We start from the raw sequence: 57,671 nt of genomic DNA, 5'->3' as shown, positions 1-57,671 counted from the left end.
TCATCAATAGATGGCTCGGATCAGCGAACCAACGTGGCGCGATCGATGGCCGAGCAGATCGGCCCAAGCGGATGGCTCACGATGCCTGAGATGCCGACCGTCAACAGGCCCAACGTAACCGCGAACGCCAAGCCGGCGGCGATTGTGATCTGCCTGGCCGCGGCATGACCTGTTGTAATATGACTGCGATGCACCGCGCAGTGACCGCGACCGAGATGATTTCGGCGGAGCATCGACAAGCCGGGAAGCGCTGCAAGCAGCGCCAGCAAACAGCAGATCATCGCCCCGGCCTCTCGATCATGACGATCAGGATTTGCCGCAGCATGACGAAGCCGTCGCAGCACCTGCAGTGTCCGCACTCAGCACGCTGCGTCCGTTGCGCTCCGGAGCAATGTCATTGGCCGGATTTGCAGCAAAGAAACCGTTCGGCTTCAGCATGAAGCCCGCATATTCCACTGGCATCACGGGAAAGTCCTCGGGCTTGCAGACATGGGTGTGGCCAAACGAGTGCCACAGCACGATGTCAGTGTTCTCGATATTACGGTTCTGCTCGATGTAATGCGGCAGGCCGTCCCCGCCAGCATGCACGTTCGGATAGTCGCCGCTGGCATATTTCTCCGCGGGATCGTAGGGCGTGACCCAGACATGCTTGGTGGCGAAGCCGCCGCGCTTGCGTACGAAGCTGCCTTCCTGCGCCAGCATCACCGGGCTCGGCGTTACGATCAGCTTGTAGCCGACGGGATTGCCGACGCTGTTCTTGCTGTTCGGATTGGTGACCTTCCAGTAACGCCCGCTTTGCCCGTCGGCGATGGCCGCTGCATCGCGTTCGCGCGACAGCGTCTTGCTCTTGAGATCGAAAGCATTGCCATAAGGGTTGTCCGTGCCCCATGGGCGCTGCGCGAATTCATGTTCAGTGACGGTGTTGCCGCCGCCATCGAGATCCATATGTATGCGCACATTGAAAAAATGCTGATGCGTGGGGCCGCCGAGATTGTCATCGACCATGCCGCCCCACGCATATTTCTCGCCGGGCATCACCGCCGCAGTCTGGATGATACCGGTGAGCTTGGCCTCAAGCTGAATGGTGCCGTCCTGGTAGAGATACCAGTAAAAGCCGTAGTCATAATTTCCGACGGTGGCGAAGAAGCTGATCACTAGGCGCCGCGAGCGACGCACCTCGAACAACCCGTTGCGGAATTCGTAGTGCTTCCAGAGGATGCCGTAATCCTCTTCGTGCATGCAGACCGCATTCTTCATCTCAAATGGCTGGCCCTGCTCGTCGGCCGCCGGGATATTGAAATAGTGGATGTTGCCGAGGCAGTCGCAGCCAAGCTCCAGCGCATTGGCGAGCATGCCGAGGCCATATTCGCCGGCATCGAAGGCCGACTTCCAATAGTGATTGGCGGTCGGGTCGGCGTAAGGCACCACCATTTCGGTGACGCTCGCGCGATGGATGATAGAACGCTTGCGATCTCCGTCCTGATAAGACAGCTGATGCAGCACCAATCCTTCGCGCGGCGTGAAGCCGACGCGAAAGCTCCACTTCTGCCAGTCTACCTTCCAGCCGTCGACCTTGAAGCTCGGCCCTTCCGGCTGCTCAATGTTCAAAGGCTTGATGTCGGTACGCGGATTAGTGTTTTCATGAGCGCCGTAGTTGCGCTTTTTCTTCGGGATCGGAATGACCTTGTCGTCATCCAGCAGATCGACCACCTTCTGATGGACGAGATCGACGACAGCGACGACACCTTCCACTGGATGTGCATAGGCGTTATCCTTGAGATCGTCGCGGAAGAATGTCACCGCGCGCAGGATGCGGCGCCCCCGTTCGAAGTCCCTATCGAAGAACCCCGACGAAAACGGATCGACCTGCGCCATTTCCATGTCCTTGTCAGACATTCCGCGGCGGCGCATGGCAGTGCGCCAGCCCTCATCTGCCTTGACGATTTGCTCGCACAGCATGAATTCGGCGATCATCACCGGCGGCTGGCCATAGGGCGCATCGGCATTGGGCAGCAGCTTGGTGTCAACGATGCGAGCCGCCGTCAAATCGACAATGAACTCCGTCGCAGCGCCAGTCTCGGATTCCAGCGCCACCACAAAAGCCAGTCGCGGCAACGGCGCACCTGTCGCATGACTGCGTAACTCGGCCTTGCTTGGCTCTTCCAGCCGTACGATCGGGAAGCGGCACCGCGGCGTGACCTTACCATTCGCCTTGACGAGATCGCAGGCGGCGCCGATCTCCTCCAGCGTCAACGGATCGAGCGGATGGATGGCGGCGACCACGGCATCGTTCTGGATTTTCTGCATCACCGTCATGACGACACTCCTGAAGGCGCATCGCGCCGGTAGGTTGGAAGATTATTGAAGACGCTCGCGGCCGGGCGCAGCAGCGAACAGCGCGCGGGTATAGGTATGTTGCGGATTGGCAAAGATCTCCGCGGTCGGACCGCTCTCGACGATCTCGCCGGATTTCATCACCATGATGCGATCGCAAAGTTCGCCGGCAACGCGCAGGTCATGGGTGATGAACAGCATCGCCAGGCCAAGCCGGCTGCGCAGGTCAGCAAACAGCTTCAACACCTGCGCCTGAACGGTGACGTCGAGCGCCGACACCGCTTCGTCGGCGATCAGTATCTGCGGCTCCGAGGCCAGGGCACGCGCAATGCAAATGCGCTGGCGCTGGCCGCCGGAGAATTCGTGTGGGAAGCGATGCATCACCTGCGGATCCATCCCGACCAGTTCGAGCAGCGCCGACACCTTTTCGCGTGCGACCTGCGGAGAGGCACCGAAATTCACCACGCCCTCGATCATCGACTGTCCGACCGACAGGCGTGGATTGAGCGAGCGATAAGGGTCTTGGAAGACGACTTGAATGTAGCGTCGGTGTGGCCTTAGCGTCTCATTGGAGACAGCGGCGATATCCGTGCCGAGCAGATTGATCTCGCCGGATGTCGGCTTCATCAGCCGTGCTACGCAGCGCGCCAGCGTCGATTTGCCGGAACCGGACTCGCCGACTACCCCGAGAATCTCGCCGCGGCCGAGCGTGAAGGCGGCATCGCGGACCGCATGGGTGACACGACCACGCCCGAATAAGCCACGATGACCATAGGTCATCTTCAGACCCTTCACCGCGAGCACATCGGGCGCCAGCTCGCGCGCGGACGTCGGGATAGTGATGCCCTTCGGCACGGAGTCGATCAGCAAGCGCGTATAGGCCTGGGCGGGATGCCCGAGCACCGCGTCGGCGCCGCCACTCTCGACCACCGCGCCCTTTTGCATCACCACCACCTGATCGGCGATGTCGGCAACCACGCCAAAATCATGCGTGATGAAGAGCACACCGATATTCTTGCGCTTCACCAGATCCTTGATGAGCATAAGAATCTGCTTCTGTGTGGTCACGTCGAGTGCCGTGGTGGGCTCGTCCGCGATCAGCAGCACCGGCTCCAGCAGCATCGCCATGGCGATCATCACACGCTGGCGCTGGCCGCCTGACAGCTGGTGCGGATAGGCATGCATCATCTGCGGTGCATTGGGCAGCAGCATGTCTTCCAGCGCCGCCAGCACGCGTCTATTGACCTCGGCTTTGCTCGGCCGAACGTCCGAGTGCCATTCGATGAGCTCGGCGAGCTGCTCGCGGACGGTCATTACCGGATTGAGCGCCGTCATCGGCTCCTGGAAGATCATGCCGATGCGGCTGCCGCGCAGCGCGCGCATGCGCTCTGTTGATGCGCCAAGCAATTCCTCGCCTAGCAGCTTAATCGAGCCTCCCACCGGTCTCAGCCCGTCAGGCAACAGCCCCATGACGCTGAAGGCCGTGACCGATTTGCCGGAGCCGGACTCGCCAACGACGCAGACAATGCCGCCCGATGGCACCGTGATATCGATATCTTTGACGATACGACGACCATCGGCCTCGCCGCTCAGGCCGACTTTCAAGCCGCGGATGTCGAGCAATTCTTCGCTCATTTCGGGCCTCCCACCGATCGGGCCAGCCGCGGATCGAGCATGTCACGCAAACCGTCGCCGAGCCGGTTGATGCCAAGCACCGTCAGCGCGATGCAGATGCCGGGAAACAACATCAGTCCCGGCCGCACCTGAAAATAAAGCCGCGCATCGGACATCATGTTGCCCCAGCTTGGAATCTCGTCGGGCATGCCGATGCCGAGGAACGACAGCGACGCCTCGATCAGGATTGCGGATGAGGCGATATAAGTCGCCTGCACGATCAGCGGCGCCATGATGTTCGGGACGATATGCCGAGCCATCAGCACCGGCAGCCGCGTGCCCATGCTGACTGCCGCCTCGACATAGGCCTCCTCGCGCACCGTGAGCACCACACTGCGCACCATGCGGGCAACGCGCGGGATTTCGGGGATCGCGATGGCAATGCAGATGGTGGTGATGGACGGTCCGAGACCGCCGATCAGCGCGATCGCCAGCAGGATGGCCGGAATCGCCATCATCCCGTCCATCATGCGCATCAGCACATTGTCGATCCAGCGCACCATGCCGGCGATCAGGCCAAGCAAGCTACCCAATGCGACGGCGATGAAGGCCACCGAGCCGCCGACGACCAGCGAGACGCGGCTGCCATAGACCAGCCGGCTCCAGATATCGCGACCGAGATTATCGGTACCGAGCCAATTGACCGCACTGGGCGGACGCAACCGCAAGCGCGGCTTGATGGCCGCTGGATCCACCGTCCATAGCCAGCTGGCAAAGATCGAGATCAACGCCAACAGCACGAGGATGCAGAGGCCGAACAGCACTGTCCTGTTGCGCAGCAGTCGGCCGGCGAAAGCGCGAATATTGATCGATGAGGTGGGTGCAGAGACCGTGATCGCGCTCATTGCTGGCTGATCCTTGGGTCGAAGAAGGAATAGCTGAGATCGACCAGCAGATTGATCGCCACATAGGCGCTGCCGAATACGACGATCACGCCCTGGATCACCGGATAGTCACGCGCCAGCACCGAATCCACGACGAGACGTCCGAGGCCCGGCAGATTGAACACGCTTTCGGTCACCACGACGCCACCGATCAGCAACGCGATGCCGATGCCGACGATGGAGACGATCGGCACCGCCGCATTGCGCAGCGCATGCTTGAACACCACGATCCGCTCCGGCAAGCCCTTGGCCCGCGCGGTACGGACAAAATCCTCCGACAGAACTTCGAGCATGCTCGTGCGCGCCACGCGCGCGATCAGCGCGATATAGACGAGGCTCAGCGTCAGCGTCGGCAATGTAAGGTGCCAGAGAAACAGACCGAGCCCATCACTCAGCGGCACATAACCCTGCACCGGAAACAGCCCGAACTGCATCGAGAGAAGATAGATCCAGAAATAACCGATGGCGAAGGTCGGTACCGCAAAGCCCGTCACCGAGGTCCACATGGCGAAGCGATCGAGCCAGCCGCCGCGCCGCCATGCGGCGAGCACGCCGATTGGCACACCGACCACCACCGAGAACACGATCGTGGTGATCGACACGGCCACCGTCGGGCCAACGCGTTGGGCGATCAGCGCCGTGACAGGCTGGCCGGACACGATCGAGGTGCCGAGATCGCCATGCAACATGCGCCATAGCCAGTTCAGGAACTGCATCGCCAGCGGCTGATCAAGTCCGAGACGCGCTCGGATGGCAGCGATGGCCGCGGGATCGGCATTATCGCCGGCGAGCTGCGCCACCGGATCGCCCGAGGCGAAGCGCAGCAGCATGAATGCGATCAACGCCACCACCCCCAGGACGGGAATGACGGAGACCGATCGCTTCAGGAGGACGCCGGCGACTGCCATGCTCAGGCCGTCTTCTCGACGTTCCAGAACAGCGGCGCCGGTGCGGTGACGATGTTCTTGAGCGCCTTGCTGTGCGACACCGGCTGCTTGAACTGGCCACCGGGAATATGGGTCATCACATCATAAGCCCGCTTCTGGATCGCTTCGGCTACCGTCTTCTGGGCAGCGGCATCTGTCTCCAGCGCGAACTTGTTGCGCAGGCTTTCGATCTCCGTATCCTCCGGCCAGCCAAAGAAGCCGCCGGTCTTGCCGCGGGTGTCGAGCACTGTGCTGGCCAGTGGATTCATCAACTCGGTGGTCGTGGTGACCCAGTGGGTCATCGACCAGCCGCCATTCGCTGTCGAATCCTGCTTGACGCGGCGCGCCAGCAGCGAGCCCCAATCCATCGTCTGCACCTCGACATTCATGCCGATGGCACGCAGTTTTTGTGCAGTGACCGTGCTGGAGCCAGACAGCAGCGGCGAGTCGGTGCCCTGCAGCATCACCGCCTTCTCGCCCTTGTAGCCGCCCTTCTTGAGCAGATCCTTGGCGCGAGCGATATCAGGCTTGGTGTTCCAGCCGACTTCGCTGGCCAGCGGCGTGGTGACGCCGAACATCGCTGCGGAGGCCTGATAGTAGTCGGGATTGCCTACCTGTGCGTCGAGCCAGTCGGCCTGGTCGCTCGCATACATGACGGCCTGGCGGATTTCCTGCTTGTTGAACGGCTCGCTGAGCCAGTTCATGCGCACCACCGACATGAAGCCGAGCGGATTGTAATCGGCCACGGTGACGTCCTTGGCCGCGATCAGCGACGGCAGCATGTCGTGCGGCGCGGCTTCGAGGAAGTCGATCTCCTTGTTGATCAGCGCATTCGCCGCGGTCTGGAAGTCCGGCATGCTGATCCACTCGTAACGGTCGATCTTCACAATCTTGCCGCCGGCGAGGCCGTCCGACGGCTCGTCGCGCGAGACATAGTCCGCATTACGCTCATAGACCGCGCGGCTGCCCGGACGGAATTCGGAGGTAACGAAGCGGAATGGGCCGGAGCCGACAAATTCGGTGACCGGCTGTTCCGGCGGCTGCGCGGCAAGGCGCGCCGGCATGATGAAAGGCATGATGCTCGACGGCTTGGCGAGCGTCTGTAGCACCTGGCCATAGGGCGATTTCAACACAAGCTGGAACGTGCGCTCGTCCACTGGCTTGAGTTCGGCGACGAAGGTCATCATTCGCGCGCCCATGGTGTCGCGCTTGGCCCAACGTTGCAGCGAGGGGATGACGTCGGCGGACGTCACCGGCGCGCCATCGTGGAATTTCAGCCCGGAGCGCAGCTTGAATGTATAGGTCAGCTTGTCGGCCGACACCTCATAGGTATCGACCATCTGCGGACGGATCTGGAATTTGGAGTCGGTGGAGAACAGCGTGTCATAGATGTTCAGGCCGTGATTGCGCCCGGTCCAGGCCGTGTTGATGACCGGATCGGTGGCACGCAAAGGCGCATGCATCACTGCACGGATAACCTTGCCAGACTGCGCACGCGCGATGCGCGGCATCATCCCGGCAGCAAGCCCTGCGGCACCTGCCTTGAGCAACGAGCGTCGGCTGAAATCATTGAACATGACGATCTCCGGGGCAATGGGAATTGAAATCGAAAGGACGATGTCGGACAACTACGCGGTCAGATGCGCACCGATGGCTCGGAAGGCAGCAAGCCAGCGATGATCGATCGCGATATCCATCGGACTGGGCTGGGCGGCGACCTTCACGATCACGGCGTCAGTCGATGGATCGACATGGATCCACTGACCGTGAATACCCACCGCCGCGAGATCGTTGCGCGCGGGATCAATCGTGTACCAGCAGGCACGGTAGCGGCCGTCTGGAAACACGAATGCCAGATCGCCGTCTTTCCAGGCCTGCTTGTCGCCGTTGGCATGGATGTCGTCGATCCACGCCCCCGGCACCACCTGCGTGCCATTGGCGATACCCCGCTGACGGATCATTTCACCGAACCGTGCGAGATCGCGCAACGTGGCGCAGATGCCCCCGGCCGAGCGTGACGCGCCATGGGTGTCGAGGGTGATATAGGCATCGTCCGCAGCCCCCATCGGCGCCCAGATATAGTCCGAGAGAATCTGCGCATAGGGCTTGCCGCAGGCCTTTTCATAGACCCAGCCGAGTACGTCCGTATTGGTCGAGACGTAATGAAAGACCTTGCCATGCGACCCGCCATTCGGCCGCAGCGTGGCGAGGAAGCTGCGCTGGTCGCCTTGCGCCGTTCCGTCCGGCAGCACGTCCCAGCCATTGCATAGCCGATACTTGACCACGTCGCCTTCGGGATCGTCGTAGTCCTCGTCGAACTTGATCGCCACGGTCATATCGAGCAGGTCGCGGACCGTGCAGCCGCCATAGACCGATGACGCGACTTCCGGGACATAATGCGTGACCGGCTTGTCGGGATCGAGCAGGCTGCGCTCGACCAGCACGCCGCCGAGCGTGCCACAGATCGACTTGCTCACCGAGCAGACCAGATGCGGCGTGTGCGGGGTCATGCCCTCGCCGTACCACTCGGTTACGATCTCGCCGCGATGCAGCACGACGAGGCCATCGGCATAGGTCTGGGCCAACGTCTCTGCGAGCGTTGTTGAGACGCCCTCGCCATAGGTGAATGCAAGGGCGCCGAGATCGCGAAATGCCGTCTTGAGCGGCCTTGGCGCCGCACCGCGCCGTATATCGGCGGTCGGCAACACCTGGCGGACATTGCGAAAACTCCACTGGCTGTAGGGATATTTGCGCCAGTTGAACCGGGTCACGAGCGCCTCAGCGGCGGGCGGAGCACCTTTCATGACATCGCTTGGCTTCATCGCATCCTCGCAGAACATGTCCGTCGCCCGGCATCAGCATTGATCCGGACGAGCGATCATCGGCGAGCATGCGAATTGACCGTTATCAAAAATCAGCAATTCTTGAGCGCCCCGCGGCTCACAGCGAGATGGCACGTCGCTTGCAAAACGGTCTTTCGAAAGATCAATCTATGTCTGGCACCGCCTGAATGGCTGTCCGGAGGGCCTGCATGTCGCTAAACGCCTCGGATCATTGGCTGTTTGCTGCGTCGAGCAACGATGTCGATGCACATTGCGCCAATCTCGGGCGCTGGCGGCTTGACTATGATCAGATCAGCGCCGGCGCGTTTCGCGGCAGTTTTGTCGAGGTGCGGCTGCCAGGTATCCAGGTCTTCCGCGAAACCACCAGCCAGCGTGTTCGCCAGTATGGACACCTCGGGGTCGATAGTTTCGGCATTGCCCTGCCCTGGCGCGCTGGCGACATCAACTTCAATGGCGCCTGCATGTCGTCCGGCAATGTGATCGCGTGCTTTGATGCCGAAGTCGATATGTGCACCCCGCCCGAATTCGAACTGCGCGGGGTTGTGATGAATGCTCAGCTGCTTGAGGACACGCTGCAGGATATGCAGATCGAGCTGCCTGAGGGCATCTGGCACCAGCTGCGGGAATTGCGCACCGATCCCGTCGCTGCGCAACGTCTTCGCCAATTGCTGGAATACGTCCAGGAGATCACCGACGACAATCCGGCAATCCTCGACAATCCCGCAGCACGGCAGCAGCTCGAGGATAACCTGCTGACCGAGGTGATCGATCTATTACCGAACCTCGAGCCATGCGATGACCTCCGTAGTGGCGGCACCCGCAAGCGTCTCGTTGATCGGGCCTGCTCCCTCATGCTGTCCACGCCCGAACAGCCGATGACCATCCTCGACATCTGCAAGGGCGTCGGCGCCAGCCGTCGCAAGCTGAACTACTGTTTCCAGGACGTACTCGGCAGCAACCCCATCCACTATCTACGCGCCGTCCGCCTCAATCGCGTGCGCCGCGAGCTCAAGCACTGTGTAGACGAGCGGATCGGCGTCTATGATATCGCGGTGAAGTGGGGCTTCTGGCACTTCAGCCAGTTCTCGCAGGACTACAAGCGACACTTCACCGAACTTCCGTCCGAAACTCTGCGGCGCGCGCGTGCGGATGCAAATCTGGAACTAACTCGTAACAACTAGACCGATGTCCGCTTTGCGCCGAAAGCTGCCATTTGGCTATTCTGGAACGACTATGTCCTGGGTTCACGCACGCGAAACGCAACAGACTGCCTATCCAAGACGGCGACGCCAACGTTCGATCGATTCGACTGTAGTCCCGCAACGATGCAATCTCATCGTCGTATGCGTCGCCCTGGTCCGGGCATTCCCAATAAAAGGTTCTAGCAAGTCCTGTAGCTAGCCCTCGCATAAAGAGCAGCTTTTGTCTTCCCTGATCCATTTTCATTATTGCCTGCAATTCGAAATGAATTCCCTGTTCGATGGCACAGGGAATTCGACGATTTTCCCCCTTTAATCCGCTGAATGGATGGGTCGAAAATGAACACCGGTGTCGAAAATCGCAAATTCCCTGTAAAATACCCTGTTTGCAGGGAATTGACACGGAGACAGAACGGCACTCCCGCCCCAGCCAAGCAGTCCGGCCAAACGGCCGATAGCCCCAATTTGTCGAGAAAGGCCCGTATTGGGCGGCTTTTCAGGCGAGCGGGAAAGTCTCCGGGTGGCAAAATCGGCCCCATAACCCGCCCAATTCCCAAAAATCTCCGGCTAACACCGCAGAAACTCCCGTTTTCGGGAGACTGCGCGCGGAGACTTGGTTCGATCTTCGCCCAGAGTGGGCTTCTCGCCAGTCTTCAAACGCAATGGGCCGATTTTGGGGTTTTCCGCCGCGCACTGCGCGGCGGATGAGCGCAACAGGTTTCTTGGGCGTAGCTACTCCATCCGAAAGTGGCGTTCATTTGCTCTACTATTTCCGGCAGGAGAACAATCTCCAGAAAGGCATTTCTGAAGGCGCAGATCGCGGAATTTGTAGAGGGGCAAGGCTGACGACTGCCTCTGTCCGCTTTGCGCCGTGTTGAAAAACTCCGCCTTTGAGGCTTGCCACCGACTACCTCACAGCCCGCTCCAAACGCGACAGCATGTAGTCGACCTCCTCGCGCGCCTTCACCGAGAGAACCGAGCCGGGCTTGCGCTGGGCATCCGATGCCAGGAACCCACGCTTCATCATCACATATTTCCGCACGGCGAGGCCAACACCCTGCTGCTGTTCGTATCGCAAGAGCGGCAAGTGCGCATCGAACAGATCATGCGCCTCGTCGCGCTTGCCGGCCTTCTGCAGCTTGACCAGCTCGACCAACATGTCCGGAAAGGCGTAGCCAGTCATTGCGCCGTCTGCACCACGCTCCATTTCGAAGTCGAGGAACAGTCCGCCATTACCGGTCAGAATCGAGATCGGTCGCAACGACCCTTCGGCCTGGAACGCACGCAGCGTCGATATCTTTTCAAGACCGGGCCAGTCTTCATGCTTGAGCATAATGCAGGAAGGATTCTCCTGCACGATCTGACGGATGACTTTCGGCGTCATCTGTACCGACAGTGTCAAAGGATAATCCTGGATCACGAACGGAATGTCGGCGCCGATTGCCTCAATAGCCTGACGATAATAGCCTATGATCTGATCGTCCGTGCGCAGGCTCGGCACCGGAGCAATCATCACACCCGCCGCACCGTTCTCCATCACGGTTCGCGACAGCGCGCGCATCGCTGCGAAACCGGACGCCGAAACGCCGACGATCACCGGCAGTTTTCCGAAGCCCTTCACGAAATGCTTAGCAATCGCGATCGATTCCTCGGGCTCGAGCTTCGGCGCCTCACCCATGATGCCGAGCACCGTGACGCCGGTGGAGCCAGCCTTGAGATATCCGTCGATCAATGTGCCTAGCGAGGTTTCATCGAGACGACCATCGGGATGAAACGGGGTGGGGGCGATTGGGAAAACGCCAGAGGCGGTTGCGTCGAGAGCCATGATTTGATCCTTCAGATGCTAGTAATGAGACCACCATCGACGCGGATGACCGAGCCGTTGACGTAAGATGCGCGGGTGCTGGCGAGAAAGGCGACCACATCAGCATATTCTTGTGGCTCACCATAACGGCCGGCAGGAATACTGGCGGTGCTCTCCGCAGACACGTCCTCGACGGAGCGACTTTCACGCTTTGCCTTCTGCTCGTCCAGGAAACGGATGCGACTGGTGGCAACCCGGCCTGGAAGCACGATATTGGCTGTGATGCCGTCACGCCCAACTTCGCGGGCCAGCGTCTTCGACCAGCCCACGAGCGACAATCGCAGTGCATTCGAAATGCCGAGATTGGGAATCGGCGACACCACGCCAGACGATGTCGATGTCACGATACGTCCCCATTTGCGGGCGCGCATGCCGGGTAATACGCGATCGGTCAGCGTGATGACCGACAGCACCATCTGCTCGAAGCTCCTGCTCCACAGTTCCGGGTCCTGCCCGGCAGCAGGCGTCGGCGGCGGCCCACCGGTATTGTTGACAAGGATGTCGATGGGGCCGAACGCTGCCTCGATGGCACTGACGCGCGCATCCATCGCGGCACGATCGGCCAGATCGAAAGCGGCGGCCATCGCGTCGCCTCCACCCTGCTTGATCTCCGCGACGACACGATCGAGCGCGGCCGCGTCGATGTCGGCAAGCGCGACACGCACGCCTTCACTCGCCAGCGTCTTCGCGATAGCGCTTCCAAGGCCGCCGCCGGCGCCAAGCACCAGCGCGACCTTGCCCTGAAGTCCGAGATCCATGTCCTGTCCTTTGTCGAGATGCGGAATCGATATACGTGTTGGCCTGTCAGTCCGGCCCTAGATTTGGGCCGGGCACGGCCACGCGTTGCAGGTAATCGGCCTTGCTGGAGTGCATGTGCTCGACGCAGAGCTGCGACAGCGCCCAATTGTCGTTGCCACGCAGCAGTGAAATCATCATATCGTGCTGCTGGATCGACACCTGCAGCCCGTTGTGATCGGCAAGGTTCTTGGCACGCATGGGCAGTGTCAGGCCCATGTAATCCTGCAGCGATCGCACCAGATACGGGTTTCCGCACGCCGCAAACAGAGCGATGTGGAACGCGTCATTGGTGTCGTGAATGCCGCGCAAATCGCCGCGCTCGGCATACCGCACATATTCTGCTTGAATGGCTTCGAGCTCCATGATCAGCGACGCCTTGGCTGGCAACGGGATCATCAGTGCGGCCTGGCGCGTGAGCATCTCGCGCACTTCATAGATCTGCTTCACCTCGGCCGTCGAATAGGAACGCACTGTCGCGCCCACATTCTTCTCCCTCTGGACGATGCCGGTATGCTCGAGATGCACCAGCGCCTGGCGCACGAAGTGCCGCGAGGCGCCATAGCGTTCCATCAGGTTGTCTTCGATCAGCCGCGCGCCGGGCGGTAATCGGCCAAAGATGATATCCTCTTCGACACGTCGGATGATCTCGGCCTGTTCATCGGCGCGTGACGCAATTTTGGTGACGGTCATCTGGCATTGCCTCGAGATGCTTCGCGCCCTGACAACCGGTAGCAATCCTCGACAAGGCGCAGGGTTTGCAGATTGTCCGCGGGAGAGGTCTCGAAAGGCGCGCTGCTTTGCAGCGCATCGATGAAATGCGCGATGGTCGCATCGTAGGAACCCTGATAGGTCGCAGCTAGATCGTAGGCGCGGATCTCGCTTTGCGCGCCCGTCAGCTTCAGCTGCGTACCTTCGAGCCGAATTGAGCCAATCGTGCCAAGGATTTCGAGTTGATCGGCCTGCGATATCGGCGCGCCATGAGCTGCAAAGCTCGCGAACAACGACACACCGGCGCCGCCGCGGGATCGCATCTGGATCACGGCACCGTCTTCACCCGCAATATCCGGACATGTTTGGGTCAGCGCCGCCGCGATCACATCCAGCGGGCCTAGCAGCATGCGCAAAGTATCGAGATGGTGAATTAGTACTTCAGCCACCAGCATGCGGGACTCGCCGCGCATGAACGGCTGGCGCTCGATCGCAGGATATTGGCCGTTTGCATCGGGAATCGTGCCCGATGTCAGCAGCGTCAGACGGGCAGCTGTCACCGCCCCGATACGACCGTCCCTGATCCAGGATGCGGCATCGCGATAGTATGCACGAAAGCGCCAGTTCTCATGCACCATCAACCGGATGCGACCCTCGACATCACGCGCCAACGCCTCGGCTTCTGCGAGTGTCGGGGCGAGCGGCTTCTGGCAAAGCACCGACAGACCACGATCGGCGACGAGGCGTACCAAAGGCGCATGGAAGGCACGCGGCGCAGCAATATCGACCGCATCGAGTTCACATGCCGCCAGCATGTCTTCCGCACGCGAAAAGCATTGCCCGATACCGAACTGCCGGGCGCGCGCAGCAGCATTCTCCGACGAGGGATCGGCGATCGCGACGACCGCGGCACGCCCCGCGAGCTTTTGCCATGCCAGCAGATGATATTGCGTGACCCACCCCGCACCAATCAATCCGATCCGCAACGGCTTGCTCATTGCCCGATATCCCGACGCTTCTCGCCGATGACGGCCCGGCCCGTCGTTGCGTCAAACACGAAGACCGCATTGACCGGGAAATACAGATCGACGGTCTCGTCGATGGCGACAGGCACATGACGCGGCAATCGCGCCGTCCACTCCACGTCGGGTTCGATTTCGACCAACAGCAAGGTTTCCGCGCCCAACGGCTCCACCGCGATCGTACGCCCCCGCACATGGCCCGCAGGCTCGCTGCCCAACGCCGCCTTGTTGATATGCAAATCCTCGGCGCGCACGCCGATTGTCACTTTTTGGTCTACCAGCTTTCCCAATAACTGAGGCGACCAGCGCGTCAGCGCCGTCTCAAGGCTCTGGCTTCGTGCCACAGAGCTTTCATTGGCCGAAGCGACAACCGCCGTCGCCAGATTCATCGGTGGCGATCCCAGGAATCGGGCGACGAACGTGTCCGCCGGCTCCCAATAGACGTCGAGCGGCGCGCCGATCTGAGCAACGCGACCGGCATTCATGACGCAGATCCGCGTTCCCATGGTCATGGCCTCGACCTGGTCGTGGGTCACATAGATCATCGTCGATCCCAGCCGCTTGTGCTGCTTGATGATCTCGCTGCGGGTGTTGACGCGTAACGCAGCGTCGAGGTTGGACAGCGGTTCGTCGAATAGGAACACCATCGGCTCGCGCACCATGGCGCGCCCGAGTGCGACACGCTGGCGCTGGCCGCCGGACAGCGCGCTGGGCTTGCGCGTCAGCAGCGGCGTCAGACCAAGAATATTCGCCGCATCCTGCACCCGGCGTTCGATCTCGGCAGCGGCGAAATTGCGCCGGCGCAGGCCGAAGGCGAGATTGTCCGCAACGCTCATATGCGGATAGAGCGCATAGGACTGAAACACCATCGCGATGTCGCGATCCTTGGCCGGCACCTGATTGACTACGCGATCGCCAATCGAGAGCTTGCCGGAGCTGATCTCTTCCAGGCCCGCGATCATGCGCAGTGTCGTCGACTTGCCGCAGCCTGAGGGCCCGAGCAGAACCATGAATTCGCCGTCGCCGATATGAAGATCGACCTTGTCAACGACCACCGGACCTGTCGGCCCATATTGTTTGGAGAGTTTGTCGAGGGTGACAACGGCCATGGCTGCCTCTTATTTGATTGCGCCGGCAGTCATGCCGCGAATGAGTTTCTCTGAGAAGAAAACGTAGACGATGATCACCGGAATGACGGAGATCATGACGCCGGTGGCGATCATGCCGATGTCCTGGAAATGATCGCCCATGAAGGCGCGAATGCCGACCGGCAGCGTGCGCTTGTCAGGATCGGTGATCAGCACGACGGCAAACAGAAACTCGTTCCAGAGCTGGATAAAGTTCAGGATCAGCGTAGTGGCAATCGCCGGCATGCCGATGGGCAGCACGATGCGCCGGAAAATTTCGAGATCGCCGTAGCCATCGATCTTGGCGGCGTCGAACAGATCCTGCGGAATGCGCGCAAAGAACCCTTCCAGAAGATAGATTGTCAGCGGCAGCTGCAGCGACACATAGACCAGCGTCAGCCCGAGCAGGCTGTTGTAAAGATTGTAGTCGACCAGGATCTGATACAGCGAGATCAACGTAATCTGCGGCGGGAAAATGATCGACGAGAACAGGATGCCGTAGACCAGCCGATTGCCGCGGAAACGATAGCGCGCCAACGCATGCGCTGCTGCGGCGCCAAGCAGCGTCACGACGGCGACGGCGCCCACCACGACAATCGTGGAATTCCAGAAATAGGTCGCAAAATCGGAATCGACCCAGGCGATCCGGAACTGCTCCCAGTGGAACACTTTGGGCCACGCATAGTGGTCGGCGCTGATCTCGGCGGTGGTGCGCACCGACATCGTGGCGAGCCACAGGAACGGTCCCAGCGTGTAGATAGTGTAGAGGCCCAGCACGAGAGCAAGCGCTCCGCGGCTGAAGAAACGCGGCAAAGGTGCGCGTTCCGCAAGCATGGCAGCCACGATCAGTACTCCAGACGTTCGCGGGTCGCCAGAAGGCGATTGAGGATGATGACAGCGGCGCAGACCACCACGAACCACACCGACGCGATGGCGGAAGGATATCCGAGATCAAAGGTGTTCCAGTTGAAAGCACGCTTGTAGACGTAGGTGGATACGGTTTCGGTCGCCCATAGCGGGCCGCCCTGGGTCATGATCCAGACCAGATCGAAGATCTTCATCTTGCCGATGAAGGCAAGAATATAAAGGTTCAGCAAGGTCGGCCGCAGCATCGGCACAATGACGTAGCGCAGCTTGGCGCCCCAGCCGCAATTGTCGAGTTCGGAGGCTTCTAGTACCTCGCGCGGCAACGAATGAATCGCCGCGAGACAGACCACCATGTTGAAGCCTGCCCATTTCCAGGCATGGGTCACGATGAGTGCGCCGAGCGCTAAATTTGGATCACCGAGCCAGGACGACGCCAGTGCCCCAAGCCCGACGGCGCGCAGCATGGCGTTGAGGATTCCCCAGTCGTAGTTGAATATCCACATCCAGAGGATCGCGACGACGACGTAGGATAGAAGGACCGGAGTGAACCACGCGACCCGCAGGAAGCGCGCGGCAGGAACGCCCGCATATAGCGCCAGTGCGAGCAGCAGGCCTGTCACAACATCGAGCACGGGCGCGATGAACGACCAGATGAATGTGTTCCGCACCGACACCCAGAACGTCTCGTCGGACATCAGCGCGCGATAGTTATCCAGGCCGACGAAGGTCGCATCGAGACCTTCAATGGTGAAGAAGCTGTCATAGAAGGTTCGAAACGCCGGATAGGCGGTCAGTCCGATATACACCGCCAAAGCCGGCGCCAGAAAGACGGCCAGCACCCACCAGCTCGCCCGGCGCGGATCGGCCAGCGAGGGGGCTGCGTGCTGAGCCCCCTCCTCGGCAGCGGATGGAATGCTGATCGATGTCATTGTTAGTACTCAGCTCTTGAAGCAGGCGCTGTCCATCTTCTCCGCGGCTTCCTGAACGCTCAGAAGGCCAGCCGGAAAAGCGTTGTTCATGACCTGGGTGTAGGTCTCCGCACACTTGGCGCGGTAATACAGCAGAGGCGTGCCGAAGAAGTATTTGACGTTCTTGTTGCGTGCGTTGAGCTCCGCAAAGTAGTCCTTGCGCGGGCTGTTGATCTTGGCCGGGTCGGATTTCAGACCGGTCTGCAGCGAGACCTGCTCCATCCACTTGGTGCCATTCTCGACGGTGGCCATGGATTTCATCAGCGCACCGGCGCAATCCTTGTTCTTGCTCTTTGAATACATCACGAAGCTGCCGGCGACGGCGAGCGTCTTGCAATCCGGACAAGCGCCCTTGTCCATTGCCGGAAATTGCATGATGCCGAGCGGGAAATTGGCCGGCATGCCACCACCTTCCGGTGGCGCAAAGGCGCGACCCGTGAACCAGCTCGGATCCGGGAAGGTCAGCGCGCCCGGCGTGTTGTAGAAATAGAAGTGGGACTCACCGAGCTTCAGCGTGGAAAAACTCTTCGGATAGGCACCGGCATCGACCAGCCCCTTCATCCAGGTCATGACTTCAACGACGCGCGGATCCTTGAACGACAGCCCACCATTGAGCAGCTTGCCATAGTCCTCGATACCGAGCTTACGCAGCAGCGACTCGAACAGAAGCAAGCCACCCGGGAACGGACGATCGCCGACGCCCTGCGACACCGGGGTGATGCCGGCGGCAACGCCCTTCTTCACCAGATCGGTGAACTGCTCCTGCGTTAGCTGGAACGACGCCGGTACATCCACGCCGACCTTCTTGACCGCGTCCTTATTGTAGTAGAGCTCGACCGTATAAGCCTCGACCGGCAGGCCGTAGACTTTGCCCTTCGATGTCCAGGCTGGTTTCGACCAGTCCTCGTATTGCGCCAGATCGACATAGCTATCCAGCGGTTCGAGGAAGCCTCCGGCGAGAAATTCCGGCTGATCCGGCTCCATGTAGAAGATGTCGGGCGCCTGCCCGGTCCGCACCGCTGATTTGGCCTGGGTGTAGAGATCCGCTTTCGGGATGAAGCTGAGCTTGACCGAACACTGCTTGTTCGCAGCCTCAAAGTCTTTCACCCGCGTCGTCACCCAATCCTTCTTGGCGGGCTCGTCGGGCCAGTTGCTCCACATCGTGATCTGCGTGGCCTGCGCAAAAGCGGGAGCAGCGCTCGCGATGGTGGCCGCCGCGACAACCGCAGCCAGTCCAATTCTCCGTGCCGTCATGGTGATCTCCTCCGGATGTCTGTTTTTTATTGGGCCGGACCCTGGAACAGGTCCAGGTATATTGTCAATAATAAATATCCAATTCCGCGGTATTAGCGATTATATCCGCTGTATCGAATAGGATTATTGACAATTCCAACGACGCCGGCGATGTAACGAAGAAAATCGGCTTTGGTGGCCGCAGGGGGAAACGACATGTCCAAAGGGCTTCGCAAAGGGCTGACAAACTATGGCGACGCGGGATTTGCGCTATTTCTGCGCAAGGCGTTCATCAAGGCGATGGGCTATTCCGACGATGCGCTGGAGCGCCCGATCGTTGGAATCACCAACACCTACAGCGACTACAATCCGTGCCACGGTAACGTCCCTGCCATCATCGAGGCGGTGAAGCGCGGCGTGATGCTGGCCGGCGCGATGCCCATGGTGTTCCCGACCATCTCGATCCACGAAAGTTTTGCGCACCCCACCTCGATGTTCCTGCGCAACCTGATGGCCATGGACACCGAGGAGATGATCCGCGCGCAGCCGATGGACGCCATCGTGGTCATCGGCGGCTGTGACAAGACGCTGCCGGCCCAGATCATGGCCGCGGCATCCGTCAATCTGCCGACGGTAGTGATCCCTGTCGGCCCCATGGTCGTCGGTCATCACAAGGGTGAGGTGCTCGGCGCCTGTACCGATTGTCGCCGCCTCTGGAGCGCGCACCGCGCCGGCGAGATCGACGCCGAGGAAATCGAGATAGTCAACGAACGCCTCGCGCCCTCCGTCGGGACCTGCATGGTGATGGGTACCGCCAGCACGATGGCCTGCGTCACGGAAGTACTGGGCCTGTCGCTGCCGATGAGCGCGACCATCCCTGCCCCGCACGCCGAACGTTTCCGTCTCGCCGAAGCAAGCGGCAAGCGCGCCGCCGAAATAGCGGTAAGCGGCGGACCACGTCCCTCGGAATTGCTGACACCTGCAGCTTTCCGTAATGCCACCGTTGTCATGCAAGCGATCGGCGGCTCCACCAACGGCATCATTCATCTCACCGCGATCGCCAACCGAACGCCCTATGGTTACGATCTCGACATGCTCGACGAGATCGGTCGCATTGCGCCTGTGCTGATCGATCTGAAACCCTCGGGCGCTCACTACATGGAACATTTCCATCACGCTGGTGGCATGCCCAGGTTGCTTGCAGAACTTGGCGACCTTATTGATGGCAGCGCGCCGACCATCGCAGACAAGACGCTGGGCGAGATTGCGGCCGAAGCTGAGATCGTCCCCGGTCAGGACGTCATCCGGCCGCGCAGCAATCCGATCAAGGCCGAAGGCTCCATGGCCGTGCTGTACGGCAACCTCGCACCAGGCGGCGCGATCATCAAGCGCTCGGCCGCGACGCCCCGGCTGCTGCAGCACACCGGCCGCGCCGTGGTGTTTACTTCTGTCGAGGACATGGCACTACGGATCGACGATCCCGATCTCGACGTAACGGCCGACGACGTTCTGGTATTGCTGAACACCGGCCCCAAAGGCGCTCCCGGCATGCCGGAAGCGGGCTATCTACCGATCCCCAAAAAGCTCGGCCGACAAGGCGTGAAGGACATGGTGCGCATTTCAGATGCCCGCATGAGTGGCACTGCATTCGGCACAATCGTGCTGCATATCACGCCCGAATCCGCGGTGGGCGGCCCGCTCGGACTGGTCCGCAACGGTGATCAGATCAGGCTTGACGTCGATGGGCGGTCCATCAACCTCCTGGTCGATGAATCCGAACTCGACGGGCGCCGCGCAGCACAGTCAAAGGTTCATGCAGTCCTGCCTGAACGTGGCTACGCTCGCCTGTTTCAGCAGACAGTAACGCAAGCCGATAAGGGCTGCGACTTCGATTTCATGATCGCGAAAAAGACGTAAGACTTTACCTCGCGATCACGCATCGCCTGCAATCCGCCTTTACAAACGGATACTATCAAAGATTGCGTTGGCCCACTCCCGTGAGCTCTGAGAATGTCCGCTCATCTTGAGAAGAATGACTTCAACCGTCCGTTCATAATGCGCCGTAAGCAAGCTATCCATCCCAGGCTCGTATCAATGTCCGCTTTGCGCCATAAGCGGTCAAAAGCGATCTACAAAGGGAACTGTCGACGCGTCGATACTTTCCCCTACACCCGCATCCAGAACGAAGAATTGCGTCCACGGTTTCATGAGAGACTAGCTGCCAAACTCAACCGAGATGGCTCACGAATTTTGTACTCAAGTAAGCATTAAGCCCCTCAATACCTCCCTCGTGCCCGTAACCTGACTCTTTTACGCCACCAAATGGCGTTTCCGGAAGCGCGATACCAAAATGATTGATAGATACCATTCCGTGGTCGAGTCCATCGGACACCTTGGTTACAGTCTTCGCATCCTTGGTAAAGGCATAGCTCGCAAGACCGAACGGCAGACTATTGGCGCGCTCCAGCACTTCATCGGCATCCTTGAAACGTAGCATCACCGCGATCGGGCCAAATGGCTCCTCGTGCATAATTCGCGCATGAGCGGGGACATTCGTCAGTACAGTCGGCTCGAAGAAGTTGCCCGCATTGCCAATGCGCTTGCCACCCGTTTCGACTTTAGCACCCTTCTCCTGGGCATCGAGCAGAGTGGTTTCCATCGCATTGACCCGCCGCGGATTGGCAAGCGGTCCCATTTTGCTGTTGGGATCAAACCCGTCTCCGACTGTGATACCGCGCGCAAGGTCCGTGAATTTGGCAACAAACTTGTCGTAGGACCTCTCCTGAACAAAGAACCGCGTTGGCGAAACACAGACCTGGCCCGCGTTGCGATATTTCATGCCGGCCAGAAGTGTAGCAATGCCATCGGTCTCGACATCGTCAAAAACTAGCACGGGCGCGTGGCCGCCAAGCTCCATGGTCGAGCGCTTCATATGCTGTCCGGCAAGCGAGGCCAGATGCTTGCCGACCGGGACAGATCCCGTGAACGATATCTTGCGGATCGCCGGTGAGCTGATGAGATATTCCGAGATCACGGCCGGAACGCCGTAAACCAGATTGATCACACCGGCGGGCACACCGGCCTCTTCGAAGCATTTTACGAACTCGATTGGCGAACCCGGCGTTTCCTCCGGGCATTTGATGATGATCGAGCAACCGGCGGCAAGCGCACCGGAGATTTTCCGAGCAGCCTGTAACACCGGAAAATTCCAGGGCGAGAAGCCCGCCACCGGACCGACAGGCTCCATCAGCACCATGTTGCGGACGCCGTCGGCGCGCGCCGGAATGATGCGGCCATAGGCGCGGCGACCTTCCTCGGCGAACCATTCGATGACGTCGGCCGAGCCCATGACTTCGAGCTTCGCCTCGGCCAGGAGCTTGCCTTGCTCAAAGGTGAGAATGGTGGCGATCTGCTCGACCCGCGCGCGCACCAGATCGGCAGCCTTGCGCAGGATCTTGCTGCGCTCGAAGGCGGAGACGCGTCGCCAGGTATTGAAGCCGGATTGAGCAGCCGCGATCGCCTTGTCGAGATCGGCCTTTGACGCATGCCCGAGTTTGCCGATGGGCGTATTCGTGGATGGATTCATCACATCCTGGTAATCGCCCGAAGTTGGTTGGACCCATGCGCCATTGATATAGTGCGGGAGCGTATCGAGATATTGTCGCTGCATGGATTGAATCCTGTTCCAGATTTCGGTTTGTCGTGAATTGAGTTGCGAGTCTATTCAGGGGGCCAGCACACCAAGATATTGGCGGACATCGGGCTGGCTGGTGAGGTCATCAAAATGAGCATAGTTAGTGACCGCTCCGCCGCTGACGAACAGGAAACGCTCGCAGATCTCCTTGAGGATCGTCAGCTGAAACGTCGCCGTCGGATGCAGGCAGATGAAAACGAGCCGATTCTCAGTGCGCAGCTTGCGGAAGAAATCCAGCATGAATCCGATATAGCCATCCTGGGTATTGAACTGCGGTTCATCGAACAGATGAACGAGCGGATAGGCGCTTGCAGCCTGCTCCATCGTGAAGGACGGTCTCGTCTTTCTGAACTGACGGACTTGATAGGATTGATGGTAATGAATGGCCAGACGATCACGCTGAAGATAGCGAACCCTCTGCATGTCCTGACCGGCAACCATCACGCGCCCTTCCGACGGCACGTTCGATCCCGCGATCATCTCGAATAGCGTCGTCTTGCCGGCGCCGTTTGGCCCCATGACGCCCACGATCTCGGGCTGCATGAAAGCACGATCCACGTGCAGTTGAAATGCGGGCTCCCGGTCGAGCAAGCCGCGGCGATAGATCTTGATCACGCCTTCCAGCGCAAGTAGCGGCGTATCGCTCATGACAGCCCTCCCAGAAGCTTGCGCTTGAGGCTGAGATCTGCAGTCAGTGCCGCCGCGTCCCCCGCCCAGGCAACATGCCCCTGCGACAGCACAACAACCCGATCGGCAACGCTCAATGCGACATCGGCATTCTGTTCGACCACGATACTGGCAATGCCCGCCTGCCTGAGGCGCCGGATGACAGCCATCACGTCATCGACGATTTTCGGTGCAAGGCCCTGGCTTGGCTCGTCGAACAGCACGAGGCCGGGTGAACCGAGCAACGCGCGGGCAATGGCCACCATCTGCATCTCGCCGCCGGACAAAGTCTCGGCCTCGCGCGTCATCAGATATTTGAGCGGTGTGAAAATCTCGGTGACTTCTCCGAGAGACCATCCTCGAAAGTTCGTGCGCTTTTCGCCTAACGACAGATTTTTCGCGACGGTGAGTGTCGGACAGAGGCGACGGTCGTCCGGCACCCAGCCAATTCCGGCGCATGCTATATGATGCGTCGCGCTTGCTGCGATCGACTTTCCCTGAAAACGGATGTCACCCCGGCGCGCGCGCGTGAGACCGAGGATGGAGCGGAGCACCGTGGTTTTGCCAGCGCCGTTAGCGCCGAGCAGGGCAAGCACCTCGCCTGCGCGTACGGACAACGAGACCGAAAACAGCGCCTGCGTCTCGCCGTAGAAAGAATCGATACTGGATACATCGAGCATCAGTTGAGCCGCCCCAGGTTGGAAGCCTCGACCCATGGGTTCGTCTTGAGTGCGGCCGGCGCGCCGCGCGCGATCACCTGCCCCCAATGAATGACGGATATCTCATCGGCCAGCGAGAAGAGGAATTCCATGTCATGTTCGATGACAACGATGGTCAGGTCGCCTTTGAGCTGAAGGATGAGATCGGTAAGTCGCGCGCGCCCGTCGCTACCCAGACCCGCAGTCGGTTCATCGAGAAAAAGCAGCTTTGGACGACAGGCCAGCGCGACGCCGATTTCGAGCGCGCGGCGTGCGCCATAGGAGAGCGACTTGGCTTCATCGTTGGCGCGTCCTGCAAGACCCACCTTTTCGAGAATGCTGTGAGCTTCGTCGACCAGCGCGGTGTCGGCATATGCCTGAGCAATCATGTCATGCCCACGCCGGCGCGTGCCCGGAAGCGCAATGGCTATGTTCTCGAATACCGTGAACTCGTCGAACAGGTTCATCAGCTGGAACGACCGTGCGATGCCGAGGCGTGCGATATCCTGGGGACTTTTCCCGGTGATGTCGTCTCCCTGCCACAATACCTGTCCGCGATTGGGCTTGTAGCGGCCGGTCAGCACGTTGAAACAGGTCGTCTTGCCGGCGCCGTTCGGTCCCATGATGCCGGACAACTGGCCGGCTTCAAATGCAAGCGAGACGCTCTCAAGCACAACGCGATCGCCGAATCGCAGATGCAGATCTTTGGCTTCAAACAGTGGCATGGCTCACCTCGCCTGCGATTGCGGAGCGGCGGCAGGGCGCGGAACGATCTTGTCTCGTCCCTTCATGACGCCGGCAAATATGCCGGCGATCCCCTCCGGCTTGAAAAGTACCAAGACAACAAACGACAGGCCGAACCACAGCATCCACCCCGTGGTGAATGATCCGATGACGTCGCGTGCAAGAAAGAAGGCCACGGCACCAATGACGGGGCCCCAGAACGAGACAAGCCCGCCGCCCACCAGTGTCATCATGACGACGTAGCCGGAATAGTGCAGGCTCATCACGTCCGGGAAGGCGGAAGTCTGTGCCATCGCGAATAATCCGCCCGCGAGTCCGGATAAGGTCGTAGATACAACCAGGACTGCCGCCTTGTAGCGCCAGACGTCGTAGCCAACGAAACGAGCACGTATTTCGTTCTGCTTTATGGCCTTCACCACCCGCCCAAACGGGGAATGCACGAGCCGCCACAGCAGGAACGAGACGACAGCGAAGACTGCGAGCACGAAGTAATACAGCGCGATGTTGCTGCCGAGATTAAACGTCGTGATGCCAAGCGAGGCGGGCAGCCTCTCGATTTTGAGCAAGCCATCTTCGCCGCCGGTTATGCGATGCGCCTTGATCGCGATGAACCAGAAGATTTGCCCGAAAGCGATGGTCATCAATGCGTAATAGATGCCTCGCCTGTGCGAGATGAAGAGCGCCACAAAGGCACCTGCGATTGCGGCCGCAAATGCAGCAACCGCAAGACAGACCCACAGGTTCGGCGCGATGTTTGATTGCGCCAGACCGAATGCGTAGGCACCAATCCCGAAAAATGCGCCATGCCCGAATGACGGCAATCCCGCATGACCCAGGACCAGATTGTAGGCCAGCGCATAGAGCGCAAAAATCAGGATCTCGACCCCGAGATATTGATAGAGACCGACCCGCTCGATCCAGAACGGAACGGTTGCAAACAGGATCCATGTAACAAGCATCGCAGGCGTGAAGCTGGGGACCGTACGGGCTGCTGCCATATCAAGCCTCCAACACACTTTTCTTGCCGAACAGACCCCGTGCGCGGAACGTCACGACAACAATCAGCAACAGATACATGGACAGCATCGACCATTCGGAGGCATAGGCACCGGACAATCCGACCACCATGCCGACCAGGAGCCCGCCCAACGCGGCCCCCCAGAAACTTCCGACGCCACCGAGCACGATGATGAGAAATGCCGGCACAACGGCATCGACTCCCATATGCGGCCGGATTCCCCAAAGCGGTGCCATGATCACACCGGCGAACGCCGCCAGCATCGTGCCAAGGACGAACACCCAAACCCGCAGTCGTGTCAGATCGATGCCGAGCGCCTGGACGATTTCGCTGTCATGGGCGCCTGCCTTGACCATCGCACCGAAGCGCGTGCGTTCGACGATGAACCAGACGGCTCCCATGGCCACGATCGCCATGCCGGCAGCCCAGAAACGATAGGTCGACCAGATCAGATCGAGCATGATAAAGCCGCCGGACATGTCACGCGGCACCGGCATCATGTAGTCGCGCGTGCCCCATACCACGCGGATCAACTCCTCCAGCACCATGGCAACACCAAAGGTGAGCAGAAGCCCATAGAGCGGATCGCGCCCATAGGTGCGGCGCATCAGTCGCTCAAGCACAAGACCAAAGGGCGCAACCAGGATCGGGGCGACTACAACTGCTGTGGCAAACCGCAAGCCAAGCGGCACACCCGCCCACGCGATCAGGACATCCGGCGGCAACGGCAGTTTCGCCCCACAAATGGCGTAGGCAAAATACGCCCCGAGAGCGAACAACGAGCCATGAGCAAGATTGATCTGCTCCATCAGTCCGAGGATCAGCATGAAGCCAAGTGCAATCAAAGAAAAAAGCAAGCCGAGCGCTATACCGTTCAGCAAATGCGGAAGGAGATTGAGAAGCGACATAAGCGTTCATCTATTCCAATGAGCGAGCATGAGCACCCGGAGAATGTTCCGGGCGCTCATGCGTAAGCTTTATGTGTCGAAGACTGGAACGTCGGCGATCGCCTTCATTTTGCATTTTTCCAATGAGGCATCGTCCACCGCCGTTTCGGGCTTGGTCCAGCTGATGACCTCATACAGATCCGTCTTGTCGACGGGTTTTGCATTGCGGCGGGCAAGATAAATCGTCTGCTGCACTTGATGCGTCACGGGATCGATATACGCATCGAAATGCTGCATGCGGTCGGCAGCGAGCATCTTGTGCCCTTCCAACTGCTTGATCACAGCATGATTGCTGGTCGTACCGGCGCGCTCGATGGCGCGCAGCAATTCGCGTGTCGCGATGTAACCGTTGTAAGAGACATTCCCCGGCACCGGAATGGGCGACTGCGGATATGTCGTTTGCCAGCGCTTGACGAATTCAGCAACGCCGGGTAGCGGCAAAAGATGATACCAATTGGTGCCGAAGACGCCGAACAGCGTATCCTCCGCGCCCCAGATATCAGGCCAATCCTGCTGATTGTTAACCCATGCTGTTTTCTCTTCCAGCTTCAGCGCGCTGATCTGCTGACGTAGCGCCTTCATATCATCGCCGCCAACCGCCATCGCGACCACATCAGGCTTGGCCTGCTGCACCTTGAGGAGATACGAAGTGAAATCGCGGGTGTTCTGCGGGATCAGCAGATTATCGATGATCTGCCCGCCAGCCTTCTCGACCTCGGCTTTGGTCGCGGCCGATGTCGTGTGCCCCCATACATAGTCGTTGGTCAGCAGCAGCCACTTCTTGCCAATCTTCTGAACCGCGTTCTGGACAGCGGCCTTGGAAAAATTGGTCCCGTTCCCATCCCAGACGAATTTGATGCGCGAGCAGTTCTCGCCTGCTTCACTTGGCGCCGACGAGTTGGTGTTGAAATAGATGGTGCCATATTTATTTGCGACTTGCGTGATGGCATTGGCGACGCCCGAATGCACAGCGCCTATCAGAAAGCCACACTGCTCCTGCGTGATGAAACGCTCCGCGATGCGTGTACCTGTCGCCGCGTTGGTTTCGGTGTCGGCCGTCGTCCATTCGATCTTGCGACCGAGCACGCCGCCTTTTGCGTTGAATTCATCAATTGCGAGGCGGATGCCGCGCATATCGTCCTGCCCGCTATTGCCGTATTGGCCGCTGGCATCACAGGTGAGCCCCAACTTGATTGGCTTCTTTTCTCCCTGCGCCAGAACACGTGTGTGTTGCCATGGACCGAAAAATGTCGCTGTGGCAGACAGCAAGCCGCCCTTCACGAGGGCACGCCGGGACAACCCGGACGTATCGCTACGTCGCTTCATTGTTTCCTCCTGGACTCGGCGGCTCTTTTATTGATGTCCGCGCATTGTATGGACTTAGAATAAACATTCCACGAACTATGTAAAGTAGAATATACAAGTCAGAGAAATCGATGACCGCAAATACGAGCCAACCGCATGCCCACTAAAGCCAGCGCCCTCCAGCACGGCACTTATGAAAACCTCCGTCACGAGATCGCGCGCCAACATCCGGATTTTTCAGATCGTCTTCGCGTGATCGCGGAGTTTGCACTCGAGCATCCCACCGAGATGGCGCTCGGGACCGTCGCGGAAGTCGCACAGCGTGCGAAGGTGCAGCCATCCGCCATTGTGAGATTTGCACGCGCATTGGGCTATGGCGGCTTCACGGAATTGCAACAGGTGTTCCGTTCAAGGCTCGTCGCCAGCGTGCCGCCGAGCTACAAGGAGCGCATCACGGGGCTGCGACGCGATGGCCGCTTCCAGGATGCGAACAATCCGCAGGCGGTTCTGACCCGCTTCGCGTCAGAAGGCATGGTCTCGCTCGAAAGCCTGCAGGACCGCGTAAGGCAGGTAGATCTTGCGCGCGCAATCGAACTGCTTGGCGCCGCAGAGACGATCTACGTCCTGGGCCTCGGCGGCTCTTTCCCGGTCGCAGCTCATCTGACCTATGTTTTGCGCAAACTCGGGCGCCGCGTTGTTATTCTCGACGGGCTTGGCAGCGCGCTTGGCGACCAGGCAGCCTCGGCGACACCCGCCGATGCGCTCGTTGCCATCAGTTTCAGGGTCTACAATCCCGACACAGCACGACTGTTTCCAGAACTCGTAGCCCGCCGCTTGCCTGTCATTTCGATCACGGACAGCTTGCTCAGCCCGATTGTCGAAGGTGCCAGCGTCGTTTTCGAAATTCCGGATATGCCGGAAGCCGCACTCCGTACGATGGTTGCTCCCATGTGTCTCGCCCAGACACTAGCCGTCGGTCTCACGCTTACACTCGACTGAAGATAACTCTCACTAACTGACAGGATGAAGTCATGTCCGCTCGCATGCTGGAAGGCCAGGTCGCACTCATCACAGGCGCAGGTCGCGGGCTTGGCCGCGCCTTTGCCGAACGTCTCGCGGCCCTCGGTTGCCATACTGCGATTCATGGCATGCGCGAGCACGGCCCTTCCGAATTTGGTGGCACCGAAACGCTTACGGATGTCGCGCGATCGATAGCGGACAAACATGGCGTCCGCACTTTCAAGGTTCTCGGCGATCTTACGCAATCAGAAGACATCGCGCGGGTCATTCAAGTCACCGAGGCCAATCTCGGGCCCATCGATATCCTCGTGCACAATGCCGGCGGCGATATCGCGGCTGCAGGCGGGAAGCCAAACCCGAACGATGTCGTGAATATCAAGGCAGAAGATGTGCGAGCCGTTATCGACCGTAATCTTCTGAGCACAATCTTCGTCTGCCAGCAGGTGGCGCGAGGCATGATGGACCGACGCCGCGGGCGCATTATCAACATCGGCTCGGTTGCGGCATTCAAAGGGCGCACAAATGCATCGATCTACGCAACGGCAAAAGCCGGCGCGATGCATTTTACGCGGTGTCTCGCCGACCAGATGCGGACCTATGATGTCACCGTCAACACGATCGCCCCAGGCGACACACGCACGGAGCGGTTTATGGCAACACGTACCGTCGATCCGGCGCGGCTGATCCAGGAAGGGTCGCTCGACCGGATTGCCACCATAGACGAGGTTGCGCGCGTCATTGAGTTATTTGCCGGACCTATGGGAGCGTTCGTATCGGGGCAGGTCATTCGCGTCGACGGCGGCGGCCAGCTCTGGCCGGCATGAGCCTCAAACTCTCAGCTAGGTGACCATCGGGAATGCAGGAACCGCAATCAGTTCGGTATTAGTTGCAAGCCGCTGCGCAACTTCGCCACGAAACCTGCGGCACCTTTTTCACAGGAGTCCGCTTTGCGCCAGGAGCGGACATAGACCTTGCAAGCGAATAAGTGACATCCCTTTGTCTCGCAAGCCGACGGATCGGGGGATGTGACCGCACCTATTGCGGCGAACAATGCGTGCCGCCCTATCTTCTCGGTGACACGCCAGGCCCAGCGTTATCGTGGGTGGCGCAGCGCGCAGATCCGCCGCGTCCTGCAGGCGATCAGCGCCCGCAGCAGTCAATGGAAGTGGGTCGCCCCGTTAATATCGAAAATCGCACCGGAGGCGTAACCACTGCCAGCGCCGCATAAGAACACCGCGGTGGCGGCGATCTCTTCCGGCTTGGCCATGCGCTTCAACGGATAGAGCGATGTGTCATAGCCTTTGCCCTCGGTCATCGCGGTCTCTACCGGCCCCGGCGCAATGCCGTTCACGAGGACGTTGCGCGGTGCGGCCTTGCTCGCCAGCCAGCGCACGAAGGAATGGATGCCGCCTTTGGCAAAGGCATAATGCGGCCCGGTGCGCAGGCCGCCCATCCAGCCGGCGACCGATCCGCATAGCACAATGCGGCCTTCGCCCGCCTCCATCATGCCGGGCAGGAAGGCGCGGGTTAGATTGATCGGCCCCTTCACATTGGCGCGAATGACGCGATCAAGCGACTCGTCCCAGTCTTCCGCCATCCAGTCGTCATGCGGCGCGATCGCTGCGGTATCGATCAGTCCATAGACGGAGCCCGTCTGCTTCGCGAGCGCGGTGACGTCCGCGCGCGAGCCAGTATCGAGGCTGTGAATGTCAGAGCGGTCCGCAAGCTCGGCACCGACGCGTTCGCGGATGCGATCTTTTCCCGCGATATCGACCAGCACAAGCGTCGCGCCTTGCTGTGCGCATAGCTTCGCCGTGGCGCTGCCGATGCCGCCGGCCGCGCCCGCGATCACAATGCGCTGTCCGGTGAGATCGAATGGGGATTTTTCAGAAGACGGCATGACGATAATTCCCGTTTGTGATGCCACACCTCTGCAAACCCACGCAGGATACGGTGTTCAATTCGGTTGACGTAACGGCGATCAGCGCGCCGGCGGCACGCCGCCATAGGTCGTCAGATGCGAACTCGCGAGCCAGCCGGCATCGATCGGAAGATTGATCCCGGTGACCGCCGACGCATCGTCGGACAGTAGAAACGCGACGCCGCGTCCGATTTCTTCCGGATCGACCATGCGTCCCAGCGCGGAGCCTTCGATCAGCAGTTTCGGATCGCGCGTCCCGCGTTCGATGTTGGCGAGCACCGGTGGCGTTCCCACATAGCCCGGCGACACCGCGTTGACGCGCACACCCGAACGGCCCCAATCGGCCGCGAGGCACGCCGCCATATGAACGGCCGCAGCCTTTGAGGGCGCATAGGCGTGTAACGGCGCTGTGCGCGACGCGGTGACCGAGCCGGTGATCACGATGCCTCCGCGGCCGCGCGTGACCATCCGCTTGCCGGCCGCGAGGCAGGACACGTAGACGCCGCGCAGATTTGCGGCGATCACCTTGTCGAATTCGGCGAGCGGCAGGTTCTCCGCGCGGCCGCCGGACTGGATCACGCCGGCATTGGCGAACAGCGCCTCGATCGGCCCCAGCCGCGCCTCGATATCCGCGAAAGCCGTTTCGGTCGCTTGTTCATCAGTCACGTCGAACGGCACTGAATCGGCGCGGATCTTCGCTGCAGATTCCTGATTGGCCTTCGCATTGATGTCGGAAATGACGACGCGCCATCCGCGCTCGATCAAGATACCGGCTGTGGCTAGGCCGATTCCGCTTGCTCCGCCCGTCACCACGGCGATGCGGCCGCGCCCCTCGTCTCGCTTCATCCTGCACTCCCGTTGTCCGTTTCTTGTTGCACGCAGCAAAGCTGCGCGTTTGACGATGGCGACGGCGCTAGACCGCAAGATAGCGTTGCTTGATGTTCTCGTTGTGCCTGAGTTCATCTATGGTCGCGCGATACACGATCTGGCCCTTGTCGATCACCGTGGCATGGGTCGCGATACCCAGGCAGAAATGCATGTTCTGTTCGGCCAGCAGAATGGTGACGCCCATGCCGCGCAGCGTCTTGATAAGTTCGCCGATGGCCTGGACGATGATTGGCGCGAGGCCCTCACTGGGCTCGTCGAGCAACAACACAGCGGGATTGCCCATCAGCGTGCGGGCGATGGTCAGCATCTGCTGCTCGCCACCCGACAGCCGGCCGGCCAGGCGGTCCTTCATCGAGGCGAGGATCGGAAACACCTCATAGATGCGCTCGCGATTCCAGTGATGGTCGCCGCGCGGCCCCTTCTTGGCGGCGACGATGAGATTGTCATCGACCGTATGGTCAGGGAACACCTGCCGGTTCTCCGGAACATAGCCGATCCCCGCGCGCGCGATCCTGTAGGACGGTCGACCGGCCAGCCCTTGACCTGCAAGAGCAACCTTGCCGCGGCGTGGCGGCGCGAGGCCGGCGATCATCTTGAACGTCGTCGACTTGCCGGCGCCGTTACGGCCGAGCAGCGCCATGGTTTGCCCCTGCTCGACCGCGAGATCGACGCCGAACAGGATCTGGCTGGCACCGTAATAGACGTCTGCCGCTTCGACATGGAGGAACGGGTCGGTCATCATGCCTCTCCCACTGCTGCGGAGAGATGGTGATCGGCACCGAGATAGGCGTCGATGACATCCTGATTGCGCCGGATCTCGTTGGCCGTGCCCTGCGCGAGCACGGCGCCGTATTTCAGCACATGGATTTTCTGGGCGATCTTGAAGACGATATCCATGTCATGCTCGATGAACAGCACCGTCATCTTCTTGACCTGCCACAGATGCTGCACCTTGCCGATCATGCGCCAGCGCTCGTCCGGCCCCATGCCCGCGGTCGGCTCGTCGAGCAGCAGCACCTTTGGCTCCATGGCGAGCGCAAGGCCGATATCGAGCAGCTTCTGGTCGCCATGGGAGAGATTGCGCGAGAGCGTCCCCGCCTTGTCCGCGAGCCCGAGCAGTTCGATGATCTCTTCCGTCCGCGCCTTGGCTTCCGCGACAGGAAACCGCCGCAGAAAGGTCCATGACTTGCGCAAATGAGAGATCACCGTCGCCATGATCGCCTCGGTGACGGTCAGGCTGGGGAAGATCTCGGCGACCTGGAACGCCCGCGTCATGCCGAGCCGCACGACCTCAAGGCTCGATTTACCAACGATATCCTGACCGTCGAAAATGACCTTCCCCGAATTCGGCCGGAACGCGCCCGAGATCAGGTTGAAGAAGGTGGTCTTGCCTGCGCCATTCGGTCCGATGATCGCCGTGAGCGAGCCGTCGGGAAAATCGATCGAGACATTGCGCGTGGCGTGAACACCGCCGAAGCGTTTATCGAGGTTCTGCACCGAGAGCATCAGGCAATCCTCTCCTTGGCGAAGGTGGCATCCTTGGCGGAAGCGTCCTGGGCAGGAGCCGCCCTGGCCTCTTTGCGTCGCTGCAGAAATTCGACGATGTAATCGGCGATGCCCTGCCGCAGACCGAGCACGATGGCCAGAATGACGATGCCCAGCACCAGGCCGTGATATTCTGTGTAGATGGATACGAAATGCTCGATCAGGCGCAGCAGGATGGCGCCGATGATCGGCCCGACGAACAGTTGCGAGCCGCCGAGCATGATCATGAAGATGGCCTCGCCCGAGGTCGTCCAGAAGCCGAATTCCGGATAGGCGCCGGAGACGAACAGCGACAGCAGGATGCCGGCAACGCTGGCCATCGCACCGGCCAGGATGAACACGCCGAGCTTCATGCGAACGATATCGACGCCGAGGTAATTGGCCCGGTTCGGATTGTCGCGGATCAAGCGCAGCGTGTAGCCGAACGGCGACTGCCAGACCTGACGCATGATCAGGATACAGACGACGAAGACGCAAGCCGAGAAGATATAAAGCGACACGCCGCTGCTGAGATCGATGCCGAAGAACGGGGGCCGCGGAATGCCGCCGCGCAAGCCCTGATCCCCGCCGGTCAAGCTGACCCATGTCAGGATGATCGAGTGGATGAACATCTGGAAGGCCAGCGTGATGAAGGAGAAATAGATTTCCTTGAGCCGCACGCAGATCGCACCGATCACCAGCGCAAGCACCGCAGTGCCGAGCACCGTGACGAGAATTGCAACGGGGATCGACACGCGGCCGGACTGCATCAGCAGACCGAACATATAGGCGCCGGACACGAAGAAGGCCGCATGCCCGAACGAGACCAGCCCCGTGAGCCCCACGAGGAGATTCAGCGACATCGCCAGCAGGCCATAGGCCATCACATAGATGAGGAAGTCGCGCAGCGATGGCTTGGTGAAGATGAACGGTACGACAATCAAAACGATCAGCACGGCAGCCGCAAAGAGCAGATCGCGCAGGAACCCCGCTTTCATCATCGCGCGATCTCCCGGCCGAGCAGACCGCTGGGCTTGACGATCAGAACGACGGCCATCATGCCGAACATGATCCCGTCAACGAAGAGCGGGAAGCCGATCGCTCCGAAGGCCCGCGTGAAGCCGATGAGCAACGCTGCGATCAGCGCGCCGACAATCGATCCCATCCCGCCGATCACGGTGACGATGAAGCTTTCGATCAGGATCGATAGACCCATACCCGGCGTCAATGTGCGTGTCGGCGCCGCGAGGGAGCCGGCGATACCCGCCAGCATGCTGCCGACGCCAAACACGGCCGCGTAGAGCAGCGTCGTGTTGATCCCGAGTGCGCCGACCATCTGCGGATTGATGGCGAGGGCGCGGATGATCTTGCCGATCCGGGTCTTCTCGATTGCGAGCCAGAGCATCGCGCCGATCAACAGGCTCGCGACGATCATGAAGACGTAATAGGCCGGAACGAAGCCGCCGGCGAATTCAAGCGGCGGAAGCGCGAACACGTCGGGCATGCCCATCATCTTGTATTCCGGGCCGGCAATGATCTTCACCAGATCGTCGAAGATCAGGATGATGGCGTAGCAAACCAGCAACTGCATCAGGATGTCCTTGCCATACACCTTGCTGATGATGAACCGCTCAAAGATGACCCCGATCAGGCCTGCCCCGAGCGCGCCGGCCAGGAATGCCAGTAAAAAGCTCGATGTCGCCTGATAGGTGAAGAAGGCGATATAGGCGCCAGCCATATAGAATGCGCCATGGGCGAAATTGATGACGCCGAGCACGCCGAAGATCAGCGACAGGCCGGACGCCACCATGAACAGCAGCATGCCGATGATGAGCGCCGTCGATATCTGCGTCACGGCGCAGGCTGACGATGACAGGCAGGATGCAAGGGCTTCGAGGTTCACAGCGCAGTCCTTTGATGGTCTGACCTTCGATGGTCTGAACGAGCCTGTTCCGGCCGACGCGAACGGCAGGCCGGATGTGCGACGGAGCGGCCGAGCCCGTCACCATGCGACGGGCCACGTCATCTAGCGACGATGCCCGCAGACAGCTCAGGCGTAACCCTTTTCCTTCTTCCACTCCTTCTCGAGCTCGACGATCTTCGACCATTCCGTATCGACGTAATCGACCACCCAGGGTGACTTGCTGACCGTCTTGCCCCATGCGACGGGGTAATTGATGATCGTATGATCGCTGTCACGCATGGTGATGCCGGCACCGCCAAACGGCTTCTTCACCGTCATGCCGGAGATTTCCTTCGCCAGCGCAGAACTGTCGGTATTGCCGTTCGTGCGACGCAGCGCCTCGATAATGAATTGCGACGCCGCGTAGTTCTGCCACGCCCAGTTGGTCGGCTCGTGCGGCGCCACCTTGACATAGGCATCGCAGAAGGCGGTGTTCTCGGGTGAACTCGGAAATCCGTTGTTATACCGATAGGCCGTGTTGAGTCCCTGCGGCAGGTTCTTGATGGCCGTCAGGATCGGCGGATCGCCAAGACCACCGGAGAAATAGGCGGTGTTCTGGAACAGGCGATACAGGTTCGACTGCTCGATAAACGCGACGAGATCGCCGCCCCACAGCGCCGAATAGACCGCCTGCGGCTTCACCTGCATCAGCTTGGTGATGCTCTCGGTGTAATCGGGCGCAAACAGTTTCGGCCAGAGCTGATCGACCACTTCGATCGACGGCTCGAACACCTTGGCGTATTGCAGAAATTCCGCGGTGTTGTCGCGGCCATAGGCGTAATCGGGCGAACAGGTCGCCCACTTCTTGAGCCCCTTCTCCTTGGCAATCTTCGCTGCGTAGCTACCACCTGCGACGGCATCATGGATGCCCTGTCGGGCGCATCTGAACACATTCTTGCTGAACTGCTTGGGGTCTGCCGTCAGCGACGAGGTTTCGCTGCAGGTATGGAGGCAAAGGATGCCGAGATCGCGCACGACCTCATGCACCGCGAAGCTGCCTGACGACGCCTCGCCATCGACGATGATATCGCAACCGTCATTATTGATGAGATCGCGCGTGACCTTGGCGGCTTCGTCGGGACGCCCCTTGGAGTCGCGGTCGACCACTTCGAATTTGCGGCCATTGATGCCGCCGGCTTCGTTTATCTGATTGAAAGCGAGCTGGACTGCAAACCGACTGGACGTGCCGAGGATTGCAACGCGTCCCGACAGGATCGTCGGCAGGCCGATCTTGATGACTTTCGCCTGTGCACCGGCGATATGCGGCGCGCCGAATGCGGCAAGGCCTGCCATGGCGCCAGCGCCCTTGAGGACGCGTCGGCGTGAAATGCCCTTGGTCGTCTTGGTCATTGAACCCTCCCTGATTTTGATGTCCGGCTTTGCCGGTACAGATTTTATTATTTCCAGATCAGCGTCGTCTTGGTGACTTACTCTCCTCACTCGGTCCTTTGGTCGATCAGCGCAATACGAAGATCGTGCAGCAGGAACGGCGCGCTGTCCAACGGACTTTCCGAATGCCTCGAGTAAATTCGCCGCAGCGAGGTCGGGGACCAATGCTGCGGCGCCGACTCCTCTTGCCCGCGGCTTTCGCTCCGTCGGCCGCGGCATGGGCAGTTAGCTCAGCGCGAAGCCGCGATAACCGCTTTGCGCAACGTCGTCACAGATCGAGGTGTAGCGCGCCAATCCACCGGCGTAGGGCATGAAGACACGCGGCTTGCCCGGTACATTGGCGCCAAGATACCAGGACGAACTTGCCATGGGCAGCAGCGTCGCATCCGCGGCTTCGTTGACATGCGCGACCCACTTTTCGGTCGAGTCGGTATTGGCCTCGATCCGCTTTTGGCCGTTCGCGCGCATGTCGCGGATGCAATTGGTGATCCAGTCTACATGCTGCTCGATGGCAATCGGCATATTGCACAACACCGACGGGCTGCCAGGACCGGTGATGGTGAACAGATTCGGGAATTTCGGCGACTGCAGGCCAAGGTAAGTGCGCGGGCCGGCCGCCCAGGCATCCTTCAGCTTGATACCCTGGCTGCCGCTGATGTTTAGATTGACGAGTGGTCCCGTCAGTGCGTCGAAGCCTGTCGCGAACACGATGATGTCGAGCGCGTAGTCCTGCTTCGTCGTGCGGATGCCGTTCGCCGTCACCTCGACGATCGGTTCTGCCTTGAGATCCACCAGCAGCACATTGTCCCGATTGAACGTTTCGAAATAGCCGCTGTCGATCGGCGGACGCTTGGTCGCGAATCCATGATCGCGTGGCGTCAACATCTCTGCGACCACCGGATTCTTGACGACGGTCTTAATCTTGTCGCGGAGGAAGTCTGAGGCCGTGAGGTTTGCCTCGACATTCTGCAGGACATCGGAAAACGATGCACGGAAGCGCAATCCGCCGCGCTCCCACGCCTTTTCATAGATCTCCTCCCGCTCCGCATCGGACACCGACAGCGCGGAACGCGTCGAGATCGTGAACGGATGTCCGTTGGTACCGGCGCGTGCCAGCCGCCAGATCTCGTCGTAATTGTCCCTTGTATGCTTGATGTCGTCCGCCGTCACCGGGCCGTTACGCGCCGGAATGCTGTAATTTGCCGTACGCTGGAAAACCGTGAGATGTTTTGCCTGCTCGGCAATAACAGGTGCGGTCTGAATCCCGGTCGATCCGGTTCCGATCTGGCCCACACGCTTGCCGCTGAAATCGACGCCCTCATGCGGCCACAGGCCAGTATGATACCATTGTCCCTTGAAGCTATCGAGGCCCTTGATATCAGGCACATTGGCGGTCGAGAGACAGCCCACTGCCGTGATCAGGAATGGAGCGGCAAAGGATTGTCCGTTCTTCGTCTGTACCGTCCAGAGATTGGCATCGTCATCGAACGCGGCCGAGGTGACTTCAGTGTTCAGTCGGATATCGGGCTTGAGATCGAGCTTGTCGGCGACGAAATTCAGATACTTTCGGATCTCCGGATGTTCGGGATAACGCTCGCTCCAGCTCCATTCCTGCTCGATCTCCTTGTTGAAGGAGTAGCAGTAGTAATAGCTCTCGGAATCGCAGCGGGCGCCCGGATAGCGGTTCCAGAACCAGGTACCGCCGATGCCATCGCCTTTTTCGAGCACGACAACGTCGAGGCCGAGTTCGTCCCGTAATTTGTGCAACTGGTAAAGGCCGGAAAATCCGGCGCCGATGATGATCGCGTCACAGGCATGGCTCGATTGTTCGTTCACTGCAAAAGCAGTGCTCTCATTGCTCGCCAACGACCGTCTCCCCGTTCGTTCATGTGCGGCTTCGCATGCCGCGCTATTGCCTCGAAGGCTAGAGATTTGCCGGATTGCTTTCCATACTCTATCGTTCAAACCTGATGTGAATTTCCGTCACAAGAGAAAAACGTGAACCGCTACACAGAGATGCAGGTTTTCGTCAGGGCCGCGGAAGACGGCAGCTTCTCTGCAGCGGCCCGAAACCTTGCCATCACGCCGTCCGCAGTCAGCAAGCTGATTACGCGGATGGAAGAACGGTTGGGCGCGCTGCTATTCCGCCGTGCGCACCGCAACATCGTCATGACGCCGGAGGGAGAGGTCTTCTATCGGGCGGCGCTTGCAGCCATCGAAGCCGTCGAGGCCGCTGACGCGACGATCTTCAGCGGCAAACTCGGTCGCGAAACCCTGCGCATTCGCTCAATGCCAATCTTCGGGCAGGTCATCCTCGCCAAGAAGCTCCCGGAGTTCTGCCGGCAGCATCCCGACCTTCAGGTCGAACTTCAGCTGCGGATCGATCCCGGGCCGCTACTCGACGAGGGAACGGACGTCGCGATTCATGTTGGCCACCTCCATGACTCCTCGCTCGTGGCCACGCGATTTACGAGCACGCGATGGATCATTTGTGCGTCGCCGAGCTATCTGGCCGAGTACGGCACGCCGTCACATCCCAACGAGTTAGCGGACCACGCCTGTCTCAATTTTCATTCGTCCATTGCCGCCAGCACATGGACCGTTCGCGGTGCCGATGGCTTGTCCACACCGCTCGCCGTCAAGAGCCGTGTACGCTCGAACCAGGCTTCGATCCTTATCGAGTTCGCGCGCGCTGGCCTCGGCATCGTGCGATTGGTCGAAGTCCAAATCGCCGACGATCTCGCTCAAGGCCGCTTGGTCGAGCTCTTTCCGGAACATCAGTGCCCAGAGGAACATCCCATCTATGCGGTGTATCAGAGCCGCCGACTGGTAAGTAACCGTGTCAGGGTCTTCTTAGACTTCCTCAAGACGAAACTACCCGATCCGCCGCCTTGGCGGTATTGGCGGGACCAATAGACGTCCGCTTTGCGCCAGAAGCGGCCGCCAAGTGTATGTAATTCTCGGATTGACGAGATATAAGCGGGCCGTGAGTTCTTTCGGTGTCTGTCCCCCGTTACGAATGCCTCCGGAAGACGGAGGCCGCTATTTTGGTCAGATCGTCTCGGCGTGGTAGCCGCTATCTGTGCAACGTTACTACAAAAAGACTCTTTAAAAGCAGGTGCCGCCAAACCGCTCGCGACCCTTGATCTGGGCGGCAGCCTGCGCATCGTGCGGCAAGGGCGGCGTGATCGTCAGCCAGAAGCGGCCTCGCGCCGATCCTCCCCATCCGGAGACAGAAACGAGGTGACCGCCGCTTCCACGATCGCCGATCGGGAAAGCTTCTTGCGGTCGGCAAGATCGGCGATCTGCTTCAGAAGGTCCGGCGGGAAATACACATTCATCCGGTCCCGCATGGTCTCACAACTCCATACCGTCATTCGGGTCGAGCGAGACCTGGCGAGCGATGCCACGCATCTGCTGGTGCAGGATGCGAGCCTGACGGGCTGCATCGTCCGACTCGTCGTCGAGCACAGCGGCAAACTCTTCCGCAGGCCTCGGATCAGTCGCCTCCTTGGCAATGGCGACATGGTCGGGAAGCTCGGGTTCGCGACGCAAGCCGCTATTGGCGGCATCCTGTTCCGCCTTCTGGATCTCACCAAGCAACACGGCGTCCGGTGCCTGCGACGTTAGAGCTGACCACCCATCCATCCGTGACGACCGGCCAGACTTCGCCGGATCGGGCGGCGTCAGCACCCGTTCGGTGAAACGGTGATCCTCGTAATAGCGAGCTTTCTTCGCCCGGATCGGGGGCGTGCCGGCAACCATGACGATCTCGTCAGTGGGCGGGAGCTGCATCACCTCGCCCGGCGTGAGCAGCGGCCTTGCCGTCTCCTGCCGCGAGACCATGAGGTGACCAAGCCACGGATTCAGCCTGTGACCAGCATAGTTCTTCATGGCGCGCATCTCGGTTGCTGTCCTCAGCGCATCGGAGACACGCTTCGCCGTGCGCTCGTCGTTGGTGGCAAAGCTGACGCGGACATGGCAGTTGTCGAGGATCGCGTTGTTGGGCCCGTAGGCTTTCTCGATCTGGTTCAGCGACTGCGCGATCAGGAAGCTTTTGATGTCGTAACCTGCCATGAAGGCCAGCGCGGATTCTAAGAAGTCGAGCCGGCCGAGCGCGAGCCGAGTACCGAGATCGACTTCCATCTGCCGGGCGAGATCGCGCGTGAAGGCTTTGAGATCGGTCATCTCGCCGGCGTCCTCGGGCGAGACGATGAAACGGAAATGATGCCGGTCGTCCTTGCAGCGATCTGCAAAGGCCGCGTCGTCAGTGCGGTCATGACCGGCATCGAACATCACCGCCTTCTCGCTGTTACGAGTGACGCCGTCGCGCTTGAGGTACGAGAGATGGCCAGTCAGCGGCGCGGAACGGAAGGATCGTCCCCGGTGACGAACGACGCGCGCTTTCACCACCACACGCCGCGCCGGGCTGAACAGGCGGTTGCGGCTAAAACTGATCCGCCCGCGCCCGAAGGTCGAGCGCCCGTAGCTTGAGGAGCGCTTCCCCGCAGCCGCGAGACTGGAGGTGGGACCGGCCTTCTTCGCCGCACGCAGTACCTGGTTAATGAAGCTCTTCGGCCTCGGCGCGCGCGTGCCGCGGATGCGGCCAGGCCGGATGCGTAAATCGCTGTCACCAGCGCTCACGGCAACGGCTCCACGGACATGAAATCGCGAACAGTGCCGAAAACATTCTTGAATTCATTGGCGAAAGCATCAGGCGCGGCACGCGCCCCGACCGACCGGCACGGCCGAACCCAAGCCATTCCAATGGCTTGTGGTTCGAGCGGCGAGCCGCTTTTATCTCGCCGTCCCGCTGTCGTGTTTCCCTGCTGCCCTCGCCTTCCCGCCGGTTCTATCCCGGAGCACGCCATGGCGCACCAGCCTGCACATCCCGTCATTACAGGTCTCCCGCCCTGGATCGAGTAACAAACACGCTGCGCGCTGGCGGCAGCATTGCAGAGAGATCGCGCATCGGACCGGTCGCCGGAGCGTGGCCCGATCGACGCTCAGCCGATACCCGATCGGCAGCGGTTGCGCGTTCGGGTCGCCCGATGAACAGCGGCGCCTCGGTCCATGACTTTGAATGACCAACTGCGACGGAGATCGGACCGGCGAGTGCACCGCTGCCCAACAACGGAGCGAGCGCAGCCACATAGGCGCGGGTCTCGGCCGGCAAGGGACGGCCCGCGAGATATTGTTCGTAGCGGCCTGGTCCCGCATTGTACGCCGCGAGGAAACCGGGCGAGCCGTAGCGGTCGTGTAGTTCGTGGAGGTACGCTGCGCCCGCCAGGATGTTGTCATGGGGATCGTAAGGATTGTTGCCGAAACGGTGACGTGCGCGCAGGTCTACCCAGGTCTCGGGCATGAGCTGCATCAACCCCATCGCGCCTTTTGGCGACCTGGCTCGCGCGTCGCCGGCACTTTCGACGGTCATCACGGCACGTATCCAATGCCCCAGTACGGCGAAGCGGCGTGCGGCCTCTTCGATGAGATTCGCAAACGACCCGCCAGGTCGGGGACTCGCCGGATGCATCGTTGATGTGGTGTCGGCTAGCGTGCCACCATCCGGCACAATCGCAAACGACAACACTATCGCAGCGATGCGAGCTGCCGTCCCTAAACGACGCAGGCATGCCGCCGTGCTCGCGCCCGTCCAGGGTAAAGCTGCTTCGCGCCGGCCTCGCGGCCGCCCTGGACCGCCGCTGCGCGCGGCGGCTTTGCGAATTCTGGTCGGGACGGAGGAATGGTGCAACGTTCCGTCGAACCGAGGAATGGCAGATCGAGAAAGAGAGATGCGCACGCTCATTCCTCCCCGGTCCACACAGGGAATGCACGGCCGATGATGGCAGATGCCGCGATCGGCCCGAAGTAGCGACCGTCCAGCGAGTCCTTGGACTGCCAGTTCATGAGAAAGAGTTCGTCCTCACCGACAACACGACAGCCGTGCCAGACCGGTAGCGGCCGGCCACGGCTGTCTCGCTCGCGCGCCTCACCCATGTCGCTCGCATCGACCGAGATTATGAGCCCGTTTCTGCAAACCGTTTGCCCCGGAAGCGCCAGCACGCGCTTCAACATGGGAATGCCGACTGGCAGATAGCCGTTCAGGTCAAGAAAGGTCGCCAGCGGTTCAGGTGGCTTGATGGCGACGAGTTCGGTGACAAGCAGCTTGTCAGCGGGCCGTAAGCTATAGAGGCCAAGCGGCACACTTTCGGAAGCATTCCACACGTAGAGGGGAACCGGCTCCGCGACGACCGGTGCAACGAGAACGGCGACCCCAACAAGCATGACTGCGAGCGTCGAGAATCGACCATTCATGGCGCGATCCTCTGCCGGTGAAGCCAGGCCTGGTGACGCGATTTTGAGTAAGTCCGTGGAGCTTCGTTGACTGACAAGCGGTTATGGACGTGATGCCAATAATCAGGTGCAGCGTCCGCGGGATCGATGCTGAGCGCTTCGATCGCATCGATCAGTTGCAGCACCCGCTCGACCTTGGGCCAGCCCGACAGCCGCAACAGAATCTCGCCGCCGGGTTTCACATAGGGCACCGTGGTGCAACGCTGACCGGCCGCGACTGCCCGCAAGATGTCGATCCGCGAGATGACCGTGCCAAAGTCATTTGAGGTCCAGCGGACGAACGCGAAGATGCTGCCGGGTGTGAACGACACAACGCGCCGACGGCGATCTAGGATCGGCTCCGAACAGTGCCCCCACAGATGCCAGGTCCATCAGACAATTAGGATGCCGATCGCCCCCTACGATTCACAGTTGCTCGTCAACTTCGCGGCAAAAGGGGGCGATTCGTCCTATTTGTACGCCACAACTACACAGCAGCCATACCAGCGCTTTATATTTCTTTCTTGCTGGAGAAGCCTACGATCTTATTGTCTGAGACCGATGGTGGTTCGGGGCGGAGGCATGGGCGGCAAGAACGAAAAGACTCGGATCGAGGCATTTGCGTCGCCAGGTAGGGGGAAAATGCCGCGTGCCACGAAGCGCCCTCGCAAGAAACGTGGCATGCCGCCGCCAGCGACGTTCGATATCGATACGCTGCCGGGCAGCTCGAATTTGACGGCATTGGAAGCGGCCGCGGTCATCCGGCGCACGCCCGGAGCGCTGGAGCAGTGGCGGCGCGATCGGAACCATCCCCTGAAATGGCGCCATGTCGATGGTCGCCCGCTCTATCGGGTCGATGCGGTGCGCGACTATCTAGCCAGATGCGATAAAGCCACTAAGACGCCTCCGCCGCATAATGCTCGCGAAGACGACCGAGCAGCTCAGCCTTGATGGGGTCAAGTGGATTCGTCCGTTGCAGGCGCACGACCCCTCCGACCCGTTGCGCACCGACCAACTGCGCGATGTAGTCATGAGCAGCTTCGAACGCCATCTTGCGGATGATCCACTGTTCGTCGTGATTGTAGACCTGATCGATTCCGCGCGGCTTTTGCCCGACACATAACCGCTGGATTTCGTTGTCGTAGCCGCACCGTGACATAACGGTGCGCAAGCTGCGCCTCAAATCGTGCATGGTGAACCTGGCGACACCCGCTTCCTTAACCAAACGGTTCACCATCTTGGTGAAGCCCGACAACTGGCCGCCGGTCTTTGGTGACGGGAAGACGTAGTCGGACGTTGCGCGCTGGAAATGCTTCGCAGCTGTGAGCACCTCGTCAACGAGATGAGTGCGCGGCACGTCGTGATGCAGGCCCATCTTGGTCCACGCCGCATCGAAGGTGATGCGGTCATCCATGATGTGCTTTCGCCACTCAATGATGGTTGGCTCGCTGCGGCGCGGACCGCCGAGCAGGCACATGCGTGCTAATTGTCCAAAAGCCCCGAGCTTGCCGGATGCGTGCCAGACCTTGATGATCTCCTCATCCATCAGCGCGCGGCCCTTCGTTCGGCGCCCGACCCTCTGCGCACGGGTCTCTTTCGGCGCGCGATAGCCGGCAAGCACGTTGTGCTCGACGTAACCTTCGCCGACACACCACTCGAGGAATGTGTGGGTGTGCTTGCGCAAGTCCCTGGCTGCACCGCGCTTACCGGTCTTGGCGGTCTTGTCCACTGCCGCCATGATTTGCCGGCGCGTCAATTCGCCGATGGCGAGATCGAAATGATCCTTGAGACCGCGCCGCAGCGCCGACATCGCAGGCCTCCAGTTCACGACTTGGCGTCCGGTCAGGGATGTCTGATAAGGGCCGTCTTCACTGATCAAGGCCACCAGCGTAGTGCGCTGCATCTCGGCCAGTTGCCGGCGCTTGGCTTCTCGTTTCGCGTCGTTCGGATCGACCCCTGTGACCACCTCACTAGCGGCGATGGTGGCGGCCTTCCGAGCCGCCCGCTCATTGAACCTTGGCCAGGCCCCGAGGGTCTTGCGCTGAGTGCCTCTCACTCCCGGCTTGGTGAACAGGTAAACCCAGGTCCGGCCGCCCGTCGCGCGCATGCGCAGCGCCAGACCGGGCAGCTTGTCGTCGTGGAGGTAATGCTGCGCCTTGCCCGGTGGCATTGTCGTGTCGCGGATGACCGTGTCGGTCAGTGTCAAATAGTTGATCGGCTCTCCCACGGTCCCTGCCCTTCCGTCTTGTGCCCACGCGGGAATGATCGGACCGGCAAGAACCGGGTCTCAGACCTTCCCTCGACTGTGTGCCCCAAGGGAAAATTCGCGGGGGGGCACAACAGGGGCACACAAGATGTGCTATGGCCCACCATGGTCAACTATGGTCACACACTACAAAAACACCATAATTAACAGGCCATTATGCAAATTTACTATGGTTAGGGCTGGCTGGCTAGGGTCTACAGATTGTGGTTCACACGGGAGAGGTCCAAGGTTCGATCCCTTGTGCGCCCACCATGTCTTCGTCGAATTCAATGACTTAACGGTCCAATTCCCTTGCGGGGTGCCCCAGAAGAGCGGGGGCACAGTGCGGCACATCGGTACGACACGGTTGCCAAAAATGACTCGGCCACCGCGCCCACCCAACTGCCGCTTTCGGGCTCAGGCAAGTCGGTGTTGTGGTCAGACTGCATTCCGACATGAATTAGCGAATGGTCAGCGTGAAGGGCGCCCGCCCTTGCCGTGCGCGTCGCGTTGCAGCCTCATGCTAAAATATCCGCGTGGATTCGCGATGCGGCCTTTCACCCTGTCCCTATGAACACTTAAGCAGACCAGCTCATGGACCCGCTCGACAGCCCCAATTCCAGGCCAGCGCTGGCAGCGCAGTCATCGCCGCAAGGAATTGCGGCTGATCTTGTTGCAGTGCTGGTAGCCGTGACCTCGGGTGAGCCTCGTGTTCTAACGATCCAGGATCAGCGCGCCCTGCCCTCCGGGCCTTTCGAACTCGCCCATCGTTCGCTGCAATCGGGGCTACGTGCCTGGGTCGAACGGCAGACACGGTTGCCGCTCGGTTATGTCGAACAACTCTACACCTTTGCGGATCGTGATCGCGCTGGCGCCACTGGGCAGCATGTCATCTCGATCAGCTATCTTGGCCTGACACGAGAACAACCGACATTCGGCGAACACGAAGCCAGATGGCGCGGCTGGTATGATTACTTCCCTTGGGAGGATCATCGTGACGGCCCACCGCCGCTGATGGAGAAGACTCTGCAGCCAGGGCTCAAAGCCTGGGCCTCTGCAGTATCCGATCGGACGGCGCAGCGCGCTCGTCGGCAGCGCGCCGCGATGCTCTTCGGTTTCGAGGAGCACAGCTGGAACGAGGAACTGGTTCTGCAGAGGTACGAACTATTATATGAGGCGAGACTGATCCCCGAGGCGACACGCGGAAGTTCCTCAACATCCACGTCGAACCATGCGGCTCTATCGAACACGCCGGGTCACGCCATGATCCTGGACCATCGCCGGATTCTCGCCACTGGAATTGCAAGACTCAGGGCCAAGATCAAATACCATCCTGTCGTATTTGAATTGATGCCGGACACATTCACGCTGCTGCAATTGCAACGCTGTGTTGAGGCGCTGGCGGGACGGCAAGTGCACAAGCCGAATTTCCGCCGCCTGATCGAGCAGCAGGAACTCGTTGAGGAAACTGGCGAAACCAGCCAGGACACCGGCGGACGTCCGGCAAAACTCTTCCGCTTTCGCCGTGCCGTCCTTGCGGAACGCGCCATCGCCGGAACCAAACTTCCCGTCTCGGGGGCTTGACAAGCCTTATACTCGATTACAGTATAACATATGCTCAACGAGAGTATATATCATGCTGTCGATACCCGAACTGCGTCCTTCGGAACATCTCTATGCGAAAGTGCGCCACGCGATCCCCGCGATCGAATGGTCGATGCTGTCAGAAGATATCGACGCGATCATCGCGTTGAAGAAGAGCCGCAACGCCGTCATCCTTGCCCACAATTATCAGACACCGGACATCTTCCACTGCGTCGCGGACATAGTCGGCGACAGCCTCGCGCTGGCGCGTGAAGCGATGCATGTGGAGGCCGACGTCATCGTTCTCGCCGGCGTTCACTTCATGGCCGAGACGGCCAAATTACTCAATCCGTCGAAGACCGTGCTGATTCCCGATCGCGGCGCCGGCTGCTCGCTTGCCGACTCCATTACGCCCGAGGACGTGAGGCTGCTGCGGCAAACTTATCCTGGCGTGCCGATCGTGACTTATGTGAACACCTCGGCAGCGGTGAAGGCCGAGTCGGATATCTGCTGCACCTCGGGCAATGCCAAGGCGGTGATCGAGTCGCTTGGCGTTGAACGCGTGATCATGCTGCCGGACGAATATCTGGCCAGGAACATCGCTGCCGAAACCAAGGTTAAAGTGATTACCTGGACTGGTCATTGCGAGGTGCACGAGCGCTTCAGCGCCGAAGAGGTGCGTCAATTGCGCGAGAACCACCCTGGTGTCGTCGTACTGGCGCACCCGGAATGCCCGCCGGACGTGCTGGCGGAGGCCGATTTCGCCGGCTCGACGGCCGCCATGTCGTCCTACGTCGCAAGCAAACGACCACCGCGAGTCGTGCTTCTGACGGAATGCTCGATGAGCGACAATGTCGCCATCCAGTACCCGGACCTCGAATTCATTCGTCCGTGCAATCTTTGTCCGCACATGAAGACGATCACGCTCGGCAACATCCGTCACGCGTTGGAGACGATGCAGCACCAGGTCACGATCGACGACAGTGTCGCAGCGCGCGCACGCCTCGCGGTCGAACGAATGCTGGCCGTCACATGACAGCATTACACGATACAAACGGCGCTCCCGTCATCATCGGCGGTGGCATCGCCGGCCTCATGACAGCCCTGGCGCTCGCGCCGCAACCGGTGCTGCTCCTGACCGGCGCGCCGCTGGGCATGGAATCGTCGAGTGCGCTTGCGCAAGGCGGTATCGCTGCCAGTATCGGGGCAGATGATAGTACTTCGCTGCATCTGGCAGACACACTCGCCGCGGGTGACGGTTTGTGCGACGAAACCATCGCGGCCTCAATCGTCGCCGCAGCGCCCGCCGCGATCGAACAGTTGGCGCGGCTCGGCGTCATTTTCGATCGGGATGCCAGCCGCAAGATCATCCTCGGCCTCGAGGCCGCGCATTCGCGCCGCCGGATCGTCCATGCCGGGGGTGATGCGACAGGCCGGGACGTTATTCGAGCCCTGGTCCGCAGGGTTCGCGAGACGCCTTCGATCACGGTGGTCGAGGGAGCCACGGCACAGCGCCTGGTCGTCGAAGACAATGCAGTGGTGGGTCTTCTTGGCCATACCGGTCGAGGACCCGTGCTCTTTGCCACCGATCGTGTCGTCATCGCGACCGGCGGCATCGGAGGTCTGTTTCTGCATGGGACGAATCCGGCTGGATCCTTTGGCCAGGGCCTCGCGCTCGCAGCCCGCGCCGGCGCCGTCATGGCCGATCTTGAATTTATCCAATTCCATCCGACGGCGCTCGACAGCAAGTCCTCTCCACTGAAGCTCATCAGTGAGGCCGTACGCGGAGAAGGCGCGATCCTGGTCGACGAAAATGGCGATCGCTTCATGGCCGGTGCCCCCGGCGCCGAGCTTGCGTCCCGCGATATCGTTGCACGTGCCGTCTGGCGGCACATCGCGGCGGGGCATCGGGTTTTTCTCGACGCAAGGGGCGTGAAGGGACTCGACTTTGCGCGGCGGTTCCCGGCCATCACGGCACTTTGTCGCGATGCAGGAATCGATCCGGTTACGCAGCCAATCCCAGTCCGTCCCGCTGCGCACTACCACATGGGCGGCATACTCGTCGACCGGACCGGGCGGACCTCCGTCGACGGTCTGTGGGCCTGCGGCGAAGCTGCCTGCACTGGCCTGCACGGCGCAAACCGGCTTGCCAGTAATTCACTCCTTGAGGCGGCCGTGTGTGGCGGCTGGGTTGCCGAGAATATTGCCGCAACGACCTCCATCCGGCGGCGGCGGCCACTGTTGCCCGGTGGAGTAACAGGCAGCGATCCAAGTTCGGTGCGCCCTATTCTGTCGCGTGCCGCAGGCGTGTTGCGCGATGGCGAAGGCCTGCGTGCCGCCGCCCGCGCGCTCTATCCCCTCGCGATCTCGCAGCAAGCTGCGAGCGATCCCGCAATTGTCGGCCTGATGATCGTGATCGCTGCCTTGCGCCGCCAAGAAAGCCGCGGCGCGCATGCACGCACCGACTTCCCGAAGCACACGAGTCTGGCACAGCGTTCGACGCTGCGCCTTGATGACGCGCTTCAAGCCGCGCGAGACGACATCCCGGAACTCGTCGCCTAACCCAAAGGATCGCCATGACGCCCTCACCGCTCCCCCATGTCATGATCGAGCCATTGGTTCGCATGGCGTTGCTTGAAGATCTCGGACGAGCCGGCGATCTCACGACCGATGCGATCGTGCCAGCCGGCCGACGCGCCACGACACTTCTTGTTGCGCGCCAGCCCGGCGTGGTGGCCGGGCTCGACCTCGCTCGACTGGCCTTTCAACTGATCGATCCCGCGATCGAGATGCATATCGAGCGCAACGACGGCGCAGTCCTGGCGCCCGGCGACGTGATCGCCACGATCACCGGCCCCGCGCGAGGTATTTTGACCGCTGAACGGGTCGCATTGAATTTCCTGTGCCGCCTGAGCGGAATCGCGACGGCGACTGCCTCTGTGGTTGCAGCGGTCCGAGACTACCAGACGAAAATTGTCTGCACGCGCAAGACAACGCCAGGGCTGCGCGCCATCGAAAAATATGCGATCCGCGTTGGCGGTGGCAGCAATCACCGGTTCGGCCTCGACGATGCCGTGCTCATCAAGGACAATCACGTCGCCATTGCCGGCAGCGTAACCGAGGCGCTGAAGCGGGCGAAAACCGGTGTCGGGCATCTGGTCAAGATCGAACTCGAAGTCGACACGCTCGATCAGCTGCGCGAGGCGCTCGATCACGGTGTAGACGCGGTACTCCTTGACAATATGGATCCACCCACGCTCACGGAAGCCGTCGCGATGGTCGCAGGTCGGGCGGTAACCGAAGCCTCCGGCCGCATCACGCCCGCTACAGCGCCACACATCGCTGCGACCGGCGTCGATCTGATCTCGATCGGATGGCTCACCCATAGCGTCGGCGTTCTCGACATCGGGCTCGATTTTAAACCGGACGATTTGAAGATGTGAGTCAGGTTGATGTTGTTGCGGTCGAACTCAACATCAGCAGAAAGCCTCAGCAACTATCCCGATTGCAACTTTTTACCAGTAGCTTCGTCGATCCCGCGTCGCGCGGTCTTCGTCCTCTAGCCCGCTTCTCTCGGGAGATCGAAAGCATCAGATCTTTTCACTGCTCGGCGCAAAAATGCACATCCGATCGGTAAAGCACCGTCACGTTCTAACTTCGCGTGGCGACGTTCTTCAACGCCTGAGTATCGAGAAGGACAAGTGTACGATTCTTGACCAGAACCCAGCCGCGATCGGCCCAAGCGGATATGATTTTATTTGCGCGCTCCCGCGAAATGCCCACCATCTCGCTAACACTCTGTTGCGTCATATTCACCACAAGGGGTCCATCCATTTGCACATTCGGCTCCGCAAACTTTATGACGATATGGGCAAGACGAGCCTCGAGACCGTGAAGGATCACCTCTTCCAGATGCTCGCTCGTCCATCTCAGGCGCGCGCATAACAAGTCAATGAACTTTGCAGCCAAAGCCGGCTCGGCTCTAACCAGGGGGATCAGATCGCGCCGCGCAATTCCCCAGATTTCACAATCGCTGTTCGCGATTGCATCGGTTGTTCGGTCGAGGCCATCCAAAACAGCAATCTCGCCAAATGTCTGACCGGCACCGATCAGATTTAATACCGCGCTCTTACCGTCAGGAGAGGATGCACACATCCTCACCGAGCCTTCCACAACTCCAAACAGGCACGTCCCAGGGTCTCCGCGTCGAAAAATGTAGTCTCCCCGTTCGAAGGTCTGGAAAGACGCGCGATGAAACAGCTGGGCAACCGTCTCGGGCGCGAGGTCGCTGAAGATCGCGTTCATGCGCATTGCTGCCTGACGGCTCGCTGAGCTCGCTGCCTTCGCTTTCGACACCGCGATGTTCCCTGTGCTCCGCACCGGTCCCAAATCAAGGTCTGTTTGGACGTCCGCACCGATCCAGCCGGCCAGCCCCGATCCGCACAGCCAATGGTGAGCCGGGACCTGGCGCCTTTGTGTCTCCTGTTTTCGCGATGCGCTGTACGTCCGGACGATCGCAAGCAAGCTGCGAAATCATCAACTCCGAGATCAACCGTGTCACCTGCGGAGCCGCGACACTTGTCCCATTCATCGTCACAACGGAACCGCTGCGTGTACCGGCGGCAAGCAGATTCCTGTGCACTGGCGACTCGTCTCCAACTGCCGACACATCGGGGCTTCGGATGGGGGACGTGCCACCTGATGTCGCGCGCCCTCCGGCCCCCGAATACTCACTGACGGCCTTGTCGCTACGAAGATATGCACCCACGACGATCGCGTGCGTTCCTGTTGCCAATGCGTTGATCGTACTTTCTCGCCGGACCGGGCTGGAGCCCTTGTCATCTTGCTCCGGTCGTCCGGCAAGATCGAAGCGCACGTAATTCTCGTCTTCAAGCCGAGATTGTCGCCCTGACAACGGATAGCCAAATGGCGTGTCGCCGCGCTGAACCCAAACATCGACTGTCGTGGCTGCCCCTTTGTTTTTGAGTTCGATCAGCCATGTCCCGGACGGCGCAGTCAGCGAGGGCATTGCGAGATCAGCCGTGGGCGCCATAGCAAGGAATATCTGCGATCGCTCCCCGACTGCAGTGTAGTATTTCGCGAAAAACCGGAGCTGGCCTGATATGCGCCACTGCCAGTTCTGGTTAGCCCCAATCCAAGGACTGCGCTGGTTGGTCGGAGTGGTAATCCTTATGGCGATTTCGGGCTGGGACTTCTCTGTTGCCTGTTTGGGCAGCCACAGCTCCATAAAGCTGTTGGCCTTATCGTCGGGCTGCACGCGCCACCGCAAGCGCTTGGGCGATTGGCCAGGGCTTGATGCCTGAGACAGTTCGACCAAGGCATGACATCGCGCCAGATAGTGATTTCCGGCTGGCAGAACGACCCTGAGCGGTGCGGTGCGTGACGCTATCAACTGATCGATCGCAGCTTCCAGCTGTGACGTACCATCGTGCGGGCCGGCAATGGTCCCATAACTCAAATTGATGACCACAGGGATCGGCCCCGTTCCTTCGGCGGCCGAGATCTGATCCGCACGACTGAGCACATAGGAGATGGCGGCGTAAACATTCGGAGTCAGGAATGCGCCCGACGTCTCTTCTGTCACCCACTTCGGCAATTGAACGCCGATGATATAGGGAAGGCTGGGATCTTCGGGAGCCGCATGTTTCGGATCGAGCCCGCAAGCAATGTCCATGACGTGCGTACCGTGCTTGGCGCGGCGAGCAGCCAGCTTCTGACCGGCCAACCGATAGAACTCATCCTCATCCAGCAATCCCGTATGCGTGCAGGACGCCAGAATTTGATTGATCTCGTTCTCCTGCAGCTCGCGCCCCCAGCCGAAGCCGGCCGGCATGCCTGTATTTGTGTGATCGTCCTGGTTCCAGAAATACTTCACCCGCGATCGGCCATCCTGAAAGCGGAATCTCTCATGGGCGAACGCCAATCCGTCATCGATGATCGCGACAATTGCCCGCCGCGACGGACTCGTGGCGAGCAACTGCTGCTCGATCGGTTCAGTCTTCTCGAACAGATTCGTCGTCGGCGTTCCAAGCTCGATTCGATTGATCGAGGACAGCAGGGGCGCAAACTGTTTGGCGTCGCCGCGCGATACCTTGCCGGAAACAAATGCGGAAAGAGCCTCGCGTCTCGCAATCGCCATACAGCATGTTAGATCGGCACCTCTCAGCGACGGTGGCGCCTCCTGATAGACCGCGGGAATTCGAAGGAACTGATCTAGCCCCGAGCGCACAACGGAACGGGCAAGGGCTTCTGCTGGTCCATCAAGCTCCAGCAAGACCCAGAACCACTCACCCGGGAGATAAGCGAACTCCGTCAGCACCGCCCATTCGAGATAAGGTGAAACCCGCTTCCGTTGTTCTGCCATAACGCACACCTCGCGAATGCGATCGCCCTACCGCCATTTCCCAGCAGCTACTTCACCTCTGCAAGCGCCGCGTCCCACAGCCACTTCATAATCGGTGATACAGCTGGCGGCGTGGAGGCGAGAAAATCGACATAGGGCGGATCAATCAGGGGGCTCAGCTTTTCCTGTCCGTTTGCTGGATTATAGAAATCATGGAAATTGAAGTCCTGAGTAGCTCCGTATCGCCCGCCGTCAAAACGCCAAGCGTTGAACCTCGGCCCACCTTTCGCCCGCAGAATAAAATAGCGGGCAAGTGACAGTCCAAGCACCTGACCGGCCGCAGTGTCGACCGGGAAATGGACACCCGCCACTGTGCGGTTGACCGCGATGCGCGCCGCCTGTCGCATCAACTGCTCACCTAGTCTCGGTTCGCGCCCGTACAGCTCCCACAGGATGCGCGCAATCATGTGATTTTCGGTTGAATGACCGCTCGGAAATGTACCGTGGCCCGGTGTCAGAATGATTGGTTGAACCTGAGACGACAGCTCATACGGTCGCCAGCACGCCAGAGCATGCTTGATGCGCATTTCCACCGCGGTCGCAAACCGAAGCGCAGCATCGAGCAGCTCGATCGTCTTCTTGGTGCGATCCGGATGCAAGTTCACGACCGAACTCCAGAACGCATATTGAGGGCCGAGCTGGGTCACGATTTCCGAAACACGATCCTCGCGAAGATCGGCGTATTGATCCAGAAAATCCAGCTGGCCTTTGAAAGTGTCGACCGGCGGGCGAATCAAAGTCGCAATTCGGTTCGATTTCGCTTTGGGGGACGGATCAGTCGCTGTGGTTTGAACGTGGAACTGCCAGACCGTGACCGACTTCTCGCTCGGTGTCCGGGAGACGTTCTTGCCCTGATGCTTGTAGCTGAATTTCTCTGAGTGGCTTGTAAAATGGAGGTGCGACAGCAGTTCGAAGTCTATGACCGCCGCCCGCACCCACGGCTCCCAGAGCGCGAGGTTCTTCTTGTCGTCCAGCGCACGTGGCGACCGATTGACGGTCTGACCGAGCCAGCTTCCGACGATACCGTCGCGGTGCTTGACGAGTGCATCGGCAACCAGCGGCGATCCATAACTGCCGTAGGGCCCAGCTCCAGCACCGCCTGCACCTCCGGCACCGCCCGCTCCCCCAGCACCACCGGCGCCGCCTGCGCCGCCCGCACCTCCTGCGCCGCCTTCAGGACCCATCGTGCACATGTTTTTGCTCCCGTTCTGCTAATTCGGTACGCCAGCTCCCTGCAATGCGCTCGACCAGATGCGGCCGGTTTCATATCCCCCACTGGGGTGACGCTCGCGATATTTCGCGACCGTCAGGCCCGGCTCGAGTTTCATCAGTTCGGTCACCGTCCTGCGCGCCTCTTGCTGAAGGCCGAGCTGCCATTGCGCGATCGCCAGCGCGCGAAACGTGGATGTATGCGTGCGATTTGCGCGCAACGAACGGTTCGCAAGGTCGATGGCGCGCTTGTATTGCCCGGCGGAGAGAGCAGCCGTTGCGGCCAGGGAATCGTAGAAGTATCTGTGAGGGTCCAGCGGCGACAGTTTCAGCGCGTGCTCGGTGTGTTCGACTGCCGACTTTCCTGCATCCTTGAAGGCAAGAAGCGTTCCCTTTAGCAGCCACGCCATCGCATCGTTGGGATTGACGCGCAGCGCGAGGTCATACTGCTCCTGCGCGACGTCAAATTGTTTCAGCAGATTGGTATGAGCAAAGCCCATAACCACCAGCGCGAGGGAACAGCGCGGATCGGCACTCAGCGCTCGCCGCCCGCAATCGAGCGCCAGTTGCGTATCCGCACTCCAGTCATCGGTCCATCCCTGCTGGACCCGCAATATGTGCCACTTGGCCATCCATGCCCATGGTACGGCCTGGCGGGGCATACGCTCGGTCAGGACCTGGAGCATCTGACGCGACCTGTCAAAATCCTGCACCGAAAGGCGATGCATGAGCGCGATCGCCCCCATCAACAACGTGTAGCTCTCGACGGTCGGGAGTGATTGCGACTGCGCGCGTTCAAGCTCGCGCGCCATGATCGCCAAGCTGACCGCCGTCACAATACCCGCGACAGCACCGTCCTTTCCGCTGATCAAAGCTGTCGCGCTACAAACAAACGAATCAGACCAAACGATCGTCAGATTCGACGAAGATGCCAGTTCGAGGTTCACCCGCAACTTACTTCCGGCCTTGCGGTAAGAGCCCGACAGAACGTAGTTCGCCGTCAAATAACTACTGATCTCCTCGACCGAACTATCCCGCCCGCGAAAGACAGACGTCGACAGGCGCGAGATGACGTTCAGCTCCGATGAACGCGAAAGCGCGGATATGACTTCGTCGGCGAGCACTTCGCCAATGACCCGATGTTCCGGACCATCATCCAGCCCAGTAAAAGGCACGACCGCGACAGTGGCGCGCAACTTCGGCATTGATACAGCACCTGGCTCGATCACGGGTCGCGGCCCTGGTGGGCCGACACGATACGCTCGAACGGGTTCATGCACATGTTTAAGGTAACAAGCTCCCAAATCCTCGACGTCGGCATCCAATACAGGCACGAGTTGGTCGCGAACATCGGCCGATACAACAATTTCCCCCGGCCCCGCTAAACCTGTGAGTCGGGCTGCAAGGTTAACGTCAGCCCCGTAAACATCGTGCTCGTCGGCAAGAAGATGACCGACGTGAGCTCCTTCACGGACGAGGATATACTGATCTTGCGGAACGCCTTCATTGATAACCGCACACGCATTCTGGACTGCAAAGGCAGCTTTCACCGCGAGGGGAGATTGAGGGAATTCCATCAGGAGCCCATCCCCAAGGCTCTTTACAAGCCGCCCCTCGAACCGCGGCAGGATATCTTCATCTATCGTTTTAACGAGTTTACGCCATCGCTGTACGGTGCTGGCCTCGTTCTCTTCCATCAAGCGCACGGACTCGACCACGTCCACGAAGAGCAGTGTTCGCACCACCCATTCCGGATTCTCGAATGCGAGTGAAGCGCTTGATCTAGCCATCAGCCACGCTAGTCACTGTTCTGATCTGCACTCTTGTGCACTAATGCGCACAAACTCAGTATCACGGGCGGATCGCACTCAATTTTTCCCGCAAGAACTTGTTAGCTAGACTTGAACAACGGCGATTTCAGGACGCCGCACCTGACGGCTAGATTGCAACCACGTCGCCACGCGACTCGACTTTGATACGCCAGCCGTTGTCTTCAATACCTGCCGCCGGACCGAATTGTGCTATCCCGATCATAGACCAGGAGTTCTTCAGCCGGCAACTACGACCTACGCGTAGCGATGGCGCCTCCGCCCCTGGGGATGGATGCATATCGTTAAAGCCTGAAACGATTTGCTTCACGATGGCGGGGACTGCGGCGGTCTGCCCAACCATGATCGCACAGATGAGGACGACGCAAATCACTCCGGCCCTGATCATCAAGCGGTGGTATAATCGACGATAGGATTGCTCCAGTTCATCTTCCGATGCACTCATGATCGCCTCCAGATAAGGCACATAGCCTTACTGCTTCCCGCTGGAGGTGGATGTGACGAGCGTCACATCTCGAGATAATTTTGTCTGATTGCCGATGCTCTTGTCCCGGCCTCGCCGCCCCTTGAACCAAAAGATGGCGTATCAGGCTACGCGTGGCTTCGAGGAAGCGCAGCGTACTCTTGGTCGTAGCTGGCGTAGGATTCCTTGAGCGTCGCCAGATTGAGCAGCATCGTCGCGACCAGCGCGTTCGAGCTATCGAAGACTTCAGTGCGCACCCACAGGCTCTCGGTGCGTTTACTGCCGGACATCGCGACGACCTTGCGGTCTATGCGGTAGTCTTCTCCAACGAACAGCGGACCGCAGAGCAACCGGATCTCCTGATCAGCGAACAGGCCAACTGCCGGCCCCTTGACCGGCAGACGATCCTTCTTGCTACCGTGCTGAAATAACACGCTGAGCATTTCCATCGGAATGATCGCGCGTCCCCATGGCGAGTTGCCTGCGCTCTCGGGCGCGTAATATGGCGACGGTTCGGTGATAACCTTGAGCTTCTGTTCAAGCGAGAATGGATAGAGCTCGCCCATGTTCTGATCGAAATCCATCCGAACCGTCTGTGATGCGGTGGTCATGCCAAGTTTGATGTCGCGCAGGATTACGGCATCACTCAGCGGCTTCAGCTCAGTGAGCCGGATATCCAGGGCGGAGGCCGGCGCGCCACTGCCGATCGACGCACTGCCGCGCAACACTTCGGTGCCATCACGCTTCACCATCCTGATCGTGCAATAATGCCCGCCATCGATCGGCTTTTCGACAATGGCCTGTACCTCCTCGCCCTCAAAGGCGGCAGCACGGTAATGCGCCGAGATACAGCCCGTCTCGAACCAGTCCTTGCCCCACAGTCGTTCGCAGAGCGGTGCAAACTGGCTGAAATGGGTCGGGCCCTCGATGGTCCCGCCCTTGAAGCCGAGCTTCTGCGCGGTGGCATCGTCATGGATGGATGCGTGAGAGTCGTAAGTCTGCGCATGGAGCATCTGTCGGGGCTGTCGCCACGGGCCGATCAGCGCATTTCCGCTGTCCTCAATCACCGTATCGAATGCTTTTGATATCATTGGAAACTCCTCCGGGAATGTGAGCCGTCGGTTCGTTGTGGCTACCACGTATCGACACAGGGACGCTTGCGGCCCTCGCGTTGCGGCGGTTTTGGCACTGATCGCAAGCCGGCCATCACCCAGCGCCGCGTCTCGGCGGGGTCGATGACGTTGTCGATCTCGAACACCGAGGCGATCGAGGTTGCCTTGCCGTTGGCATAGAGCTCAGCGACCTTGTTCTTGTAATAGGTCTCGCGCTCGACCGGATCGGCAATCGCCTCCATCTCTTT

50 protein-coding genes and 2 pseudogenes (1 of these 52 only partly in view) are annotated in these 57,671 nt (G+C 60.2%); 10 read left to right on the top strand and 42 right to left on the bottom strand.

Annotated elements, in window-relative coordinates; genetic code table 11:
• Positions 1 to 45: 45 nt before the first annotated feature.
• Positions 46 to 168 (top strand): hypothetical protein, encoded by a 123-nt coding sequence (locus HP556_RS30405; protein ID WP_276509745.1) that lies wholly within the window; start codon positions 46 to 48, stop codon positions 166 to 168.
• A gap of 138 nt (positions 169 to 306) precedes the next feature.
• Here the strand turns inward: HP556_RS30405 and HP556_RS19675 are convergent, their stop codons facing one another.
• The 6 genes from HP556_RS19675 to HP556_RS19650 are packed head-to-tail and all read right to left on the bottom strand — an operon-like array spanning position 307 to position 8,640.
• Complete coding sequence (locus HP556_RS19675; RefSeq protein ID WP_175368224.1) at positions 307 to 2,316, bottom strand: primary-amine oxidase; 2,010 nt, start codon at positions 2,314 to 2,316, stop codon at positions 307 to 309.
• Between the two features lie 42 nt (positions 2,317 to 2,358).
• The gene (locus HP556_RS19670; RefSeq protein WP_120288881.1) at positions 2,359 to 3,969 is read right to left on the bottom strand and encodes an ABC transporter ATP-binding protein; all 1,611 of its coding nucleotides are present in this window, start codon (positions 3,967 to 3,969) and stop codon (positions 2,359 to 2,361) included.
• A complete protein-coding gene (locus tag HP556_RS19665) occupies positions 3,966 to 4,853 on the bottom strand; it encodes an ABC transporter permease (protein ID WP_175368223.1) in 888 nt (295 codons plus the stop codon). Before HP556_RS19665 ends, HP556_RS19670 begins: the two co-directional genes overlap by 4 nt.
• Positions 4,850 to 5,800 carry an ABC transporter permease gene (locus tag HP556_RS19660; protein ID WP_175368222.1) on the bottom strand — a complete coding sequence of 317 codons (951 nt, stop codon included), beginning with the start codon at positions 5,798 to 5,800 and terminating at the stop codon, positions 4,850 to 4,852. Before HP556_RS19660 ends, HP556_RS19665 begins: the two co-directional genes overlap by 4 nt.
• A gap of 2 nt (positions 5,801 to 5,802) precedes the next feature.
• The gene (locus HP556_RS19655; protein WP_175368221.1) at positions 5,803 to 7,395 is read right to left on the bottom strand and encodes an ABC transporter substrate-binding protein; all 1,593 of its coding nucleotides are present in this window, start codon (positions 7,393 to 7,395) and stop codon (positions 5,803 to 5,805) included.
• A 51-nt stretch (positions 7,396 to 7,446) separates the two neighbouring features.
• The gene (locus HP556_RS19650) at positions 7,447 to 8,640 is read right to left on the bottom strand and encodes a serine hydrolase domain-containing protein (protein ID WP_120289247.1); all 1,194 of its coding nucleotides are present in this window, start codon (positions 8,638 to 8,640) and stop codon (positions 7,447 to 7,449) included.
• Positions 8,641 to 8,849: 209 nt separating this feature from the next.
• On the opposite strand from HP556_RS19650, the gene HP556_RS19645 reads away from it, so the two are divergent.
• Positions 8,850 to 9,842, top strand: coding sequence for a helix-turn-helix domain-containing protein (locus HP556_RS19645; RefSeq protein ID WP_120288878.1), 993 nt, complete (start codon positions 8,850 to 8,852; stop codon positions 9,840 to 9,842).
• 925 nt (positions 9,843 to 10,767) lie between these two features.
• Here HP556_RS19645 and HP556_RS19640 read toward each other — a convergent pair.
• Genes HP556_RS19640 through HP556_RS19605 form a run of 8 tightly spaced genes read right to left on the bottom strand, consistent with a single transcriptional unit; the run spans position 10,768 to position 18,468 of the window.
• Entirely contained in the window at positions 10,768 to 11,685 is a 918-nt protein-coding gene (locus HP556_RS19640) for a dihydrodipicolinate synthase family protein (protein ID WP_175368220.1), read from the bottom strand.
• Between the two features lie 11 nt (positions 11,686 to 11,696).
• On the bottom strand, positions 11,697 to 12,482 hold the full coding sequence (locus tag HP556_RS19635; RefSeq protein ID WP_120288876.1) for an SDR family oxidoreductase: 786 nt from the start codon (positions 12,480 to 12,482) through the stop codon (positions 11,697 to 11,699).
• 46 nt (positions 12,483 to 12,528) lie between these two features.
• On the bottom strand, positions 12,529 to 13,212 hold the full coding sequence (locus HP556_RS19630; RefSeq protein ID WP_093760894.1) for a GntR family transcriptional regulator: 684 nt from the start codon (positions 13,210 to 13,212) through the stop codon (positions 12,529 to 12,531).
• Positions 13,209 to 14,228, bottom strand: coding sequence for a Gfo/Idh/MocA family protein (locus HP556_RS19625; protein WP_175368219.1), 1,020 nt, complete (start codon positions 14,226 to 14,228; stop codon positions 13,209 to 13,211). Before HP556_RS19625 ends, HP556_RS19630 begins: the two co-directional genes overlap by 4 nt.
• Complete coding sequence (locus tag HP556_RS19620; protein ID WP_175368218.1) at positions 14,225 to 15,361, bottom strand: ABC transporter ATP-binding protein; 1,137 nt, start codon at positions 15,359 to 15,361, stop codon at positions 14,225 to 14,227. Before HP556_RS19620 ends, HP556_RS19625 begins: the two co-directional genes overlap by 4 nt.
• A 9-nt stretch (positions 15,362 to 15,370) precedes the next feature.
• Positions 15,371 to 16,213, bottom strand: coding sequence for a carbohydrate ABC transporter permease (locus tag HP556_RS19615; RefSeq protein ID WP_175368247.1), 843 nt, complete (start codon positions 16,211 to 16,213; stop codon positions 15,371 to 15,373).
• An 11-nt stretch (positions 16,214 to 16,224) separates the two neighbouring features.
• Positions 16,225 to 17,175, bottom strand: coding sequence for a carbohydrate ABC transporter permease (locus HP556_RS19610; RefSeq protein WP_093760900.1), 951 nt, complete (start codon positions 17,173 to 17,175; stop codon positions 16,225 to 16,227).
• Between the two features lie 9 nt (positions 17,176 to 17,184).
• On the bottom strand, positions 17,185 to 18,468 hold the full coding sequence (locus HP556_RS19605; protein WP_120288873.1) for an ABC transporter substrate-binding protein: 1,284 nt from the start codon (positions 18,466 to 18,468) through the stop codon (positions 17,185 to 17,187).
• 195 nt (positions 18,469 to 18,663) lie between these two features.
• Here HP556_RS19605 and HP556_RS19600 point away from each other — a divergent pair, with 195 nt between their 5' ends.
• Positions 18,664 to 20,364 (top strand): IlvD/Edd family dehydratase, encoded by a 1,701-nt coding sequence (locus HP556_RS19600; protein WP_175368217.1) that lies wholly within the window; start codon positions 18,664 to 18,666, stop codon positions 20,362 to 20,364.
• Positions 20,365 to 20,674: 310 nt separating this feature from the next.
• Here HP556_RS19600 and HP556_RS19595 read toward each other — a convergent pair whose 3' ends face one another.
• The 7 genes from HP556_RS19595 to HP556_RS19565 form a co-directional block, all read right to left on the bottom strand.
• Positions 20,675 to 22,117 carry an NAD-dependent succinate-semialdehyde dehydrogenase gene (locus HP556_RS19595; protein WP_175368216.1) on the bottom strand — a complete coding sequence of 481 codons (1,443 nt, stop codon included), beginning with the start codon at positions 22,115 to 22,117 and terminating at the stop codon, positions 20,675 to 20,677.
• Positions 22,118 to 22,171: 54 nt separating this feature from the next.
• Complete coding sequence (locus tag HP556_RS19590) at positions 22,172 to 22,789, bottom strand: ATP-binding cassette domain-containing protein (RefSeq protein ID WP_175368215.1); 618 nt, start codon at positions 22,787 to 22,789, stop codon at positions 22,172 to 22,174.
• Positions 22,786 to 23,487 carry an ABC transporter ATP-binding protein gene (locus HP556_RS19585; protein ID WP_231077715.1) on the bottom strand — a complete coding sequence of 234 codons (702 nt, stop codon included), beginning with the start codon at positions 23,485 to 23,487 and terminating at the stop codon, positions 22,786 to 22,788. Before HP556_RS19585 ends, HP556_RS19590 begins: the two co-directional genes overlap by 4 nt.
• Complete coding sequence (locus HP556_RS19580; protein WP_175368214.1) at positions 23,487 to 24,230, bottom strand: ABC transporter ATP-binding protein; 744 nt, start codon at positions 24,228 to 24,230, stop codon at positions 23,487 to 23,489. The genes HP556_RS19585 and HP556_RS19580 overlap by 1 nt, the downstream gene beginning before the upstream one ends.
• A gap of 3 nt (positions 24,231 to 24,233) precedes the next feature.
• Positions 24,234 to 25,247: a branched-chain amino acid ABC transporter permease gene (locus tag HP556_RS19575; protein ID WP_175368213.1), complete on the bottom strand. Its 1,014-nt coding sequence runs from the start codon at positions 25,245 to 25,247 to the stop codon at positions 24,234 to 24,236.
• A 1-nt stretch (position 25,248) separates the two neighbouring features.
• Positions 25,249 to 26,175, bottom strand: coding sequence for a branched-chain amino acid ABC transporter permease (locus HP556_RS19570; RefSeq protein ID WP_175368212.1), 927 nt, complete (start codon positions 26,173 to 26,175; stop codon positions 25,249 to 25,251).
• 69 nt (positions 26,176 to 26,244) lie between these two features.
• Positions 26,245 to 27,540, bottom strand: a complete 1,296-nt coding sequence (locus tag HP556_RS19565) for an ABC transporter substrate-binding protein (protein ID WP_175368211.1) — start codon at positions 27,538 to 27,540, stop codon at positions 26,245 to 26,247.
• 135 nt (positions 27,541 to 27,675) lie between these two features.
• Here HP556_RS19565 and HP556_RS19560 point away from each other — a divergent pair, with 135 nt between their 5' ends.
• Both HP556_RS19560 and HP556_RS19555 read left to right on the top strand, forming a co-directional pair.
• The gene (locus HP556_RS19560) at positions 27,676 to 28,518 is read left to right on the top strand and encodes a MurR/RpiR family transcriptional regulator (protein ID WP_175368210.1); all 843 of its coding nucleotides are present in this window, start codon (positions 27,676 to 27,678) and stop codon (positions 28,516 to 28,518) included.
• A 32-nt stretch (positions 28,519 to 28,550) separates the two neighbouring features.
• Entirely contained in the window at positions 28,551 to 29,363 is an 813-nt protein-coding gene (locus HP556_RS19555; protein WP_175368209.1) for an SDR family NAD(P)-dependent oxidoreductase, read from the top strand.
• A gap of 332 nt (positions 29,364 to 29,695) precedes the next feature.
• Here the strand turns inward: HP556_RS19555 and HP556_RS19550 are convergent, their stop codons facing one another.
• The 8 genes from HP556_RS19550 to HP556_RS19515 all read right to left on the bottom strand — a co-directional run bounded on the left by HP556_RS19550 (position 29,696) and on the right by HP556_RS19515 (position 38,090).
• Positions 29,696 to 30,439, bottom strand: coding sequence for an SDR family NAD(P)-dependent oxidoreductase (locus HP556_RS19550; RefSeq protein ID WP_175368208.1), 744 nt, complete (start codon positions 30,437 to 30,439; stop codon positions 29,696 to 29,698).
• Between the two features lie 81 nt (positions 30,440 to 30,520).
• Positions 30,521 to 31,306, bottom strand: coding sequence for an SDR family NAD(P)-dependent oxidoreductase (locus tag HP556_RS19545; protein ID WP_175368207.1), 786 nt, complete (start codon positions 31,304 to 31,306; stop codon positions 30,521 to 30,523).
• A 67-nt stretch (positions 31,307 to 31,373) separates the two neighbouring features.
• Positions 31,374 to 32,087 (bottom strand): ABC transporter ATP-binding protein, encoded by a 714-nt coding sequence (locus tag HP556_RS19540; RefSeq protein WP_420878681.1) that lies wholly within the window; start codon positions 32,085 to 32,087, stop codon positions 31,374 to 31,376.
• Entirely contained in the window at positions 32,087 to 32,854 is a 768-nt protein-coding gene (locus HP556_RS19535) for an ABC transporter ATP-binding protein (RefSeq protein WP_120288862.1), read from the bottom strand. The genes HP556_RS19540 and HP556_RS19535 overlap by 1 nt, the downstream gene beginning before the upstream one ends.
• Positions 32,854 to 33,873, bottom strand: coding sequence for a branched-chain amino acid ABC transporter permease (locus HP556_RS19530; RefSeq protein WP_246297824.1), 1,020 nt, complete (start codon positions 33,871 to 33,873; stop codon positions 32,854 to 32,856). Before HP556_RS19530 ends, HP556_RS19535 begins: the two co-directional genes overlap by 1 nt.
• Positions 33,870 to 34,775, bottom strand: a complete 906-nt coding sequence (locus tag HP556_RS19525; RefSeq protein ID WP_175368205.1) for an ABC transporter permease subunit — start codon at positions 34,773 to 34,775, stop codon at positions 33,870 to 33,872. Before HP556_RS19525 ends, HP556_RS19530 begins: the two co-directional genes overlap by 4 nt.
• A gap of 147 nt (positions 34,776 to 34,922) precedes the next feature.
• Complete coding sequence (locus HP556_RS19520) at positions 34,923 to 36,185, bottom strand: ABC transporter substrate-binding protein (protein WP_120288860.1); 1,263 nt, start codon at positions 36,183 to 36,185, stop codon at positions 34,923 to 34,925.
• Positions 36,186 to 36,449: 264 nt separating this feature from the next.
• Positions 36,450 to 38,090 carry a flavin-containing monooxygenase gene (locus HP556_RS19515; RefSeq protein ID WP_210269250.1) on the bottom strand — a complete coding sequence of 547 codons (1,641 nt, stop codon included), beginning with the start codon at positions 38,088 to 38,090 and terminating at the stop codon, positions 36,450 to 36,452.
• A gap of 132 nt (positions 38,091 to 38,222) precedes the next feature.
• Here HP556_RS19515 and HP556_RS19510 point away from each other — a divergent pair, with 132 nt between their 5' ends.
• The gene (locus tag HP556_RS19510; RefSeq protein WP_175368204.1) at positions 38,223 to 39,140 is read left to right on the top strand and encodes a LysR substrate-binding domain-containing protein; all 918 of its coding nucleotides are present in this window, start codon (positions 38,223 to 38,225) and stop codon (positions 39,138 to 39,140) included.
• A gap of 204 nt (positions 39,141 to 39,344) precedes the next feature.
• Here HP556_RS19510 and HP556_RS19505 read toward each other — a convergent pair.
• The 6 genes and pseudogenes from HP556_RS19505 to HP556_RS19475 form a co-directional block, all read right to left on the bottom strand.
• Positions 39,345 to 39,577, bottom strand: a pseudogene (locus HP556_RS19505) (CopG family transcriptional regulator); the annotation flags it as partial.
• A 4-nt stretch (positions 39,578 to 39,581) separates the two neighbouring features.
• Positions 39,582 to 40,346, bottom strand: a pseudogene (locus tag HP556_RS19500) (type IV secretory system conjugative DNA transfer family protein); the annotation flags it as partial.
• 775 nt (positions 40,347 to 41,121) lie between these two features.
• Positions 41,122 to 41,757 carry a lytic transglycosylase domain-containing protein gene (locus tag HP556_RS19490; protein ID WP_210269255.1) on the bottom strand — a complete coding sequence of 212 codons (636 nt, stop codon included), beginning with the start codon at positions 41,755 to 41,757 and terminating at the stop codon, positions 41,122 to 41,124.
• Positions 41,758 to 42,026: 269 nt separating this feature from the next.
• Positions 42,027 to 42,539 carry a S26 family signal peptidase gene (locus HP556_RS19485; protein WP_175368202.1) on the bottom strand — a complete coding sequence of 171 codons (513 nt, stop codon included), beginning with the start codon at positions 42,537 to 42,539 and terminating at the stop codon, positions 42,027 to 42,029.
• Entirely contained in the window at positions 42,536 to 42,937 is a 402-nt protein-coding gene (locus tag HP556_RS19480; protein ID WP_175368243.1) for a DUF2840 domain-containing protein, read from the bottom strand. The genes HP556_RS19485 and HP556_RS19480 overlap by 4 nt, the downstream gene beginning before the upstream one ends.
• Positions 42,938 to 43,452: 515 nt before the next feature.
• On the bottom strand, positions 43,453 to 44,784 hold the full coding sequence (locus HP556_RS19475; RefSeq protein ID WP_175368201.1) for a tyrosine-type recombinase/integrase: 1,332 nt from the start codon (positions 44,782 to 44,784) through the stop codon (positions 43,453 to 43,455).
• A 612-nt stretch (positions 44,785 to 45,396) separates the two neighbouring features.
• Here HP556_RS19475 and HP556_RS19470 point away from each other — a divergent pair.
• Genes HP556_RS19470 through nadC form a run of 4 tightly spaced genes read left to right on the top strand, consistent with a single transcriptional unit; the run spans position 45,397 to position 49,829 of the window.
• Positions 45,397 to 46,386 (top strand): NUDIX hydrolase, encoded by a 990-nt coding sequence (locus HP556_RS19470; protein WP_175368200.1) that lies wholly within the window; start codon positions 45,397 to 45,399, stop codon positions 46,384 to 46,386.
• A gap of 52 nt (positions 46,387 to 46,438) precedes the next feature.
• Positions 46,439 to 47,422, top strand: coding sequence for a quinolinate synthase NadA (gene nadA, locus HP556_RS19465; protein ID WP_175368199.1), 984 nt, complete (start codon positions 46,439 to 46,441; stop codon positions 47,420 to 47,422).
• On the top strand, positions 47,419 to 48,948 hold the full coding sequence (locus HP556_RS19460) for an L-aspartate oxidase (RefSeq protein WP_175368198.1): 1,530 nt from the start codon (positions 47,419 to 47,421) through the stop codon (positions 48,946 to 48,948). The genes nadA and HP556_RS19460 overlap by 4 nt, the downstream gene beginning before the upstream one ends.
• A gap of 14 nt (positions 48,949 to 48,962) precedes the next feature.
• On the top strand, positions 48,963 to 49,829 hold the full coding sequence (gene nadC, locus HP556_RS19455; protein ID WP_175368197.1) for a carboxylating nicotinate-nucleotide diphosphorylase: 867 nt from the start codon (positions 48,963 to 48,965) through the stop codon (positions 49,827 to 49,829).
• Between the two features lie 208 nt (positions 49,830 to 50,037).
• On the opposite strand, the gene HP556_RS19450 is transcribed toward nadC, so the two are convergent.
• The 7 genes from HP556_RS19450 to HP556_RS19420 all read right to left on the bottom strand — a co-directional run.
• Positions 50,038 to 50,691 carry a Crp/Fnr family transcriptional regulator gene (locus tag HP556_RS19450; protein ID WP_175368196.1) on the bottom strand — a complete coding sequence of 218 codons (654 nt, stop codon included), beginning with the start codon at positions 50,689 to 50,691 and terminating at the stop codon, positions 50,038 to 50,040.
• A gap of 85 nt (positions 50,692 to 50,776) precedes the next feature.
• Positions 50,777 to 52,771 (bottom strand): S8 family serine peptidase, encoded by a 1,995-nt coding sequence (locus HP556_RS19445; RefSeq protein ID WP_175368195.1) that lies wholly within the window; start codon positions 52,769 to 52,771, stop codon positions 50,777 to 50,779.
• A gap of 47 nt (positions 52,772 to 52,818) precedes the next feature.
• Positions 52,819 to 54,003 carry a phosphatase PAP2 family protein gene (locus HP556_RS19440; protein ID WP_175368194.1) on the bottom strand — a complete coding sequence of 395 codons (1,185 nt, stop codon included), beginning with the start codon at positions 54,001 to 54,003 and terminating at the stop codon, positions 52,819 to 52,821.
• Positions 54,004 to 54,021: 18 nt separating this feature from the next.
• The gene (locus tag HP556_RS19435; RefSeq protein WP_210269249.1) at positions 54,022 to 55,761 is read right to left on the bottom strand and encodes an adenylate/guanylate cyclase domain-containing protein; all 1,740 of its coding nucleotides are present in this window, start codon (positions 55,759 to 55,761) and stop codon (positions 54,022 to 54,024) included.
• 196 nt (positions 55,762 to 55,957) lie between these two features.
• Positions 55,958 to 56,293: a hypothetical protein gene (locus HP556_RS19430; RefSeq protein WP_175368192.1), complete on the bottom strand. Its 336-nt coding sequence runs from the start codon at positions 56,291 to 56,293 to the stop codon at positions 55,958 to 55,960.
• Positions 56,294 to 56,439: 146 nt separating this feature from the next.
• Positions 56,440 to 57,402 (bottom strand): hypothetical protein, encoded by a 963-nt coding sequence (locus tag HP556_RS19425; RefSeq protein WP_175368191.1) that lies wholly within the window; start codon positions 57,400 to 57,402, stop codon positions 56,440 to 56,442.
• Positions 57,403 to 57,443: 41 nt separating this feature from the next.
• A protein-coding gene (locus tag HP556_RS19420) for a carboxyl transferase domain-containing protein (RefSeq protein ID WP_175368190.1) crosses the window boundary here: on the bottom strand, positions 57,444 to 57,671 show its 3' end. 3,081 nt of this gene lie beyond the right edge of the window; only the last 228 of its 3,309 coding nucleotides appear in the window; its start codon lies beyond the right edge, outside the window — the gene reads right to left on this strand; its stop codon occupies positions 57,444 to 57,446.

The organism is Tardiphaga robiniae (assembly GCF_013359755.1).
Lineage (GTDB): Bacteria > Pseudomonadota > Alphaproteobacteria > Rhizobiales > Xanthobacteraceae > Tardiphaga > Tardiphaga robiniae.
This window is presented reverse-complemented; position numbering and strand designations above follow the sequence as displayed.

Coding starts and splice junctions, on each gene's coding strand:
- HP556_RS19665 (WP_175368223.1), bottom strand. CDS start 4,853: ATGAGCGCGATCACGGTCTCTGCACCCACCTCATCGATCAATATTCGC.
- HP556_RS19645 (WP_120288878.1), top strand. CDS start 8,850: ATGTCGCTAAACGCCTCGGATCATTGGCTGTTTGCTGCGTCGAGCAAC.
- HP556_RS19590 (WP_175368215.1), bottom strand. CDS start 22,789: ATGAGCGATACGCCGCTACTTGCGCTGGAAGGCGTGATCAAGATCTAT.
- HP556_RS19640 (WP_175368220.1), bottom strand. CDS start 11,685: ATGGCTCTCGACGCAACCGCCTCTGGCGTTTTCCCAATCGCCCCCACC.
- HP556_RS19600 (WP_175368217.1), top strand. CDS start 18,664: ATGTCCAAAGGGCTTCGCAAAGGGCTGACAAACTATGGCGACGCGGGA.
- HP556_RS19545 (WP_175368207.1), bottom strand. CDS start 31,306: ATGAAGCGAGACGAGGGGCGCGGCCGCATCGCCGTGGTGACGGGCGGA.
- HP556_RS19595 (WP_175368216.1), bottom strand. CDS start 22,117: ATGCAGCGACAATATCTCGATACGCTCCCGCACTATATCAATGGCGCA.
- nadC (WP_175368197.1), top strand. CDS start 48,963: ATGACGCCCTCACCGCTCCCCCATGTCATGATCGAGCCATTGGTTCGC.
- HP556_RS19580 (WP_175368214.1), bottom strand. CDS start 24,230: ATGCCACTGTTTGAAGCCAAAGATCTGCATCTGCGATTCGGCGATCGC.
- HP556_RS19570 (WP_175368212.1), bottom strand. CDS start 26,175: ATGTCGCTTCTCAATCTCCTTCCGCATTTGCTGAACGGTATAGCGCTC.
- HP556_RS19625 (WP_175368219.1), bottom strand. CDS start 14,228: ATGAGCAAGCCGTTGCGGATCGGATTGATTGGTGCGGGGTGGGTCACG.
- HP556_RS19585 (WP_231077715.1), bottom strand. CDS start 23,487: ATGCTCGATGTATCCAGTATCGATTCTTTCTACGGCGAGACGCAGGCG.
- HP556_RS30405 (WP_276509745.1), top strand. CDS start 46: ATGGCCGAGCAGATCGGCCCAAGCGGATGGCTCACGATGCCTGAGATG.
- HP556_RS19540 (WP_420878681.1), bottom strand. CDS start 32,087: ATGACCGACCCGTTCCTCCATGTCGAAGCGGCAGACGTCTATTACGGT.
- HP556_RS19530 (WP_246297824.1), bottom strand. CDS start 33,873: ATGATGAAAGCGGGGTTCCTGCGCGATCTGCTCTTTGCGGCTGCCGTG.
- HP556_RS19550 (WP_175368208.1), bottom strand. CDS start 30,439: ATGCCGTCTTCTGAAAAATCCCCATTCGATCTCACCGGACAGCGCATT.
- HP556_RS19670 (WP_120288881.1), bottom strand. CDS start 3,969: ATGAGCGAAGAATTGCTCGACATCCGCGGCTTGAAAGTCGGCCTGAGC.
- HP556_RS19635 (WP_120288876.1), bottom strand. CDS start 12,482: ATGGATCTCGGACTTCAGGGCAAGGTCGCGCTGGTGCTTGGCGCCGGC.
- HP556_RS19615 (WP_175368247.1), bottom strand. CDS start 16,213: ATGCTTGCGGAACGCGCACCTTTGCCGCGTTTCTTCAGCCGCGGAGCG.
- HP556_RS19450 (WP_175368196.1), bottom strand. CDS start 50,691: ATGAACGCGATCTTCAGCGACCTCGCGCCCGAGACGGTTGCCCAGCTG.
- HP556_RS19445 (WP_175368195.1), bottom strand. CDS start 52,771: ATGGCAGAACAACGGAAGCGGGTTTCACCTTATCTCGAATGGGCGGTG.
- HP556_RS19440 (WP_175368194.1), bottom strand. CDS start 54,003: ATGTGCACGATGGGTCCTGAAGGCGGCGCAGGAGGTGCGGGCGGCGCA.
- HP556_RS19520 (WP_120288860.1), bottom strand. CDS start 36,185: ATGACCAAGACGACCAAGGGCATTTCACGCCGACGCGTCCTCAAGGGC.
- HP556_RS19430 (WP_175368192.1), bottom strand. CDS start 56,293: ATGAGTGCATCGGAAGATGAACTGGAGCAATCCTATCGTCGATTATAC.
- HP556_RS19655 (WP_175368221.1), bottom strand. CDS start 7,395: ATGTTCAATGATTTCAGCCGACGCTCGTTGCTCAAGGCAGGTGCCGCA.
- HP556_RS19490 (WP_210269255.1), bottom strand. CDS start 41,757: ATGCATCCGGCGAGTCCCCGACCTGGCGGGTCGTTTGCGAATCTCATC.
- HP556_RS19565 (WP_175368211.1), bottom strand. CDS start 27,540: ATGAAGCGACGTAGCGATACGTCCGGGTTGTCCCGGCGTGCCCTCGTG.
- HP556_RS19470 (WP_175368200.1), top strand. CDS start 45,397: ATGGACCCGCTCGACAGCCCCAATTCCAGGCCAGCGCTGGCAGCGCAG.
- HP556_RS19605 (WP_120288873.1), bottom strand. CDS start 18,468: ATGACGGCACGGAGAATTGGACTGGCTGCGGTTGTCGCGGCGGCCACC.
- HP556_RS19535 (WP_120288862.1), bottom strand. CDS start 32,854: ATGCTCTCGGTGCAGAACCTCGATAAACGCTTCGGCGGTGTTCACGCC.
- HP556_RS19560 (WP_175368210.1), top strand. CDS start 27,676: ATGCCCACTAAAGCCAGCGCCCTCCAGCACGGCACTTATGAAAACCTC.
- HP556_RS19610 (WP_093760900.1), bottom strand. CDS start 17,175: ATGACATCGATCAGCATTCCATCCGCTGCCGAGGAGGGGGCTCAGCAC.
- nadA (WP_175368199.1), top strand. CDS start 46,439: ATGCTGTCGATACCCGAACTGCGTCCTTCGGAACATCTCTATGCGAAA.
- HP556_RS19620 (WP_175368218.1), bottom strand. CDS start 15,361: ATGGCCGTTGTCACCCTCGACAAACTCTCCAAACAATATGGGCCGACA.
- HP556_RS19555 (WP_175368209.1), top strand. CDS start 28,551: ATGTCCGCTCGCATGCTGGAAGGCCAGGTCGCACTCATCACAGGCGCA.
- HP556_RS19660 (WP_175368222.1), bottom strand. CDS start 5,800: ATGGCAGTCGCCGGCGTCCTCCTGAAGCGATCGGTCTCCGTCATTCCC.
- HP556_RS19630 (WP_093760894.1), bottom strand. CDS start 13,212: ATGACCGTCACCAAAATTGCGTCACGCGCCGATGAACAGGCCGAGATC.
- HP556_RS19650 (WP_120289247.1), bottom strand. CDS start 8,640: ATGAAGCCAAGCGATGTCATGAAAGGTGCTCCGCCCGCCGCTGAGGCG.
- HP556_RS19460 (WP_175368198.1), top strand. CDS start 47,419: ATGACAGCATTACACGATACAAACGGCGCTCCCGTCATCATCGGCGGT.
- HP556_RS19675 (WP_175368224.1), bottom strand. CDS start 2,316: ATGACGGTGATGCAGAAAATCCAGAACGATGCCGTGGTCGCCGCCATC.
- HP556_RS19575 (WP_175368213.1), bottom strand. CDS start 25,247: ATGGCAGCAGCCCGTACGGTCCCCAGCTTCACGCCTGCGATGCTTGTT.
- HP556_RS19425 (WP_175368191.1), bottom strand. CDS start 57,402: ATGATATCAAAAGCATTCGATACGGTGATTGAGGACAGCGGAAATGCG.
- HP556_RS19485 (WP_175368202.1), bottom strand. CDS start 42,539: ATGAATGGTCGATTCTCGACGCTCGCAGTCATGCTTGTTGGGGTCGCC.